Consider the following 57,671-nt stretch of genomic DNA (forward strand, 5'->3'; position numbering starts at 1 on the left):
CCGAAGCCGAAGCCGAAGCCGAAGCCGAAGCCGAAGAGGGCCCTGCGACGGCAGGGGCCGATGAGGCGCCTGCCGCGCCGCTGCTCCCATCCGCTCCGGCCGAAAAGGTCATCGTGAAACGCGGCGGCTTTATTCCCGCGCTGATCGGTGGCGTCGTTGCCGCATTCCTCGGGTTTGCCGCCGCCAAGACCGACGTGCTGGAGCCCTATCTGCCCGCCGCGCTGAAATCCGGCAGCTCCACCGCCGCGCTCGAGGCGCAGCTTGCCGATCAGGCCCAGGCGCTTGCGGCGCTGAGGGCTGATCTCGCCGCAGCCAAACCCGATCTGGCCCCGATCATGGCGCAGGTCAAATCCGCCACAGAGACCGCAACCAGTACCCAGACCGCCGTGGCGGAACTGAGGCAGGCGGTGGCGCCGCTGTCCGATCAGGTCGCTGCAGTCGATGCCCGGCTGACAGAGCTGGAAAAACGTCCGCTCTCTGCAGGTGCCGCGCCCGAGGCGGTTGCCGCCTATGAACGCGAATTGACTGCGATGAAAGAGTCGTTGTCGGCGCAACGGGCCGAGGTCGAGAAGATGGTTGCCGATGCCCGTGCCACCGAGGCGCGCGCGGCAGAGGCGGCGCAGCTTGCTGCCAATCGCACCGCCCTGGCCGAATTGCGCGCAGCGCTCGACAGTGGCAGCCCATTCAGCGGCCTGCTTTCCGAACTGGCTGCTGGCGGGGTCACCGTGCCCGATGCGCTGACCGTTGCCGCGCAGGATGGGGTGATTACCCTCGCGGCCCTGCGTGACGGTTTCGCCCCCGCCGCCCGTGACGCGCTGGCCGCCGCCCGGGCTGGAGCCAAGGGCACCGATCGCAGCCTGACCGCCTTCCTGCAGCGTCAGCTTGGTGCCCGCTCGGTTGCGCCGCGCGAAGGCACTGACCCCGACGCGATCCTGTCGCGGGCCGAGGCGGCGCTGACCGCCGGTAACCTCTCCGCCGCGCTGAGCGAGGTCGACAGTCTGCCCGAGGCCGCCCGTGCTGCCATGGCTGACTGGTCCACCCTGGCCCATCTGCGCGCCAATGCCATTGCTGCCGCGGATACGCTGGCGCAAAGCCTGAACACGAACTGAGGGGCCTGAGACATGCTGTGGTCGCTGCTGAAAATCCTGGTCTTCGTCGCCATCATCGCCCTGCTGGCCTTCGGGGCCGGCCTTTTGCTGGAGATGAGCGGTGGCGTGCAGATCACCGTCGCCGGCACCGAATATACGCTGGGTCCGCTGCAATCGGTGATCGCCCTGGTGGCGCTGGTGGCGCTGGTCTGGCTGTTCCTCAAGCTGTTGTCGCTGCTGGTGGCGACGTGGAAATTCCTCAACGGCGACGAGACCGCGCTGTCGCGCTTCTTCGACAAGGGGCGGGAACGGCGCGGCTACAAGGCGCTGGCCGAGGGCATGATGGCGCTGGCCTCGGGCGAAGGCCGGCTGGCGCTGGCCAAGGCCGACCGCGCCGCGCGCTATCTGGAAAAGCCGGATCTGACCGATCTTCTGACCGCCCAGGCGGCTGAGATGGCGGGGGATACCAAACGCGCGGCTGATGCGTACAAGCGGCTGGTCGGCAACGACAAGACCCGTTTTGTCGGCGTTCGTGGCATCATGAAGCAGAAGCTGGCCGAGGGCGACACCGACACCGCCCTCAAGTTGGCCGAAAAGGCGTTGGCGCTGCGGCCGCGGCATGAGGAAACTCAGAATGTCCTGCTGGATCTGCAGGCCAAGGCCGAAGATTGGGCCGGCGCCCGCAAGACGCTGACCGCCAAGCTGAAGTCTGGAAACCTGCCGCGCGACGTCTACAAGCGCCGCGATGCGGTGCTGGCCCTGTCCGAGGCGCGTGATGTGGCGCGCGAGGATATCAGCCTCGAGGCGCGCGAACGCGCGATCGAGGCGAACAAGCTGTCGCCCGATCTGGTGCCGGCTGCAGCACTTGCCGCGTGGGCCTATATCGCCGAGGGCAAGCCAAAGAACGCGATCCGCGTGCTGAAAAAGGCCTGGGAGGCGCAGCCGCACCCCGATCTGGCCGCCGCCTTTGCCACCATTGCTCCGGACGAAACCCCGCAGGAGCGGGTGAAACGGTTCAAGACGCTGACGCGTATCCATCCCGAAAACCCCGAAACCCGTCTGCTGGCGACCGAGCTGAATATCGTCGCCGAGGATTTTGCCGAAGCCCGCCGGGTGCTGGGTGATCTGGCGGAAAAGGCGCCGGATTCACGGGCGCTGACCTTGATGGCTGCGATCGAAAGAGGCGAGGGCGCGCCCGAGGCGGTGGTGCGCGGCTGGTTGACCAAGGCTCTGGCGGCGCCACGCGGGCCGCAATGGGTCTGTGACAATTGTGGTCAGATTCATGCGGAATGGGCGCCCTTCTGCAGCAATTGCCATGCCTTCGACACGCTGAGCTGGAAAACTCCGGCCACGCCCGAGATCACCAGCGCCATCGGTGGTGCCATGCTGCCGCTGATCACCGGTCAGATCGAAGATCATGGTGCGATGGTGGAGGATACGGCAGCCGAGGATATCCCCGAGGCCGAACCGGTCGAGCCGGAGGAGACCACGCCTGCCGCCGATCCTGCGCCCGAGGCGGGGGTGATCGAAAGCACTGCGGAAGAAACCGAAACCCCTGGGGTGGGAGAGCGAAAATAACCCCTTTCCTGCCCCGCGCGGCAATGCTAAAGCGCTGCGCACCAGGGCCGCTGTAGCTCAGCTGGTAGAGCACGTCATTCGTAATGATGGGGTCGGGGGTTCGAGTCCCTTCAGCGGCACCACTTTTCCCCAAGGTTCGGATCATTGGCATCGCAGGCCGCGCGCCCTGTCGATGCCGGGGACCTCACGGTGTTCGCTGGCGGTGGGCGTGGCCGGAGAGAGCCATTCCTTCATCGGCCAGCTTAGGCGATCTGTTCGATCCGACAGTGCACACAGAGCGGATCACCAGCGCATTGTGACGGCCCTCATCTCGCCCATGGAAACAGAGGGCTGTAGGGCGCGTCTCCAGATGCGCCACCCTGATCGGCGCCGTCTGTGGCAAATCCCGAGGAAACAGAGGCGCAGGCAGGTTCTTGCTCCTCGTGGTTCGGGATTGAGGGGGGCTGATCGCGGAGAATTGCCAGAGCGGGATTGCCTGCGTGCCGACTGCCACCGGGCGCGATCCGAAGGGGCGGTCTGACGAATGTCCGGGGACGACGACGGTGCCTTCAGGCCAGATGGTTTCTCAGCCGGCGCAATACGTTGGCTATTGGCGAACCGGCACGCCAGCCGGTTCTCGGGGTGATATCCGATTGTGAGGCGCGCTGTGTGATGATCTGCGGCGTCGCGGCAAAGGTCCGGAACGCGGGATGGGCGCGGCGCATCCAGTTATAGGCGCCGTCGACATGCATCGGCCCCCCTTGAGGAGAGCCTTGCGGACGCTCCAGCATGGCTTCGAGAAAGGGGATCGCTCTTGCGATGACCGGTTGGCGAAACCCCACCGCATGAGCGGTCAGCAACGAAAGATCGGGGGGGACCCGGGTTACTGGTCCGGTCGGCACCAATTCGGCAAGAGCTCGGTGACCGGCATAGAAAATGTCCCATTCCGTGGTCGCGAGCGCGTCGAGCACGACCCGGTGAAACCGCTGAAACGACCGGCCGAAATGCGCGTCGTCCTCAAGTAAAAGCAACGTCTTGACCGAGCTGTCGCGGGCGGCCTTGAGCAGGTTCAGATGGCTGAGAAAGCACCCCCGCGCACCGATCGAGGGGAAGGCGCCGGCGGTTTCTGGACGCATGGCGGGAAACAGGGAGATCCTTTCGCCGTCGATGGCCGCACCTTGTTGCCGTAATTCTGCTTCGATCTCTTGCCGTCGGTCGTAACGATCCGGCAGGTTGATGATCATGGTTCGCGAAAAACGATCCAGGAACGCGTTGGGCATGCGGTTTTAGCCTGATTAGAGCCTGCTCTGAGCCTGAGCACCCTTGTGAACGGAGCCGGCTGACGATTTCGTCCAGGCTCTGGCTAATTGGCTCCGGTCGCCGAGACAAGTCGGTTCTGGCGACCGGAGCGGATCGGGATGGGGCTGTGGTTCAGAACCCGCTCACGGCCGGCAGCCAGGTCGACAATGCCGGCACGAAGGTCAGCAGCATCAGAACCACAAAGCTCAGCAGGAAGAAAGGGGGCATTTCCCGGATCAGCGCGCCGGGTTTCAGGCCCACGGTCGAGGAGACGACGAAGATCAGGCTGCCGACAGGGGGCGTCGCGAGCCCCATGGTCAGGTTGACAATCACCACGATGGCGAAATGTTCCGGCGCGATCCCCAGCGCGTGGCTGATCGGCGCCAGGATCGGCACCAAGATCATCACGCCCGGCAGTGGGTCCATGAACAGGCCGAAGACCAGCAGCAGCACGTTGACCGCCAGCAGGAAAAGGATCGGCGACAGATCCCACGAAATGATGGTTTCCGCCAGGAACTGCGGGATGCCCTCGATCACCAGAACCCAGGCAAAGGCGCGGGCCGCGCCCAGGATCAGCAGTACCGCGGTGCTGACCAGTGCGGCGCGCAGAATGATCCCCGGCAGCGTCCGCAGGCTGAGCGAGCGATAGACGAAGAAGCCGCAGAGCAGCGCGTAGAACACCGCGATCACCGACGCCTCGGTGGGGGTGAAGATACCGCTGCGGATACCGCCGATGATCAGCACGATCAGGAAGATCGCCGGCATCGCGAAGACGCTGGTACGGATCATCTCGGGCAGGGCAGGGCGGGCCTCGTCGCTGCGGTAGCCGCGCTTGCGGCTGACATACCAGTTGCCCGCCAGGGTGCCGATGGACAAGAGCAGCCCGGGAATGATCCCGGCCATGAACAGCGCACCGACCGAGGTGTTCTCATCCTGCATCGCGTAGATGATCATGGTGATCGACGGCGGAATGATCGGCCCGACGATGGCGCTGGAGATGGTCAGCGCCCCGGCATATGATTTGTCGTAGCCGCCTTTTTCCATCATCCGGATCATCATCGCGCCCGGCCCCGCGGCATCGGCCAGGGCAGAGCCGGAAATCCCGGCAAAGAGGGTTGATGAGATCACATTGGCATAACCCAGACCGCCACGCAGATGGCCGACGAATTGCGACACGAAGCGCAGCAGCGTCTGGGTGATGCCGCCGCCGGTCATCAGCTCGGCCGCGAGCACGAAGAAGGGGACCGCCAGCAGCGGAAAGCTGTCGAGGCCGGCGAACATCTCCTTCACCACCACGAGATGGGGGTAATGGCTGGCGAAGCTCAGCGCCACGAAGACCGAGATCATCATCGCGAACGCGACGGGAACCCCCAAGGCCAGCAGCACGAACAGGGCGGGAAAGAGGATCTCAGCCATTTGCGCCCCCGGGCAAAGCATCGGTTTCCTCGCCATGAGATTTATAGTGGCCGGCGGAAACGAAGGGATGGGCGATCAGCAGCAAGTGCACGATCAGCAGGCTGAAGCCGATCGGCATCGCCGCGTAGATATATTTGAACGACAGTCGCAGCGCCGGTGTCTTCTGGAACTGCATCCGCTGCATGTATTGCCAGCCGACCCAGACCATGAAGGCGAAGAACCCCAGCAACAGTACCAGGATCAGCGCCCGGACCGCGACGCGCGCGGAATTCGGCAGCGAATCCTGCAGGTTGGTGATTGCCACATGCATCCCCGACCGCAGCGCCAGCCCGGCGCCCAGGAAGGCCATCCAGATCATCATGTAGCGTGCCGCCTCGTCCGCCCAGGGCAGCGAATTGTTGGTGAGGTATCGCAGCCCCACATTGGTGCCGACGACACCGGCCATGCCCGCAAGCAGCAGGATGACGGCGGCGGCGTTCACGATAACGAAAAGGCGTTCGATCTGTCGCATGGGCAGGGCTGTCTTTCGAATGGGAAAGGCGGCGCGAGGCCCGCGCCGCCCTTTGTCGTCAAGAAATCGCGATTACTCGGTCGCGATGATGTTGTCGATCAGCGCCTTGTCGTAGGTCTTGTAATATTCCTCGTAAGCCGGGGCGACGGCCTTGAGGAATTCCGCCTTTTCTTCCGGCGTCAGGGCGTTGATCTCCATGCCGCGCTCGCGCAGGGTTTCGACCCCGCTGGCCTCGACATCGTCGACATAGCCGCGCATGGCGATCACTGCCTCGGTCGCGCCTTTCTCGAACGCGGCCTTGTCTTCGTCGGACAGACCTTCCCAGAAGGGTTTCGACACCAGCAGCATCGCCGGGGAATAGACATGGCCCGACAGCGTCAGGTACTTCTGCACTTCATCCAGCTTGACCGAGACGATCACCGACAACGGGTTTTCCTGCCCGTCGATCACGCCCTGTTGCAGCGAGCTGACGACCTCGGGCCAGGCCATCGGCGTCGGTGCCGCGCCGAGTACGGTGAAGGCCTCGAGGTGAACCGGGTTTTCCATCGTCCGCAGTTTCATCCCGGCCATGTCGGCGGGGGTGTGGATCGGGTTGCGGTTGTTGGTGATGTGGCGGAAACCCTGTTCGCCCCAGGCCAGCGCATGCAGGCCGACATCGTCGAACTTGGCCAGGATTTCGTCACCGATCGGGCCGTCCAGCACGCGGCGGGCATGGCCCAGGTCGCGGAACATGAAGGGGATGTCGAAGACGCCGGCTTCTGCCACGAAGTTGCTGAGCGTGCCGGAGGAAACCACAGTCGCCTCGACGGTGCCGATCTGCAGGCCTTCGATTACTTCGCGCTCACCGCCCAGACCGGACGAAGGGAAGTGTTTGAAGGCGAATTTACCGTCGGTTTCGGCCTCGACGACTTCCTGCCATTTCTTGGCGGCGACGCCGTAATGCGAGGTCGGCGACAGGGCATAGCCGATCTTGACCTCGGTTTGTGCGCTGGCGGCGGTGCCGGCGATTTGCAGGGCCGCGGTGATCGCCAGCATGGCGCTGCCACGAATGAACATAGTCATGACACTCTCCTCCAGAATTCAGATTGCAGGTTGGTAACCTTTGCATTCCACGGGAGCAAGGCGCCCTGAAACGACATTTCACAAAATCCCGGGGGATTTTATGGCAACATTATTGCCCTAATTGGGTGGCGAGGACGATTATCAGGATTTTCCATTCAGTGTTTCTGGGTGTTCCGGCCGCGAAAGCGGTTGGAAGCGCCCGGGCTTCGGACTTTGATGGGACCGAACTGTCATTGCACCGGACCAAGACCCATGACCGACCATCGCTATTACGCGCCCAGCGGAGGCCTGCCGCCGCAGACGCAACTTTTGACTGACCGGGCAGTGTTTACCAATGCCTATGCGGTGATCCCGAAGGGGTGTTTCAGCGATATCGTGACCAGTGCCTTGCCGTTTTGGGACGACGCGCGGTTCTGGGTGATTGCCCGACCGATGTCGGGCTTCGCCGAAACGTTTTCGCATTACATCGCCGAGGTTCAGCCCGGTGGCGGCAGCGACCGGCCCGACAGCGATCCGCGCGCCGAAGCGGTGATTTTCGTGGTCGAAGGAGAGCTGCAGCTGACCATCGGCGGCCAGTCGCATGATCTGGACGCGGGTGGCTATGCCTATCTGCCGGCGGGCAGCATTTGGCAGCTTCGCGCCACGGGGCAGGGGGCCGTGCGGTTCCACTGGCTGCGCAAGGCCTATGTCGCGGTCGAGGGGCTGGCGGCGCCAGAGGCCTTCGTCAGCCATGAGGACGACCACGCTCCCATTGCCATGCCGGGAACCGAGGGCAAATGGGCCACCACCCGTTTCGTCGACCCGGCAGACCTGCGCCACGACATGCATGTGAATATCGTCACCCTGCAGCCGGGCGCGGTGATCCCCTTTGCCGAAACCCATGTGATGGAACACGGGCTTTATGTGCTGGAGGGGAAGGGGGTCTATCGGCTGAACCAGGATTGGGTCGAGGTCGAAGCCGGAGATTACATGTGGCTGCGCGCCTTCTGCCCGCAGGCCTGCTATGCCGGTGGTCCGGGGCCGTTCCGCTATCTGCTCTACAAGGATGTAAACCGGCATATGCCGTTGTGAGGGCCGGGCGGCCTAACTCTCCGGAATCCTGGTTTTTCCCGGTTTAGACACTGGTAATACGAAACCTATCCAAGAAAACAATGCCCGCCATCTCCCCGGATGGCGGGCGTTGCCGTTTCTGACTGCGGCTCAGTCAATCACTCGCCTGTCAGCGACCCCGTGCCATGGCCGGCCAGACCGCCCGAGACCTCATCGGTCGCCTCATCGGGCAAATCCTCGGGCAGGATCAGGTTCAGCACGATCGCGATCAGCGCCGCGGGCAGGATGCCCGACGCGCCCAGGATGCGCAGCGTATCCGGCAGGTGCTGCAGCGCGTTGGGTGCGCCGGCGGGCAGGTTCATCACCTCAAGCTGCAGACCCAGCCCGAAGGACAGCGCCACGGCAAAGATCACCATGTTGCGCCGGTTCCAGACCACATCCGACAGCATCGAGATGCCCGAGGCCACCACCATGCCGAACATCACGATGACACCGCCGCCCAGAACCTCGATCGGCACGGTACGGATGACGCCGCCGACCTTTGGGATCAGCCCGCAAATGATCAGGAAGATCGCCCCGAAGGTCACCACATGGCGGCTCATCAACCCGGTCATGGCGATCAGGCCGACGTTTTGGGAAAACGAGGTATTGGGCAGCGCCCCGAAGACACCGGCCACGGCAGTGCCCAGACCATCGGCATAGGTGGCCCCCGCGATTTCCTTGTCGGTGGCTTCGCGGCCGGCACCGCCCTTGGTTATGCCCGAGACATCGCCGACCGTCTCAACCGCCGAGACGAAGGCCATCAGGCAGAAGCCGATGACGGCAGCGGCGGAGAATTCGAAACCGTATTTGAACGGCTGCGGCAACGCGAAGACGGCGGCATTGTTCCAGCTTGCCGCGATCTTGGTGGGGGGCAGCATGCCCACCATCATGCAGTAGACATAGCCCACCACGATGCCGATCAGCACTGCCGAGATCGACAGCATGCCGCGGGTGAAGAATTTCACCGCGAGCGTCACGAAGATCACCACCAGCGCCGCGGACCAACTGAGAAGCCCGCCATAGCTGGCGCTGCCGCTGGCCTTTGCCGGCACGCCACCGGCAGCATATTCGATGCCGACCTTGACCAGTGCCAGACCGATCATGGTGACGACTAGCCCGGTCACCAGCGGTGGCAGGGCAAAGCGTATCTTGCCGATCACCATCCCCAGGCAGGCATGGAACAGACCGCCGATCAGAACCCCGCCGAACAGCGCGGCCAGCCCATCCACCCCCTTGCCGGCGACCAGCGGGATCATGATGGGGATGAAGGCGAAGGAAGTGCCCTGAACCACCGGCAACCGGGCGCCGACCGGCCCCATGCCGATGGTCTGAAACAGGGTGGCGATGCCGGCGAACAGCATTGCCATCTGGATCATATAGAGCAGTTCCGGGAAATCCGGGCTGTTCGATCCAAAGCCGAAGCCGGCGGCTCCGGCCACGATGATTGCCGGTGTCACATTCGACACGAACATCGCCAGTACATGCTGGATCCCCAGCGGAATCGCCACGGCGAGCGGCGGGGTGAAGTTCGGATCGCGCATTTGCTCGGCGCTGCCGATATTGGCCATTTCGTCCCTCCTTGTCGGGTGCCGGGCTTTGCCCGGTCGTTTTATCGCGCGTTGGTATTGGTCGTCTGTCTTGGTCTTAGGGGCTGGCCTCGATGCTGTAGGGCGTGTCGAACCAGTATTCCTGCAGGTTGTCCCCGGCGCCGATGCGATCGACCACGGCGAAAACACCGGGCGGGGACAGGGGGGTCAGCACCCCGTGCCAGATATTCCTGAAAAGGTTGATCCCCTGTCCCGGCGCGGTCAAGAAGGCGTGCGGTTTGCCGGGGCGATCCCCCGCATCTGCCGCGACAATGACCAGAAAAGAGGTCGGCGACAGTGGCAGGAAGGCCTGGGAACCCAGCGGATGCCGCTCCATCATCTCAAGCCGATAGGGCAGGGCGCGCGGTTCGGCATCGAACAGGCTGATGCCCACACGCCCCTCGGCATCGGCTTCGACCCGGGCCAGATCGTGGTGGCGGCCGCAAAGCCCTTGGTTGATGATCTTGTCGGGCGTGCCCTTCAGTTCGATCACATCGCCGAAGGGAGCAAAGGCGGCGGCGGTCAGCGGTTCGGTCAGGATCACGGTCATCGCCGGGCGTCCCCGGCGCGATGTTTCACGGGAAACGCGCGCCGGATCATGGCAGCAGATCCTTCAGCCGCAGTCCGGCAATCCGTTCGACTTGACGGCAGGCTTCGGCGAATTCCTGATCGCGGTCGTTCTCCAGCCGCCGCTCAAAGGCGGCAAGGATGCCCGGTTTGTCGTGATCGCGCACCGCGATGATGAAGGGAAAGCCGAATTTTACCACATAGGCCGCGTTCAACCGGCTGAAGGTCTCGCGTTCCGCGTCGGTCAGCGCGTCGAGCCCGGCGCTGGCCTGTTCGGCGGTGCTTTCCGCCGTCAGCCGCCTGGCCGCCGCCAGCTTGCCGGCCAGATCGGGGTGGGACAGCAGCACGCCCAGCCGGTCCTTGTCGCTGGCAGAGCGGAAGATGCGGGCCAGCGCATTGCCCAGACCGATCGCGCTGTCATGTGCCGGGCCCAGCTCAAGATCGAAGGCCCGATCGGCGATCCAGGAGGAATGTTCATAGATGCCGCCGAACCTGGCAACGAAGGCCTCGCGCGTCATCTTGCTGGGCCGCTGCCAGCGCTTGTGCGGGTGATGTTGGGCCCAGTGGCGCGCCACGTCGATCCGCCGCGGCGTCCAGACGTCTTCGAATTCGGCGATATAGTCGATGAAGCGTTTCAGCCCGGCCAGTTTCCCCGGCCGCCCGATCAGCCGGCAATGCAGACCGATGGTCATCATCTTCGGTGCCCCCGCCTGACCTTCGGAATAAAGGACATCGAAGGCGTCGCGCAGATAGGTGAAGAACTGTTCCCCGGTGATATAGCCGGGCGCGGTGGCAAACCGCATGTCATTGGCTTCGAGCGTATAGGGGATGATCAGCTGATCGCGATCCTCAAGCTCCAGCCAATAGGGCAGATCGTCGTCATAGGTGTCGGAGATATAGTCGAACTGCCCGGTCTCGGCGGTGAGCCGCACGGTATTGGCCGAACAGCGCCCGGTGTACCAGCCGCGCGGCGGCTCCCCCACCACTTCGGTATGCAGGCGGATCGCCTCGGCGATCGCGGCGCGCTCCTCCGCCTCGGGCATGTCCTTGTGTTCGACCCATTTCAGCCCGTGGCTGGCGATCTCCCATCCCGCTTCCTTCATCGCCTCGACCTGTTCGGCGCTGCGCGCCAACGCGGTGGCGACGCCATAGATCGTGACCGGGATGCCGGCGCCGGTGAACAGCCGGTGCAGCCGCCAGAACCCGGCGCGGGCGCCGTATTCATAGATCGATTCCATGTTCCAGTGCCGCTGTCCCGGCCACATCGCCGCACCGGCGATATCGGACAGGAATGCCTCTGACGCGGCATCGCCATGCAGGATGCAATTCTCGCCGCCTTCTTCATAGTTCAGCACGAATTGCACCGCCACCTTGGCGCCGCCGGGCCACTCAGCAACCGGAGGTTTGGACCCATAGCCGCGCATGTCACGGGGGTAGCGTGTCATCGTAATGTCTCCTGCTGTGCACAAAGAAGATGTAGCTCAGAATAACCCGTTTGAGTTTTCTGGAATTCTTGAAGGAGTTGTAGCCAATTCGGGGGTGCGGCACGGGGTCCATTTGCGTAAAAACAAGGCAGAGACGGGGACCGAACAGGGAGACTGGGATGGCCGGCTATCTGACGACGCATGTTCTGGACACGGCACGGGGCCTTCCCGCGGCGGGGCTGAAGATCGAGCTGTTCCGCATCGAGGGCGCGGCGCGGCACCTGCTGAAATCCGTTACCACCAATGACGATGGTCGCACCGATGCGCAGATCCTGCCGGCGGCAGAGTTCGAACCGGGCACCTACGAACTGGTCTTTCACGCCGGGGCCTATCTGGATGAGACCGGGCCGGCGCAGGAACCGCCGCGCTTTCTCGACCTGATCCCGATCCGTTTTGGCATGAGCGAGCCCACGCATTACCACGTTCCGCTTCTGCTGTCGCCCTTCGGTTATTCCACCTATCGCGGTAGCTGACCGCGCGTCAGGGCGCGGCATCGGTCATTTCATCGCCGCTTGGATATGTTCGGCCATGAAGTCGATCAACAGCCGCGTTTTCGGATCCTGCCGCCGACGGTGCATGTAGAGGCAGCCAAGCTGGATCGGCACCGGTGGGGTGTCCTCCGCGACAGGCACCAGCGCGCCGGACTTCAAGTGTTCGGCGACTTCGAAGATCGGTTTCAGGATGATGCCGTGGCCGTCGAGCGCCCAGCCGGTCAGCACGTCGCCGTCATCGCTTTCGAACGGTCCCTGAACCGAAAAGCGCTGCACACCCTCCTCTGTCTGTAACGGCCACTGGAATTCCCGGGCGCCGGGATAGCGCAAGTTCAGGCAATCGTGTTTGTCCTGCAGCAGATCCTCGCCAGTGTCGGGCATGCCGCGCCGCGTGATATAGGCGGGCGCCGCGCACAGAAGTCGTGGCACATCGGCTATCTTGCGCATCCTGAGCGCGGAATCTTCGGGGATACCCAGGAAGAACGCCAGATCGAGCCCTTCTGCCGCCAGATCCAATTTGCGATCCGACAGTCGCAGCCGGATGTCGATCAGCGGATATTTCTCTTTGAAAGCAGGCAGTTTCGGCGCGATGAGTCGGCGGCCCAGCCCCAGCGGGGCCGCGACGAAGAGCGATCCGCGCGGTGTCATGGTCAGGTTCGATATATCGGCCTCGGCCGTTTCCACCGCTTCGAGGATCTTGCAGGCGCCGCGATAGAACAGATGGCCCTGTTCCGTTGGGTTCAGCGTGCGGGTGGTGCGCTGGAACAGCCGCACGTTCAGATGGTCTTCAAGCTGGGAAATCCGTGCCGAGGCGACGGCGGCCGAAATCCTCTGATCCCGGGCGGCGGCGGACATATTGCCCAATTCATAGACTCTGACGAAGGTCTGGATGTTGTCCAGGTAGGCCATTGGGCTTCATTGTTCGTTTTTATTTGAAGCATATTGGCGCTTTCGGCGGATACTTGACAATACGCAACCGGGATAAGCTGCGGAAAAACAGCGCTGTCGGAGGAATATGATGCAGGACATGGTGATTATCTGGGATTGGCTGGGCTTTGCCGTCCGCTGGTTGCATGTGGTGACCGCGATCGCCTGGATCGGGTCGTCCTTCTATTTCATCGCGCTGGACCTGGGGCTGCGGCAGGCGCCGCATCTGCCAAAGGGCGCCTATGGCGAGGAATGGCAGGTCCATGGCGGCGGTTTCTATCATATCCAGAAATACCTGGTCGCGCCGGAGCACATGCCCGAGCATCTGACCTGGTTCAAATGGGAAAGCTATTCCACTTGGCTCTCCGGCGCGGCGCTGCTGATGGTGATCTACTGGGCAGGGGCAGAGCTTTATCTGATCGACGCCCAGAAGGTCGAACTGACGCAATGGCAGGCCATCCTGATCTCGGCCGCCTCGCTGACCATCGGCTGGCTGGTCTATGATACCCTGTGCAAATCGGGCTTGGGTGAAAAGCCGACGGCGCTGATGATCCTGCTGTTCTTGCTGCTGGTGGCGATGGGCTGGGGCTATAATCAGATCTTCACCGGTAGGGCGGTGATGCTGCATCTGGGCGCCTTCACCGCGACGATCATGACCGCCAATGTGGCGATGATCATCATTCCTAACCAGAAGATCGTTGTTGCTGATCTCAAGGCCGGGCGGGTGCCGGATGCGAAATACGGGCGGATCGCCAAACTGCGGTCGACCCATAACAACTATCTCACCCTGCCGGTGATCTTCCTGATGCTGTCGAACCACTATCCGCTTGCCTTCGCCACCCAGTACAACTGGGTGATCGCGGCGCTGGTGTTCCTGATGGGGGTGACGATCCGGCACTATTTCAACACCCGCCACGCCCGCAAAGGCAATCCGGTCTGGACCTGGGCGGTCACCGCCTTGCTGTTTGTCGCGATCATGGCGCTCTCGCTCGCACCCTTGCAGCAGGACAGCTATGACGACAGCGAGGCGCGGGCGATGAACCGGGTCGAGACCGCCTTTGCCGAGGCCGAGGGGTTCGAGGATGTCGCCGATATCGTGATGAGCCGCTGTTCCATGTGCCATGCGCGCGAACCGGTCTGGGATGGCATCCACCACGCGCCGAAGAACGTTCTGCTTGAGACCCCGGCCGATGTCGCGCAGCACGCGCGGCTGATCTTTCTGCAGGCCGGTGCCAGCCAGGCGATGCCGCCCGCCAACTTGACCTGGATGGAGCCGGAGGAGCGCGCCCGGATCGTTTCCTGGTATACCGCCGGGGCACGCAATCTGCCGGTGGTGCTGGCAGCGAACTGATCCCGAGACCCCACCCGGCGCGGTCTTTTCAGGGTGGGTTTGGCCTGCGTGATAGAGTCAATTCACGCAAGGAAAGACTGGATCCGTGATCCGTGCCCGGGCAGTCTGTCGTCAAGGGGAGGAACCTTGCATGACAGATTTGCCCAAGCCCGGCACACGGCCGTGGCATGCCCATTATAATGCGGGCGTTGCGCCCGATTTCATCCCACCGAAGACCACGCTGACCCGCATGCTGGATCGCGGCTTTGCCGAACATGCCGACCGGGTGCTGATCGAATATGGTGGGGAGGAAATCACCTATGCCGGGATGCGGGCGATGGCCGCCCGTGCCGCTGCGGCGCTGATCGCGCGGGGATTGCAGCCTGGCGACCGGCTGGCGCTGCACCTGCCGAACAGCCCCTGGCATCCGGTGTTTTTCTTCGGCGCCATGGCGGCGGGGCTGACCGTGACCCACCTGAGCCCGCTCGACGCCGCCGGAGAGATCGCCCACAAGCTGGCCGACAGCGGCGCAAAGCTGGTGATTTCCCTGACCGCGCCCGATTTTTCCACGCCGCTGATGGGCGCCGCCGCCTATGGCAGCCTGCCGCCGGTGGTGCAGTGCCCCGATGCGGTGCTGAAGGGCGACGGAGTGTCTTACGGCGCGATCAGCCTGGCGGCTTTTTGGGCCGGGCACGAGGGGGCCGCCTGGGACCCGATGCCAGTCGCGCCGGGGGATATCGCGCTGCTGCAATATACCGGCGGAACCACCGGGCGGCCCAAGGCGGCGGTGCTGACCCATGCCAATATCGCGGCCTCGGTCAACATCTATCGCGAATTCCTCAAGGGGGAAGCGGTGCGGGAGCCGGGAAAGCGCACGCTGTTGTTCTCGCCGGTCTTCCATATCCTGGGGCTGTCGACGCAGTTGCTGCGCGGGTTTTGCGATGGGCTGACGATCCATCTGCGGCCGCGGTTCGATGCGGCGCAGGCGCTGGATGATATCGAGGCCTATGGCATCAACATCATGACCGGCGTGCCGACCATGTGGATCGCGATCCTGCGTCAGCCCGGGGTCGAAGGGCGTGATCTGTCCTCGCTGGACTTCATCGGATCGGGCGGCGCGCCTCTGCCGGTCGAGGTGTTTCAGCGCATCCGCCAGTTGACGGGGCTCAAGCTGCGGGGCGGATGGGGGATGACCGAAACCGCGCCGGCGGGGTCGAACATGCCGCCCGATGTGCCTGACAGCAAGCTGGGCACCATCGGTATCCCGCTGCCGGGGCTTGAGATCAGGATCGTCGATCCGGCCGATCCCGCCCGGGTGCTGGGTTTCGGCGATGAGGGCGAAATGGCGATCCGGGGCCCCAATGTCACCAGCGGCTATTGGAACAAGCCGGAGGAGACTGCGGCCTCCTTTATCGATGATTGGTTTCTGACCGGCGATATCGCCCGGATGGATGAAGACGGCTTCCTCTATCTGGTCGATCGCAAGAAGGACATGATCATTTCGGGCGGCTTCAATGTCTATCCGGTGGTGATCGAGGATGCGGTGCATCGCCATCCGGCGGTGTCCGAGGCGATGGCTGTCGGCATCCCAGATCCCTATCGCGGCGAAAGCGCCAAGGTCTTTGTGGTGCTGAACCCCGGCGCCAAGCCCTTCACGTTGGAGGAGTTGCAGGCCTTTCTGGCCGACAAGCTGGGCCGGCACGAAATCCCCCGCGATCTGGAGTTTCGCGCGGGTCTGCCGAAAACCCCGGTGGGCAAGCTGGACCGCAAGGCGCTGCGCGCCGAAATCCGGGCCGAGCTGGAGCCGGCCTGAACCGGATCGCCCGGGCGCGCAATGGGTCCGGGCGACAAACGAAAGCACCCGCCGGGATGGGCGGGCGCTGTAACAGGTCTGGCGGTGGTCCTTACGTCCGGGTCCAGCCCAGCGTCTTGGCCAGACGGTCCTGCGCGGCGAGGTATTCGCGTTCCAGCCGCTCCACTACCTGGGCCGCCGGCAGCACCTCGCGCACCGCGCCGATGCCCTGGCCCGAGCCCCAGATTTCTTTCCAGCTCTTGGGCTTTTCGCGGTTTTCGCCGAAATCCATCTTCGACGGGTCGGAGCGTTCCAGCGCATCCGGATCCATCCCGGCGGCGGCGATCGAGGGCTTAAGGTAGTTTCCCCAGACTCCGGTGAAGAGATCGGAATAGACAATGTCGTCGGCTCCGTATTCGACGATCATCCGCTTGTAGCCCTCGACGGCATTGGCCTCTTCGGTGGCGATGAAGACAGATCCGGCATAGCCGCCGTCTGCCCCCATGGCCTGCGCCCCCAGGATGCTGTCGCCGCGTGCGATGGAGCCCGACAGGAACAGCGGGCCATCCCACCAGTCGCGGATTTCCTGCACCAGGGCGAAGGGCGACAGCGCACCGGCGTGACCGCCCGCGCCGGCGGCGACGGCGATCAGCCCGTCGGCCCCCTTTTCTACCGCTTTCTTGGCGAACTTGTTGTTGATCACATCGTGGAAGGTGATGCCGCCCACCGAATGGGCTGCGTCATTCACCCAGGTTTGCGCACCAAGCGAGGTGATCCAGACCGGCACCTTGTACTTGACGCAAAGCTCCACATCCCGCTCCAGCCGGCCGTTCGACCGGTGGACGATCTGGTTGACCGCGAAGGGGGCGGCGGGGCGATCCGGGTTTTCCTGATTGTGACGGTCAAGCTCTTCGGTGATCCGCTTCAGCCAGCGTTCCAGCTCGATCGGTTCACCGTCCTTCTCGCGCGCATTGAGCGCCGGGAAGGAGCCGACGATGCCGGCCTTGCACTGGGCAATCACCAGATCCGGGTTCGAGATGATGAAAAGCGGGCTGCCGATCAACGGCAGGCGCAGATGCGCAAGGGCTGCGGGCATCGTCACTGGTGGTTCCTTTCGTTCCTCTTCTGCGGCTCGCAAAACTCAGTTCCGCAAGCCGCCTCCCTAGAGGATTTCTCGGTCGCCGCCGGAAGTCGGGCAAGTGCGACGTCACGTGAAAACCGCCCCGGGCCGTCCGAGGCGAGGGCATGAAAACCGGTTGTCCGGCGCAATCAGCCTTTAGGATCGGTGGTCTGCGTCGTCGTCGTCGGGCTGTCGGGGCGGCTTTCCTCCCGCAGGTAAACCTGAGTGGCAGGCAGCGCGAGGTCTGAGCCATGAGCGTCGATGATCGCGCGGATGTCGATCAATAGCTCTTCCTGCACAGCGAGGAAGGCACTCATGTCGAAGGCGCTGATATTGGCGTAAACATCTATATTAATGGAGAAATCGCCGTATTCCACCAGCCTGACCCGCAGCGGTTGCGACAAGACGGCGGGATGCGCCTCCAGCCGGTCGCGGATCGCGGCGAGCAGAGCGGGGATCGTTTCGCCCTTGGTTTCGTAGGTTAAGCCGATCTTGTGGCGAAACAGGAAAACATCGCGCTGGCTGAAGTTGGTTATCTTTCTTTTGGCCAGATCGGCGTTGGCGATGGTGATCAGGGTCCGATCCAGCGCGCGGATGCGGGTGGAGCGGATGCCGATTTCCTCGACCGTGCCGGCGAGGTCGTCGAACTGGCAGAAATCGCCGATCCGGACGATTCGGTCGGCATAGAGGATGATGCCGCCGATCAGGTTTTCGATGGTTGGCTGCGCGGCGAGCGCGATGGCCAGACCGCCGACACCAAGACCGGCGACGACGCCATAGATCGGAATGCCGATGCGGGTGGCGCCATAGCCGACGATCAGGATCGAGATGGCGAAGGAAATCACCCTGTATCCGGTCCGCAGCAGGCTGGAATCAAGCCCGCCACTGGTCAGAGTGGTCCGCTGCAGGACCCGGTCGTAGATAAGCTGGAGCGCCTGATAAGTCAGCCAGGCTGAGGCAGCCCAGACGCAGGCGCTGCTTGCCGTGGCGATGGTCTGCATCAGCGGACCGGTGATGTTGACGTCGGTTTCACACAGGTTACGAAACAGATTTGCCGCGACGATGACGACGGTCGGGGCAATGACGCCTGCCCAGCCCCGGGCGCTATGGGTGTCTTCGGTTTGGCGTCGCTTGCTGCGCCAGCGGGCGAAAAGCCCAAGGGCCACCAGATAGAGCAGGATCAGCAGAATGAGGGCCAGCCATTGCCATAGGGCCTGCCCTGCGAATGTCTGTTTCGGCCAGGCGGGGCCTTCAAGGATATATTCGTACCAGCGCGGTGCCACCAGGTCACCTGGCGTGTAGATGTAATAGCTGAACAGATCTTCGCTCCGGTCGGCCTGCAACGGCAGCGCCTTGATGGTCTCGTAATCGTCGGGAATGCGGTCGACCGTGCTGGCGGTGAACAGATATTGGCCGTTTTGTTCGCCACCGTCCTGCCTGGCGATGATCAGGCTGGTGCCGGGAAGGAGCCACTGGGTGGGAAGGTCGGCGCCGGGCGAGGTACCGGTGAAATCCCCGGCCGGGTCGCCGGGCACTTCGGCAAGATTGGGCAGATAAATCCGATCGAGGATTTCCTGCGCCTGCAGAACGATTTCAATTCCGACCCGGTCCCGCGCGGTGGCGGGAATTTCAGACAGATCAAAGATCTTGCTGGCTTTTTCCAGGAGGGCTTTGACATGAACGAGACGGAGCTTTTGCTCTTTCGTCATGAGCAGGCTGTCACCCGAGAAAAAGGAATCGCGGACGTCGATCCAATCGGTGCTGGCTGCACGCATGATCAGCAGGAAGCTTTCCAGCGTTGCGCGCGGACTGGTGGTATCGGGCGGGGAGATCGGATTTTCGATCATGCGGAGCTGGCGTTCCGACAGTTCGGTCGCATTGGGCTGGACGCCGTCCTGCGCCAGGACGCTGAGTGGCAGGGTCGACGCGATGGCGATGACAAGGAGAATCCGGATGAAGTTGATTGTCTTCAAGGCCGACTTTTTCATCGTTGCCCCTTTTGTCGCTTTGATTTTAGCCTTTCATAAAAGGCTTTCCCTGTTGGTTTGGTGGTAACCGAGCGAGATTTTACGGTCAAATCCTTTACCGCTTATTGTGAATGCAGTGTGTTCGTGGCGGAAAAATGTGCGGCGGGCCGGAGAAATCTAGGCTGCGCGCAAGAGGCGCGCGCGTGCCGGCTGTGTCCTCGGGCGCCCCTGGGGCGGTGAGAGTTGGGGCGGAAGGATGGTGTTGTCCGATGAAAACAAAAAACCCCTGGAAACCGAAGTTTCCAAGGGTTTTTTCGTGTACGACTTTGGTGCCCAGGAGAGGACTCGAACCTCCACGTCCATACGGACACTAGCACCTGAAGCTAGCGCGTCTACCAATTCCGCCACCTGGGCAGGTGTCGTGAGGCGGGTCTTTAAGGGTGGTAGCGGGGGGTGTCAAACGGAAAAAGCATTCAGGTCCATTTTTTTCCGTTTTTCTTTTCTCCGGAGTGCGCCGGTTGTGGCATCGGTCCTGGCCGGGTCGCCGGGGCGACGTTTTTCCGCCTTGTTCCTATGGGCTTGGAACGCTAAATCGGGGTGGAACCGATGAGCAGGAGCATTGCCATGTCGAAACTGGTCACCATCTACGGCGGATCGGGCTTTGTCGGACGTTATATCACGCAACGGATGGCAAAGGCCGGCTGGCGCGTGCGCGTCGCTGTGCGCCGTCCGAACGAGGCGCTTTTCGTGAAACCCTATGGCGCTGTCGGCCAGGTCGAGCCGGTGGCTTGCAATGTCCGTGACGACGCCTCTGTCGCTGCGGCGATGCAGGGGGCGGATGCGGTGATCAATTGCGTCGGCATCCTGGCGAAAGCCGGCAAGAACACTTTTGACTCCATCCATGTCGCAGGCGCCGAACGGATCGCGCGCCTTGCCGCGCAGCAAGGTATCGCGCGCATGGTCCATATTTCGGCCATTGGTGCCGACACTGGCGCCAGCAGCGAATATCTGCGGACCAAGGGCGCGGGCGAAGAGGCGGTGTTGCGTCATCTGCCCGATGCCACGATCCTGCGCCCGTCGGTGATCTTTGGGCCCGAGGACAATTTCTTCAACCGCTTCGGTGCGATGACTCGCAAAGGGCCGTTCCTGCCGCTGGTCGGGGCCGAAACCAAGTTCCAGCCCGTCTATGTGGACGATGTCGCCCATGCTGCCGAACTGGCAGCGACCGGCGCCGCCGCGTCGGGCGTGTATGAGCTGGGCGGTGCCAAGGTCGCCAGCTTGCGCGAGCTGATGGGGCTGCTGCTGGACGAAGTCTATCGCCGCCGGATCGTGATCGGTCTGCCGTTCTGGGTGGGCGGTTTGATCGCGTTGGCCGGTGATATCGTGCAGGGCGTCACGCTGGGGCTGCTCAGCAACAAGGTTCTGACCCGTGATCAGTTGCGCAGCCTTAAGACCGACAGCGTGGTGTCCGAGGGCGCCAAGGGGTTCGCCGATCTGGGCATCGAGCCTGCCAATCTGGAGACGGTGCTGCCGGAATACGTATGGCGGTTCCGCCCGACCGGCCAGTACGACGATATCACGCGTTCGGCACGCCAACTGCGCCCCTGATCGGTTTCGATACAGTGTAAGAAAACCCGCGGTCCAGCCGGATCGCGGGTTTTTCGATTCTGCGGGGGGATGCTGTTACCTGTAGGCGATGATCAGAAGCACGACGCCCAGGATGACCCGATAGATCACGTAGGGGGTGAAGCTGACGCTGCGCAGCAGTCGCATCATCAGGCTGAGCGCCAGCAGTGCCGAGACAAAGGCAAATGCGGCGGTGATCGCACCATCGCGGGCGGCGGCCAGATCGGCATGGGCTGCGACCTCTCCGCCCAGAAGGATACCAGAGGCGGCGATGGTCGGGATCGACATCAGCATCGACAGCCGCGCGGCCTCGGACCTTGTATAGCCGAGCTGTCGTCCGGCGGTGATGGTGATCCCCGAGCGTGAGGTGCCTGGGATCAGCGCCACCGCCTGCCACAGTCCCATGATCAGCGCGTCTTTCAGCCCCCAGTCGGCGCCGGTTTTGACGCTGGTGCCGGTCTGGTCGGCCCAGTAAAGCGCGATGCCGAAGATCAGCATGGTCCAGCCGATTACCGCGATCGAGCGCATCGCGTCGCTCAGTCCGGTGACATTCAGGATCAGTCCGACGATCACAACTGGAATGGTGGCGACGATAAGGCTGAGCGACAGTCTGGCGCCGGGGGTATCCGCCTTGCCGCGCATCAGCCGGGGCAGCCCGGCGAAACCTTCGGCAACATCCCGCCAGAAATACAGCGTGACGGCCACCAGCGTGCCGACATGGACGGCAACGTCAATCACCTGCCCTTGATCGGCAAGCCTGGTGAGCTGGGGCAGGAGAATCAGGTGGCCCGAGGAAGAGATCGGCAAAAACTCGGTAATCCCCTGAATCACGGCGATTAGGAGGAGTTGCAATATCGGCATGACAGGAATGGCCCTAATGAGGGTAGCTCTAGTGCCTCATATAATAAGTATCTGCATTGAAAAGGAAAGTTTGTATTTAGGTCCGGATTGATACCTATATTTCGATCAAATTGATTGGCGCTACCAGGGTGGGCAGCAAAAAAAGTGAAAATAGGTCAGTGCGACTGACTTTTAATCGTCTCGCGCTTCTCATATACGGTCGCTGCTAAGCTATCATGGAGTCCGAGCCGTGGCCAAACAACCGATGCTGAAATTCGTCGACATCCAGCGGGACATGCCGTCGAAGCGCGCCGCGGATGAGCGCAAGAAGGACTTTCACGAAATTTACGCGGAGTTCGCCGGGGCAAAGGCAACCGAGCAGGCGAGCCGCTGTTCGCAATGCGGGGTGCCCTATTGCCAGGCCCATTGTCCGCTGTCGAACAATATCCCCGATTGGCTGCGTCTGACGGCGACGGGCCGTCTGGCCGAGGCCTATGAGCTGAGCCAGGCCACCAACACCTTTCCGGAAATCTGCGGTCGTATCTGTCCGCAGGACCGCCTGTGCGAAGGCAATTGCGTCATCGAGCAATCGGGCCATGGCACGGTCACCATTGGTGCGGTCGAGAAATACATCACCGATACTGCTTGGGAAAACGGTTGGGTCAAACCCGCCGCCCCGGTCACGGAACGCGCTGAAAGCGTTGGCATCATCGGGGCCGGCCCGGGTGGTCTGGCCGCGGCCGACATGCTGCGCCGCGCCGGCATTCAGGTCACGATCTATGATCGGTATGATCGTGCCGGCGGGTTGCTGACCTATGGCATTCCTGGCTTCAAGCTGGAAAAAGACGTGGTCATGCGCCGCAATGAGCTGCTGGCCGAGGGTGGTGTGACCTTCGTGATGAACTGCAACGTCGGCGTGGACATCTCTTTCGAGGAGATCCGCGAAAAGCACGATGCGGTGATCATTGCCACCGGCGTCTACAAGTCGCGCGATCTGGAAATTCCCAACAGCCGGTCGGGCGGCATCGTTCGCGCGCTCGATTTCCTGACCGCCTCGAACCGCAAGAGCTTTGGCGACGCGGTGGAGGAATACGACAACGGAACGCTCAGCGCCGAAGGCAAGCGCGTGGTGGTGATCGGCGGCGGCGATACCGCGATGGACTGCCTTCGGACCTCGATCCGCGAGGGCGCGGTCAGTGTCAAATGTCTCTATCGCCGCGACAAGGCCAACATGCCGGGCTCGCAACGCGAGGTGAAGAACGCCGAGGAAGAAGGCGTGATCTTCGAATGGCTGAGCGCGCCCAAGGGCTTTACCGAGGACGGCGGCAAGGTTTCCGGTGTGATGGTGCAGAAGATGCGGCTCGGGGCGCCCGACGCCAGCGGTCGCCAGGCGCCCGAGGTGATCGAAGGTGCGGATTATGTCGAAGAGGCCGATCTGGTGATCCAGGCACTTGGCTTCGAACCCGAGGATCTGCCCAAGCTCTGGGGCGTCGACGGGCTGGATGTGACCCGCTGGGGCACCGTCAAGGCGGAATTCACCACCGGTGCCACCGCGCTCGACGGGGTGTATGCGGTGGGCGATATCGTCCGCGGTGCCTCCCTGGTGGTCTGGGCGATCCGCGACGGGCGTGATTGTGCCCAGGCGATTATCGAACGTTTCGCCGCCCCTGCCGCTGTCGCGGCTGAATGATCACGAAAGGCCCCGGGGGAGCCCTCCCCCGGCAAAGACCGGAACCGGTCGCTTTGCAGCAAAATACCGCTTTGCGGCGATCCGGTCGGGTGTACTGACCTAAGCTTGGGAAACCGGGAATGACGGATCGAAAGGGACAATGCATGTGCGGCGCGGTGACGCTTGCCGTGCGCGACGTGCCGCGCGATTTCGGCGCTTGTCATTGCAGCATGTGCCGCCGCTGGGCGGGATCGGCGTTGCTGGCGGTGACAGTGCCCGAAACGTCGGTGAGCTGGACGGGAACCGAGGCCATTCGCACCATCCAGTCGTCGGATTGGGCAGAACGTGCCTGGTGTGACCGCTGCGGAACCGGACTTTGGTATCGGGTAACCGCCGAAGGGCCGCACAAGGGAAATTACGAACTGCCCATCGGGCTGTTCGACGACTCCAACGGAATGATCATGAACAGCGAGATCTACATCGACCTCAAGACCGACGCTTTCGCCTATGCTGGCGAACGCAAGCGGTACACCGAGGCCGAGACGATGGCGCTGTTCGGTCTCGAGGGGGGCGCAGAATGACTGTGGAACAGCTGATTGCAGACCGGGGGCGGGCGATGGAGCCCGATGAGCGCGCGGGCCGGGAGGCGGCGCTTTTGGCTGAAATGGATCGCGGCGCGAACTGGTTTCCCGAAGCAGACACTTGGACCGAAGAATATCAGAGCCTGCACCTGCCGCTGGAGGCCGGGATCGTTTCGCCCGAGCTGGCCAGCGAAAGCTTTCGCTGTGACGTGGTGCGGCGCCTGGTCGAAACGGCGGCCGCCATTGCGCGGAACAAGCCTTCGGGGGCCGGCCATGCGCGGGTTGCCGCGATCATCGACTGGCCGCTTCTGGTCGGGTCCGAGATCTGCGTGTTCTTCGACCGGGCCTATGAGCGCGGCTTCGCCCCCGAGGGGGAACGCGAACACGGCCGCAGCTATTGGCCGGGCGGTTGGGTCAGTTCCCGAGACCCTGAGGGCAACCTCTTCGACCAGCTAGATATTCCGATGCCCGACGGCTTCGCCGCGCGCGGCATCGCCCTGACTGAATACAGCAAAGATACCGATCACACCTACCGCTATGAACGCTGGGTGGCGATGGAAACCCTGGAAAGGATCGCCTGATGACCAAATTTGATGAAAACTGGGTCCGCGCCGAGGAAGCCAAGCGTAAGTGGATGGCGGAAAACGGCATGTATTCCGAAGAGGACGAGCATTCCTCTTGCGGGGTCGGGCTGGTTGTCTCCATCGACGGTGAGAAAAGCCGCCGGGTGGTCGAATCCGGTATTCAGGCGCTGAAGGCGGTCTGGCACCGGGGCGCCGTCGACGCCGATGGGAAAACCGGCGATGGCGCCGGCATCCACGTGCAGATCCCGGTTCCCTTCTTCTATGATCAGATCCGCCGCACTGGCCACGAGCCGAACCACGGGGAACTGATGGCGGTCGGTCAGGTGTTCCTGCCGCGCACCGACTTCGGCGCCCAGGAAACCTGCCGGACCATCGTGGAAACCGAAGTTCTGCGCATGGGCTACTATATCTACGGTTGGCGCCACGTGCCGGTAAACATCGGCGTGCTGGGCGAAAAGGCCAACGCGACCCGGCCGGAAATCGAACAGATCCTGTTGTCGAACTCCAAGGGCGTCGATGAGGAAACCTTCGAGCGCGAGCTTTACGTGATCCGTCGCCGGATCGAAAAGGCCGTGGCGGCTGCGGGTATCCACGGGCTTTACATCGCGTCGCTGTCCTGCCGGTCGATCATCTACAAGGGGATGATGCTGGCCCAGGACGTGGCCGAGTTCTATCCCGACCTCAAGGACGAAAGGTTCGAAAGCGCCTTCGCGATCTATCACCAGCGCTATTCCACCAACACCTTCCCGCAGTGGTGGCTGGCCCAGCCGTTCCGCATGTTGGCCCATAACGGCGAGATCAACACGCTGAAAGGCAACCTCAACTGGATGAGGAGCCACGAGATCCGGATGGCCTCGGCGACCTTTGGCGAGATGGCCGAGGATATCAAACCGATCGTTCCGGGCGGCTCATCCGACTCGGCCGCGCTCGACTCGGTGTTCGAGGTGCTGGTTCGTGCCGGACGCAAGGCGCCGATGGCAAAGACCATGATGGTGCCGGAAAGCTGGTCGCAACAGGCGGTGGAATTGCCCAAGGCCTGGCGCGACATGTATTCCTACTGCAACTCGGTGATGGAGCCCTGGGACGGCCCCGCCGCCCTGGCGATGACCGATGGCCGCTGGGTCTGTGGCGGGCTTGACCGCAACGGCCTGCGCCCGATGCGCTATGTCGTCACCGGCGACGGGCTGCTGATCGCCGGCTCCGAGGCCGGGATGGTCGCGGTCGACGAAAAGGGCGTGCGTGAAAAAGGCGCGTTGGGCCCGGGCCAGATGATCGCGGTGGATATGGAAGAGGGCAAGCTGTTCCACGATACCGAGCTCAAGGACAAGCTGGCTGCCAGCCAGCCCTTCGGTGACTGGGTCAGCAAGATCAACGATCTGGACGAGGAACTGGCGCGGGTCACCGAAAAGCCGCTGTTCTCCGGCACTGAGCTGCGTCAGCGGCAGATTGCGGCCGGCTATTCGATGGAAGAGCTGGAGCAGATCCTGGCGCCGATGGCCGAGGACGGCAAAGAGGCGCTGGCCTCGATGGGCGACGATACGCCCTCGGCGGTTCTGTCGAAGCAGTACCGTCCGCTCAGCCACTTCTTCCGGCAGAACTTCAGCCAGGTGACCAACCCGCCGATCGACAGCCTGCGTGAGTATCGGGTGATGTCGCTGAAGACGCGGTTCGGCAACCTCAAGAACGTGCTGGATGAAGACAGCTCCCAGACCGAGATCATCGTTCTGGAAAGCCCCTTTGTCGGCAATGCCCAATGGGCCGAGATGGCACGCCATTTCAACGCGCCGCTGGTCGAGATCGACTGTACCTTCACCCCAGGCGAACCCGGAGCCCTGCGTCAGGAGCTGATCCGCATCCGGGCCGAGGCCGAGGACGCGGTGCGTTCGGGGGCCGGCCACCTGGTGCTGACCGATCAGCATTCCGGCGTCGACAAGGCACCGATGCCGATGATCCTGGCCACAAGTGCGGTGCACAGCCACCTGATCCGCAAGGGTCTGCGGACTTTCTGTTCGCTGAACGTGCGCGCTGCCGAATGTATCGACCCGCATTATTTCGCGGTGCTGATCGGCTGCGGCGCCACCGTGGTGAACCCCTATCTGGCCGAGGATTCGATCGCCGACCGGATCGACCGGGGCCTGCTCGATGGCACTCTGACCGAGAATATCGCGCGTTATCGTAACGCCATCGACCAGGGTATGCTGAAGATCATGGCGAAGATGGGGATTTCGGTGATCTCCTCCTATCGCGGTGGCCTGAACTTCGAGGCGGTGGGCCTGTCCCGCGCCATGTGTGCGGAATATTTCCCCGGCATGCTCAGCCGGATTTCCGGCATCGGCGTCAGCGGCATCCAGCACAAGATCGAAGAGGTGCACGCCAAGGGCTGGGCCTCGAATTCCCAGGTGCTGCCGATCGGCGGCTTCTACAAGGCGCGCAAATCGGGTGAAACTCACGCCTGGGACGCGCAGGGCATGCACATGCTGCAGATGGCCTGCAACCGCGCCTCTTACGAGATGTGGAAGCAATATTCGGCCAAGATGCAGTCGAACCCGCCAATCCATCTGCGTGACCTGCTGGACATCAAGCCGCTGGGCAAGGCGATCCCTCTGGAAGAGGTGGAAAGCATCACCGCGATCCGCAAGCGGTTCGTCACCCCGGGCATGTCGCTGGGCGCGCTCAGCCCCGAGGCGCACAAGACGCTGAACGTGGCGATGAACCGCATCGGCGCCAAGTCGGATTCGGGCGAGGGCGGTGAAGATCCGGCGCATTTCGTGCCGGAGCCGAATGGCGATAACCCGTCTGCCAAGATCAAGCAGGTGGCCTCGGGCCGCTTCGGTGTAACTGCCGAGTATCTGAACCACTGCGAAGAGCTTGAGATCAAGGTTGCCCAAGGGGCGAAACCGGGCGAGGGCGGCCAGCTTCCGGGCATGAAGGTGACCGAGCTGATCGCACGCCTGCGCCATTCGACCAAGGGTGTGACGCTGATCTCGCCGCCGCCGCACCACGATATCTATTCGATCGAGGATCTGGCGCAGCTGATCTATGACCTCAAGCAGATCAACCCGCGTGCCAAGGTGACGGTGAAACTGGTGGCCTCCTCCGGCGTCGGGACGATTGCCGCAGGTGTGGCCAAGGCGAAGGCGGATATCATCCTGGTCTCCGGTCATAACGGCGGCACCGGTGCGTCGCCGGCGACCTCGATCAAATATGCGGGTCTGCCGTGGGAAATGGGCCTGACCGAGGCGCATCAGGTGCTGGCGATGAACCACCTGCGCGACCGGGTCACGCTCAGGACAGACGGCGGGCTGCGGACCGGTCGTGACATCGTCATGGCGGCGATGATGGGTGCCGAGGAATTCGGCATCGGCACCGCTGCGCTGATCGCGATGGGCTGCATCATGGTGCGTCAGTGCCAGTCGAACACCTGCCCGGTGGGCGTCTGCACCCAGGATCCGAAGCTGCGCGAAAAGTTCACCGGCAACGCCGACAAGGTGGTCAACCTGATCACCTTCTATGCCCAGGAAGTGCGGGAAATCCTGGCTTCGATCGGGGCGCGGTCGCTGTCGGATGTCATCGGTCGTGCCGATCTTCTGACCCAGGTCAGCCGTGGATCGGCGCATCTGGACGATCTCGACCTCAACCCGCTGCTGATCACTGTCGATGGCGCGCATGAGATCGTCTATAACCGTGACAAGCCGCGCAATGTGGTGCCCGACACGCTGGATGCTGAAATCGTCCGCGATGCGGCGCGCTTCCTGAAGGAAGGCGAAAAGATGCAGCTGTCCTATGCGGTGCAGAACACCCATCGGACCGTCGGCACCCGCACGTCGAGCCTGATCGTGCAGAATTTCGGCATGCGCAACGCCTTCCAGCCAGATCATCTGCATGTGAAGCTGCAAGGCTCGGCGGGCCAGTCGCTGGGCGCCTTCGCCGCCCCGGGGCTGAAGCTCGAGGTCTCGGGCGACGCCAACGACTATGTCGGCAAGGGTCTGTCGGGGGGCACCATTGTGGTACGCCCGCCGATGATGTCGCCGCTGGTCGCCGAAGAGAATACGATCATCGGCAACACCGTGCTTTATGGGGCGACCGACGGGTATCTCTTTGCTGCCGGCAAGGCGGGTGAGCGTTTTGCGGTGCGCAACTCCGGCGCCAAGGTGGTGATCGAGGGCTGCGGATCGAACGGCTGCGAATACATGACTGGCGGCGTCGCCGTGATCCTGGGGGACATCGGTGCCAACTTCGGCGCAGGGATGACCGGGGGCATGGCCTATCTCTACGATCCGGAAGGCAAGGCCGAGACGCTGATGAACCTGGAAACCCTGGTGGTTGGCCCGGTGGTCATGGATCACTGGGAAAACGAGTTGAAGGGGCTGATCGAACGCCATGCGGTCGAGACCAACAGCCGCAAGGCCGCCGCGATCCTGCAGCATTGGGAGCTGGAAAAAACCAACTTCCTGCAGGTTTGCCCGATCGAGATGCTCAAGCACATCCCCGTGCCGTTGAGCCGCGAGACCGAGGCAATGCCTGCAGAGTGATCTGAGCGCTGAGCTGAAATCGGAAAACCCCGCCCATCTGGCGGGGTTTTCTGTTTGGCGGATGGACCCGGGGCGCCCTCGGGGACGATCAGCGCGGCGCGCAACCCGTGCCGGTTTGCCAACCCGCTTGACCGGCCCGCGCCGGGCGGGCAAGCAGGGCGCATGGCGAAAAAGACAACATCGAAAAAGTCTGGCAAGACCGCTCCGGCCAGGACCCCCGCGTCCGGCGGCCGCCTCTTGCGCTGGTTTCGACGTTGGGCGCTTCGGATCGTGCTGGTGCCGGTGACGCTGGTCATCGTGCTGGTGCTGCTTTTTTCGCTGGTGAATCCGCCGATCACCCTCACCATGTGGCAGGAACACGGGAAATACGGCCGGTTGGAGCGAAGCTGGATGCCTCTGGACGACATCGCTCCGGTGATGGCGCGGTCGGTCGTCGCGGCGGAGGATGCCAATTTCTGCCTGCACTGGGGATTTGACGTCACCGCGATCCGTGCGGCGCTGGAGGACGGCGGTGCCCGTGGCGGCTCGACCATCAGCCAGCAGGTGGTGAAGAACGTATTCCTCTGGCAGGGGCGAAGCTGGACGCGCAAGGCGCTGGAAACCCTGATCACGCCACTGGTCGAGATCTTCTGGTCCAAACGCCGCATTCTCGAAGTCTATCTCAACGTCGCGGAAACCGGCGAGGGCGTCTTCGGTGTCGAGGCGGCGGCACAGAGGGCCTTCGGTGTGCCGGCGGCAAAGCTCTCGGCTCGCCAGGCGGCGCTGATCGCCGCGATCCTGCCAGCGCCCCGCTCACGCTCGGCGGCGAAACCTTCGGATCGGGTCAGCCGCCGCGCCCGCGCGATCGCGGACGGCGCGGCCACCATTCGCGCAGATGGGCGAGCGGCCTGTTTCGAGGATTGAAAATCCGTGCCCATAGGGGCTATTGGTTGTCCACTGCTTCCAACCGATATTGATGTCACTATGACCACAGCCCGCCTGTTCCACATGCCGCTCTCTCCCTTCTGTCGCAAGGTTCGCCTGGTCCTTGCCGAAAAGCGGATCGAGGTGGAGCTGGTCGAGGAACGTTATTGGGAAGCAAGCCCCGATTTCCTGCGCCGTAACCCGGCTGGCAAGGTGCCGGTGCTGCGCCTGGATGGTCGTACCATGGCGGAAAGCGCCGCGATCTGCGAATATCTCGATGAAACCCGTCCCGATCCGCAGTTGATGCCGCGCGATCCCGCCGAACGGCTCGAGGTGCGCCGCCTGATCGGCTGGTTCGACGACAAGTTCCATAGTGAGGTGACCTCGAAACTGCTCTATGAGCGGGTTAACAAGAAGGTCAGCGGCAAGGGCTATCCCGACAGCGGTAACGTCAAGGCCGGGTCGAAGGCGATCAAATATCACCTGGATTACATGCACTGGCTGTTGGATCATCGCCGCTGGCTGGCTGGTGACAACATGACGCTCGCCGATTTCGCCGCCGCCGCACATCTGAGCTCGCTCGATTATATATCGGACGTGGACTGGAACCGCTCAGCCGTTGTCAAGGACTGGTACGCCAAGATCAAGTCGCGCCCGGCCTTCCGGTCTATCCTGGCCGATCAGGTCCCGGGCTTTCGGCCGCCGCCGCATTACACCGATCTGGATTTCTGATCGGGGCGCGCGCGGGGCAAGTGTCGACAAGGGGGCCGTCTGCCCCCTCGCGGCCCTATGGGCCGCTCACCCCCGAGGATATTTTGAGCCAGAAAAAGACAGATAGCCTGAAACAGAGACTGCTGGAACAAGCCCGTGCCGAAGGCTTCGTGACGGCGCGCATCTGTCGGCCCTGGGATATCCCTGAGGTGCCGGCGCGGCTTGAGGCCTTTCTGCAGGCGGGGTATCATGGCCAGATGGGCTGGATGGAGGAACGCAGCCATTGGCGCGGCAATCCGCATCAGCTGTGGCCCGAGGCGCGCTCGGTCATCATGCTGGCAGAAAGCTATACGCCCGACCACGATCCGCGCGCCATCCTGGCGCAGCCGGACCGGGGGGCGATTTCCGTTTACGCGCAGAACAAGGATTACCACGATCTGGTCAAGAAGCGGCTTAAGCGGCTGGCGCGCTGGCTGATCGCGGAAGGTGGTGGCGAGGTGAAAGTCTTCGTCGATACCGCCCCGGTGCCGGAAAAGCCATTGGCGCAGGCGGCGGGTCTCGGCTGGCAGGGCAAGCACACCAATCTGGTCAGCCGGGATTTCGGTAACTGGGCCTTTTTAGGCTCTATTTTCACCACACTCGATCTGCCCGCCGATGCGCCGGAGCGGGACCATTGCGGTTCCTGCACCGCTTGCCAGACCGCCTGTCCGACCGATGCCTTCCCGGCGCCCTATCAGCTCGATGCGCGGCGCTGCATTTCCTACCTGACCATCGAATACAAGGGTCCGGTGGCGGAAGAGCTGCGCGCAAAGCTCGGCAATCGCATCTATGGCTGTGACGATTGCCTTGCTGCCTGTCCCTGGAACAAATTCGCTGTGGCGGCCAGCGACATTCGCTATGCTGCGCGGGATGATCTTAAGGCACCCCAGCTTGCCGATCTCGCGGCGCTCGACGATGCCGGCTTCCGCACCCGCTTCTCCGGTTCACCCATCAAGCGGATCGGGCGGGATCGTTTCATCCGCAACGTGCTCTACGCCATCGGAAATTCCGGGGATCAGAGCCTGATTTCGACCGCTCGGGCCTTGACCGACGATCCTGATCCGACCGTCGCCGATGCCGCTCGCTGGGCATTGGCGCGGCTTGGCCTTTTTTCTGGCTGAAAATATCCTCGGGGGGCGCGGGGGCAGACAGCCCCCCGTCGTCCTTGATCAGAGTCTATTCCGCCGCGCGTTTCGGCAGCACCCAGCCGGGGCGCGGAAAATGGCAGGTATAGCCGTTGGGGTGCTTCACCAGGTAATCCTGATGCTCTTCCTCAGCCTGCCAGAAATCGCCCACCGGCTCCACCTCGGTCACCACGCGGCCGGGCCAGAGGCCCGAGGCATCGACATCGGCAATGGCCTCCAGCGCCACCGCCTTCTGCTTCGCATCGACATAATAGATGGCCGAGCGATAGCTCAGTCCGATGTCATTTCCCTGACGATTAGGCGTGGTTGGATCGTGGATCTGGAAAAAGACCTCCAGTACCTGGCGATAGCTGATCTTCTCGGGGTCGAAGGTGATCTCGATCCCCTCGGCATGGGTGCCGTGGTTGCGATAGGTGGCATTGGGTACGTCGCCGCCGGTATATCCCACCCGGGTCGACACAACCCCAGGCAGCCGCCGGATCAGATCCTGCATCCCCCAGAAACATCCCCCCGCCAGCACGGCGCGTTCGGTCTTGGCCATTCTCTTATCCCTCCACCTGGTCCAGATAGGCGCCATAGCCCTCGGCCTCCATCTCCGCGCGCGGGATGAACCGCAGCGAGGCCGAGTTTATGCAATAGCGCAGGCCGCCGCGATCGCGCGGCCCGTCGGGAAAGACATGCCCCAGATGGCTGTCGCCATATTGTGATCGCACCTCGGTGCGGACCATCCCGTGGGAATGGTCCTCGATCTCGACGACATGGGCCGCTTCGATCGGCTTGGTGAAGCTGGGCCAGCCGCAATGCGACTCGAATTTGTCGGCCGAGGCAAACAACGGTTCGCCCGAGACGATATCGACGTAGATCCCCGGCGCGGTGTTATAAAGCAGCTTGCCAGTGCCCGGCCGTTCCGTCCCGCTTTGCTGGGTGACGAAATATTCCTCCGGCGACAGGGCGGCAATGGCGGCGGGGTCTTTGCTGTATGTGGTCATGCATGATCTCCTGCACCTCTTTGATGCATTAGATGGGTCGGTTTCGCCAGAAGCAAAGGGGGGCTCGCTCGTCTTTGATCGGCTCGGCGGACCAGTGGCCGACGGGCTGCGGGACCTCCACCATCTGCATGGCGATGAAATTCAGTCCAAGACAGAGCGTGTTCTGACACAGGTCGAAGAGCGGCAGGCCGGCAAGGGCGTGTCGTTGCGGTCAGGCTGTCTTCTTGCGCAGGACCAGAAAGGTCATCATGCCAAGCGGCGGCAGGGCCTTCCTCTCTTCGATCTCAAGCATGTCCTCGCCCAGAACGGTTTCGATGGCAAAGTCGGAATGCCAGCCCAGTACATTGGCGAAGGGAGCCGAAACGCGCTCAAGAACCGCCAGCGGGCCATCTTCGCGCTTGAAGTGGTTGGTAATCACCACCTGGCCGCCCGGTTTGCAGACCCGGCAGATTTCCGTCATCACCCGTTCCGGCTCGGGCACCACTGACAGCACGTGCATGGCGGCGACAGTGTCGAAATGATTGTCGGGAAAGTCGAGAGCGCGGGCATCCATCTGGCGCAGCGCCTCGACTTGGGTCAGCCCCAGGCGGGTGACTTTTTTCTTGGCCTGAGCCAGCATCTCTTCGCTGTAGTCGATGCCGGTGACCCGGAGGTCAGAGCGATAGAATTGCAGGGCCAGGCCGGTGCCGACGCCGACTTCGAGCACATTGCCTTCGCGAGCGTTGATGTAGTTGACGGCCCGCCGTCGTCCGTCGTTGGTGATCGCTCCGAAGGTCTTGTCATAGACAGGTGCCCAGCGGGCGTAGGAGTTCTGAACGGCTTTGATATCCAACGGACTAACCCCTGTGGCTGGTGGTGGACGGTTTGGTCAGCAGACCCCACAGCAATGTGCCGGCATAGAACAGGCATAGCATGACCAGGGTGATCCAGAAATAGATCAGCAGCGCCGCGGCAAAGAGCGCGAAAGCGACCAGAAAGAATTTCACATTCTCACGAGAGATCTTTGCGGTCTTGAACGACCAGGTGGGCATCCGGCTGATCATCAAAAGGCCGATCAAGGCGATATAGAGGCTGATCAGGCTGGAGGGCAGCCGCGGCATGCTGGGCAGGGCAAAGGCCAGGAACAGCGGCAGCATCATCAGAAGCGCCCCGGCGGGCGATGGAACGCCCTGGAAGTAGGCGCCGGAACTGCTGCCCTCTTCGGATTTGGACGAGACATTGAAGCGCGCCAGCCGCATCACGCAGCAGACTGCATAGATCAGCACCGCGATCCAGGCACCGTTGCGCATATCCTGCAGCGCCCAGTAATAGGTCACCAGCGGCGGGGCGACGCCGAAGTTCAGGAAATCGGCGAGTGAGTCGAGTTCGGCCCCCATCTTGCTGTCACTGCCGAGGATCCGGGCCAGCCGCCCGTCCAGCCCATCGAGCACGCAGGCGGCAAGGATCAGCTTGACCGCCAGGGCCACATCGCCGGCGATGCCGAAACGGATCGCGCTGAGCCCGGCGCAGATCGCGGCGATGGTCAGCATGTTGGGCAGGAGCTGGATCAGAGGAAACTTGTCGGAAGAGCTTTCTTGCATCGACGGCCCTCAGTCGGCCGGGGATGTGGCTGTCAGGTCGGCGATCACCGTTTCGCCGGCCACCATGGTCTGGCCGAGGCTGACCAGAGGTTCCACGCCATCGGGCAGATAGACATCGAGACGCGATCCGAAGCGGATCAGGCCAAAGCGTTCACCGGTCTGCATCCGGTCGCCGGGCTTGGCAAAGCAGACGATGCGCCTGGCCACGAGGCCGGCGATCTGGACCACGGCGATGGACCGCCCGTCGCCCATGCGAATCGCCAGGCTGTTGCGTTCGTTATCCGTGCTGGCCTTGTCGAGCGATGCGTTGAAGAATTTTCCAGGCCGATAGGCTATGGCGGTGATCTCGCCGGCGATGGGCGTCCGGTTCACGTGGCAGTTGAAAACGTTCATGAAAACGCTGACCCGGGTGAGCGGCGCATCGGGCAGGCCCAATTCGGCCGGCGGCACCGCCGGTTCGATCAGCGACACGATACCGTCCGCGGGGCTGACGATCAGCCCGGGGCGCTGTGGGGTGGCCCGTTCGGGATCGCGAAAGAAGTAATAGCACCAGACCGTCAGCCCGACGCCGATCCAGCCCAGCACGTCCCAGATCAGGAACAGCAGAACGGTGACAACGGCAAAGGCCGCGACGAATTTGATCCCCTCCCGATGCATCGGTTTGACGAAGGTATCCATCATTCGCATGTTGCGCGTCCCCCGGGGCAAGTGGTGGTCCACTCATAAGTCGCGTGGATGTAAAGGCAAGCGTATTTGCGGCCGAGGCGCGTGGACGTGAAGAAAGTTGCCGGTTCAGGCGGCTATTGTGGGCTGTCGGACCGGGCGACGGGGCCGTGTGTCGCGCGACGGAAAGCCTGAAAACAGGCTCTAATAAACAGGAATGCCGCTGCGCTTGGCCTTGTCCTCTGGTTCGACGTGAATCGTGATGATGCTGCCGGGCAATAGGGTTTCCAGCGCGGCCTCGACCCGGTCACAGACTTCATGCGCGGCCGTTACGGTCGAGTTTCCTGGCACCACCAGATGGAATTCGATGAAAATGGCGCTGCCGGCCTGACGGGTGCGAAGATCATGCGCCTGATAGGCACCGGTGGCTTCGGTGGCGATTGTCGTGCGGATCTCGTCCAGCATGTCTTCGGGCAGGGATTCGTCCATCAGCCCGCCGACCGATTGCCGCATCACCCCCCAGCCAGCCCAGAGGATATTCAGTGCCACCAGAACCGCCATCAGCGGATCGAGCCAGGGCAGATCGGTGATCACGGCGATGGCGACCCCGAAGGCTACCCCGATCGACGAGACCACATCGGTACGCAAATGCTTGCCATCGGCTTCCAGCGCCGGCGACCGCAGCCGGCGCCCTTCGGTGATCAGCAGCCAGCACCAGATCGCATTCAGCAGGCTTGCGGCGCCGTTGACCATAAGGCCGGCCAGGGGGGCTTCGATCACCCGGGGGGTGGCAAAGGCGCCCCAGGCGGCATGCAGGATGGCCAGGGCTGCGGCGACGATCATCACCCCTTCGAGCACCGCCGAGAACAGTTCGGCCTTGTGGTGGCCATAGGGGTGGTTCGCATCCGCCGGACGGTTGGCATAGATCACCGCCAGAAGCGCGGCGGCTGCAGTGGCGACGTTGACGATGCTTTCCAGCGCATCCGACAGCAAGGCGACCGATCCGGTCATCTTCCATGCGAGCGTCTTGATCCCGAGAACGGCAAGCCCCACGAACAAGCTGCCAAGCGCGAGGGTGGTGGTGCGGGTCATCGGTTGTCGCTCCTGCGCTGGGACAGGAATCCGGGCAGATTCCGTTGGGTGGGGCGCCGCACCTAAGGGATCGGGACGGCAGAGGCAAGGGCCGCATGCGCAAGGCCGCCCTGCAAATGAAAAGGGCCGCCAGATGGCGGCCCTGTAACCTTCAGTCCAAGCGGGCCGATCAGCCGTTGACGCTGTCTTTCAGGGCCTTGGCGATGGTCATCTTGACGACCTTGTCGGCCTCTTTCTTGAATTGCTCGCCGGTGGCGGGGTTGCGGACCATACGTTCGGGGCGTTCACGGCAATAGATTTTGCCAACGCCCGGCAGGGTCACGGCGCCGCCGGCCGAAACTTCGCGGGTGATCAGTGCGGCGATCGCGTCCAGGGCGGTGCCAGCAGCTTTTTTGTCTACGCCCATATCTTCGGCCAGGGCGGCGACAAGTTGGGTTTTGGTCATCGGTTTGGTTGCCATTTCTATGGTCTCCTTCGTCTGCCCGATCTTGGGCCTCGTCGCGTGAACTTAGCGTTATGTTGCGGCTTAACACAACGCATAGGGGGGAAAATCAAGCCCAATTCCGCCGATACTGCCGGTTTTCACCCTTATAAGAAAGGGGTTTCGTCGAATGAGCGCAATTTCCGGCTGTGCAGACGCTCCAACGGCATGGTGCGCAGGATCTCCATCGCGCGGATACCGATGTTCAGATGCCGCGACACCTGGGTCTTGTAGAAGTCCGAGGCCATTCCGGGCAGCTTCAGTTCGCCATGCAGCGGTTTGTCCGAAACGCATAGAAGCGTGCCATAGGGCACCCGGAACCGGTATCCGTTGGCGGCGATGGTGCCGCTTTCCATATCGAGCCCGATCGCCCGGCATTGGCTCAGCCGCTGAACCGGGCCGGTCTGATCGCGCAGTTCCCAGTTGCGGTTGTCGAGCGTGGCAACGGTGCCGGTGCGCATCACCCGCTTGAGGTCATAGCCCTGCAGTTGCGTGAGCTCGGCCACCGCCTGTTCCAGTGCCACCTGGATCTCGGCCAGCGCCGGGATCGGCACCCAGACCGGGAGATCGTCGTCCAGCACCTTGTCTTCGCGCAGATAGGCATGGGCCAGCACGAAATCGCCAAGCGCCTGGGTGTTTCTGAGGCCGGCGCAATGGCCGACCATGATCCAGGCATGCGGACGCAGCACGGCGATATGGTCGGTCGCGGTCTTGGCGTTCGACGGACCGACACCGATGTTGACCAATGTGATGCCGCTGCCGTCCGGTCGCTTGAGGTGAAAGGCCGGCATCTGCGGGACCTTCGTGGCCGGCGGCAGCACCTCGTCTGGCGTGGTGATCTCGGCATTACCGGTGCTGACAAAGCTGCTGTAACCGCTCTTGGGGTCGGCAAGCTGCGCCCGGGCGAAGGCTTCGAAGGCGCTGACGTAGAACTGGTAGTTGGTGAACAGCACGTGGTTCTGGAAATGCTCGGGATCCGTCGCAGTATAGTGGCTGAGCCGGGCCAGCGAATAATCCACCCTTTGGGCGGTGAAGGGGGCGAGCGGCCCGACACCGTCGGCCGACGCATAGGTGCCGTTGACGATATCGTCATTCGTCGTGGTCAGGTCGGGCACGTCGAAGACGTCGCGCAGCACGAATTGCGTGGCGCCTTCCTGCGGGACAGAGATGGCGGTGTCATTGGCCACCGCGAAATGCACCGGCATGGGTGTGGTCGAAGGCCCCACCGTCACCGGCACGCCATGGTTTTCCAGCAGCAGGCCGATCTGCTGGATCAGATAGTTGCGAAACAGATCCGGCCGCGTGATCGTTGCCGCATAGGTGCCGGGCGCCGGCACATGGCCAAAGCTCAGCCGGCTGTCGACATGGGCATGCGTCGTCGTGGTGATACGGATCTCCGGATAATAGGCTCTGACCCGGGCCTGGGGTGCGCCCCTGGTCATTGCCCGGGTGAAATGCTCGCAGAGGAAATTTACCGATTGGGTATAAAGCGCCTCGAGCCGGGCGACGGCGGCGGTGGGGTCTGTGAACTGCTCCGGCGCGGCGGCGTCGGGGGTCTTGATTGCGATCATGAAAGCGGCTCGAACAAGTCTATTTTCTGGAAGGTTCGCACGTCGATCAGCCCGAGATCGGAAATCCGCAGCTCGGGGATCACCACCAGTGCGAGGAGCGAATGCTGCATATATGCGTTGTTGAGCGTGCAGCCGCAGTCCTGCATCGCCTGCATCAGGACAGCGGCCTTTTCGGCGACTTCGGACGCCGGCGCATCCGACATCAACCCGGCGATCGGCAGTTCGACCAGCGCCTGTTCCTCTCCCTCGCGGAACAGGGTGATGCCGCCGCCGACCTCGGCCAGCCGGTTGGCCGCCAGTGCCATCTGGTCGCGGTCGGTGCCCACAACGATCATGTGGTGGCTGTCATGCGCCACGGTGGAGGCCATGGCCATCCGTCCCACGTATCCGAAGCCCGAGACAAAGGCGTTGGTCACCCCGCCAGTCGCCCGGTGCCGTTCGACCAGCGCGATCTGGCAGACCTCGCCCTCGGCCTCGACCAGCCCGTCGCGCACCGGAAGATCGGCCTTCAGCGCTTTGGTGGGCGCCTGGTTCTCGATCACGCCGATGACATTGGCGCGCACTGCATTGGCACCTTCGGGGGCGGCGATCTCGAAATCCCTGCCGCTCAGCTCATGACGCAGATGCACGGTGTTCCGTGCGGTATCGGGCCAGTCGTAATGCGGGCAATCGACCAGACAGACACCGTTTTCCGCCACCAGTTGGCCGCGGGCAAAGACCTGTTCGATCGGCAATGTGGTCAGATCAGAGGTCAGGATCACATCCGCCCGCCGCCCGGGGGTGAGTGATCCCAGTTCACGCTCCAGCCCGAAATGGGTGGCGGTGTTGATCGTCGCCATCTGCAACGCCACCAGCGGGTCGCAGCCGCAGGCGATCGCATGGCGCACCACCCGGTTCATATGGCCGTCGTGGACCAGCGTGCCGGAATGGCAATCGTCGGTGCAGAGAATGAAGTTGCGTGGGTCGAGCCCCTTTTCCGTCACCGCGGTGATCTGGGTTTCCACATCGTACCAGGCGGAGCCCAGCCGCATCATGCTGCGCATGCCCTGCCGGACCCGGGCGATGGCGTCGGCCTCGCAGGTGCCTTCGTGATCGTCGGCGGGGCCTCCGGCGACATAACCGGCGAAATCAGGCCCTAGATCAGGGGATGCGTAATGGCCGCCCACGGTCTTGCCGGCGCGCTGGGTCGCGGCGATTTCCGCCAGCATCTTGGGATCGGCTGCCGCCACGCCGGGGAAATTCATCATCTCTCCCAGCCCGATGATGCCGGGCCAGCCCATCGCCTCGGCCACATCCTCGGCTGAAATCTCGTATCCGGTGGTCTCCAGCCCCGGCGCGCTGGGCGCGCAACTGGGCATCTGGGTGAAGATGTTGATCGGCTGCAACAGCGCCTCGTCATGCATCATCCTGACGCCTGCCAACCCCAGCACATTGGCGATCTCATGCGGGTCGGTGAACATGGTGGTGGTGCCATGGGGGATCACCGCGCGGGCGAATTCCGCCGGTGTCAGCATGCCGCTTTCGATATGCATATGCCCGTCGCAGAGGCCGGGGATCATATAGCGCCCCCTGGCCTCGACAACCTCGGTCTCGGGTCCGATGCAATAAGAGGCATCGGGCACCACGCAGGCGATGCGGCCCGCGGCGATGGCGATGTCATGGCCGGGCAGAACCTCGCGGCTGTGAACATTGACCCAGGCGCCGCCCTTGATCACCAGATCGGCGGCCTCGCGGCCGGTGGCGACCGCAATCAGACGGGCGGCCACATCGGGCCAGGCGGGAAAGGCTTTGTGTTCCATGGCCCAGTTTGTCGCCAAGTCGTGGGCAGGCGCAAGCCCCGGTGTCACCTGTTGCGAAAGCTTCATCTGTGCTTGCGCGCCTGCGGCTGGCAGGCAGAGCTGCGGCATGGATTGCGAAACAGCATCCCCCGAGGCCTTTGGTCGATCCCCGCGTGGCATCGGGCTGAACCTGCTTGTCCGCGACGTGACGGCGGAAATGGCCCTTCTAGAGACTGTTTTCGGCCAGACCCGTCACCGCATCAGCGCCGATTTCGCCATCGTGACCTATGGCGATCAGGTCTTTCAGCTGCACGCGGATCACACCTATCATTCCAATCCGTTGTTGGGGCTGCTGCCAAAGACCCCGCCGCGCGGCGCCGGCATCGAGATCCGACTTTACGACAGCGATCCTGGACGATGGTGGCTTCAACCAAGTTGGTGCGCGCGTGGCCTCTGGCCGGCGGACATGATCTTTCATGCCTCCGGCGGGGATATTTGCCGCCAGAAAAAGGACAAAGACCTGTGCCTGGAAGACGGGGGCGGTATGAGCCGGCCCCCGTCGAAAGGCCGTTTCCGGTCCTTTTCCTGGCGCGGTCATCGGCGTCCCCGCCTGTACCGCAACCATGAGCCTGCGCCGGCATGGTTGAGAAAAGGTTATCAATTATACGCGTCCCTCGGGCCTCCTGGGCGCCGGCAGCCCTTGCGCTGTGCCCCTCGGACGGCGCAGAAAGGGGCATGGTTGGAACACTTCTTTGCATCGGAATGGGCTATTCGGCACAGGCGTTGGCGCAGCGGTTGCTGCCGGCGGGCTGGCGTGTGTTGGGAACGACGCGGGAGGCGGCCCGTGTGGCGGCGCTGGGAAGCGCCGGGATCGAAACACTAGCCTGGCCAGGCACGGGGCCCCTGCCGCAACTGGGGGAAGCGAGCCACTTGCTGATATCGGTGGCGCCAAGGTCGGGGGGCGACCCGGTGCTGGCGGCGCTTGGGGCCGAGATCGCGGCGCGGGCGGCGCAATTTGAATGGGTGGGGTATCTCTCGACCACCGGGGTCTATGGCGATCACGGTGGAGGCTGGGTGGATGAGCAGACTGCGCTGACCCCTTCCACAGTGCGAGGGCGGGAGCGGGTTGAGGCCGAGGCTGCCTGGGCCGCGATCCCGGGCCTGCCGCTGCATATCTTTCGCCTGGCCGGCATCTATGGGCCAGGCCGGGGGCCTTTCGCCAAGGTGCGCGCCGGCACTGCGCGGCGGATCATCAAGCCGGGTCAGGTGTTCAGCCGCATCCATGTCGCGGATATCGCCCAGGTTCTCGCCGCGTCTATGGCGCGGCCTAACCCGGGCGCGATCTATAACGTCTGTGATGACGATCCCGCGCCACCGGAAGAGGTAATCGCCCATGCGGCAGAGCTGTTGGGCCTGCCCTTGCCGCCTGCCGAGGATTTTGCAACGGCGGAGATGACGCCGATGGCGCGCAGCTTCTATGCGGAAAGCAAGCGGGTGCGAAACGACCGTATCAAGGCCGAGCTTGGAGTGAAGCTGATCTATCCGACCTACCGCGAGGGGTTGGCGGCGCTGCTGGCAGCGGAGTAGGTGACAGAAACGGTGCCGGTCGCCTGAACGATGGCGTTCAAGCTTCGGAGAAATAGTCCTCGTCGACGGAGCGGAGAACATAGGCTTTTCTGGCGCGAACTCCGACCTCATGCTCAATCAACAAATGCGCAAGGCGTTGGCCGTTAATCAGGACGATACGTTGCTGTACCCGGGACACATACTCGATGGCGTCCTTCGAAAAATCGGATGTGGTCACAAAAACACCCTTCGTCGCACTCTCACCAGTAAGAGAGCCGACGAATGCATTCAATGCAGGTCGCCCGACCTTGGCGTCTGGAGCATAGCGTTTTGCTTGCACATAAACCGCATCAAGTCCCAGAGCATCTTCGTTGATGATGCCGTCGATACCACCATCGTTGGAAAGGCTGGTTTGCAGGCCCCTTTCGAGTTCTCCTCCACCATACCCCATGGCGAGCAGAAGGTCGACGACCAGACGTTCGAATCTGGCGGGAGAAAGCGATAAGACCGCTTCGATAACATCACTGTTGAGGGCCAGATTGTGTGCGTGGATTGCACGTTCGATTTGTTCTTGTGGCGTGTCTGCCGTGTTTTGCTCTGCCGGCGTGGACGGGGAGTTTTTGCTTTCTGCGCCAGCGTCGGAACTTGAGCGGTTGCGGAAATCTTGGAACGATCGAAACTGAGAGAGATAGTCGATATCAATTTTTGCCAAGTTGGATCGAAGCGTGTCTTCTCCCCTCGGTGTAAGGCGATAATGACCCCTCTTTATTGGTTCGACCAATCCTGCCTGGGACATGTAGTTCCGGGCCCAATGGGCCCGGTTGGCAAGAACTGTTTGCTTTCCGCTGGGGAGGAGTTCGTCAATTTCCTCTTGTGTCAGGTCAAATTGTTCGGCGAGCGGGGCGATGCAGCTCGGAATTGTCTCATGATCATTTGCAATGAGTTTCAGGACGGGAAGCATCAGGTTTTGGAAATTTGGAATAGACACTACGCCCGCTTTCCCGCGATCGACGTCACGCCCAGAACCTCCAGCACCTTGGCTTCGATCTGATCGGCGCCCATGCCGGCCTGGCGGTACATGTCTTCGGGGCTGGCTTGGTCGATGAAGACATCGGGCAGCACCATGGAACGGAATTTCAGCCCGTGGTCGAAGATGCCCTCATCGGCCAGCAATTGCGCGACGTGAGAGCCGAAACCGCCCACCGCGCCCTCTTCGATGGTGATCAGCGCCTCATGCTCCGCCGCGAGCCGCAGGATCAGGTCACGGTCGAGCGGTTTGGCAAAGCGCGCATCGGCCACCGTCGGGCTGATGCCGCGTGCGGTCAGCGCCTCGGCGGCCGTCAGCACCTCCGCCAGATGGGTGCCGAAGGACAGGATCGCGACGCGGCCGCCTTCGCGGATCATCCGGCCCTTGCCGATCTCAAGCACCTCGCCACGCTCGGGCATTTCTACCCCCACGCCCTCGCCGCGTGGATAGCGGAAGGCGATCGGCCCCTCGTCATACGCCGCAGCGGTGGCGATCATATGTTTCAGCTCGGCCTCGTCGGCGGCGGCCATCACCACCATGCCGGGCAGATTGGCCATATAGGCGATGTCGAAGCTGCCCGCATGGGTGGCGCCATCGGCACCGACCAGCCCGGCGCGGTCGATGGCGAAGCGCACCGGCAGCCGCTGGATCGCCACGTCATGCACCACCTGATCGTAACCGCGCTGCAGGAAGGTCGAATACATCGCGCAGAAGGGTTTCATGCCTCCCGCCGCCAGTGCGGCGGAGAAGGTCACCCCATGTTGTTCGGCGATCCCCACGTCGAAACAGCGCGACGGAAAGCGTTCGGCGAACAGGTTCAACCCGGTTCCGTCGGGCATTGCCGCGGTTACCGCGACGATCTTGCTGTCGCGGGTCGCCTCTTCGACCAGCGCCTGACCGAAGACGGCGGTATAGCTGGGCGCGTTCGAGGGGGTCTTTTTCTGCTCCCCGGTCAGCACGTCGAATTTCGCCGTCGCATGGCCCTTGTCGCGGGCGCGTTCGGCAGGGGCGTAGCCCTTGCCCTTCTTGGTCAGCGCGTGGATCAGGATCGGGCCACGGGCGCGCGCCTTGACCATGCGCAGGATCGGCAGGATCTGGTTCAGATCATGGCCGTCGATCGGGCCGATATAGGAAAATCCCAGCGCCTCGAACAGGGTGCCGCCCATGGCCATGCCCTTCAGCATGTCCTTGGCGCGCTTGGCGCCTTCGCGGAAGGGTTCGGGCAAGAGCGACACCGCCCCCTTGGCGGCGGCCTTCAGTTCCTGAAACGGTTCCTCGGCATAGAGCCGTGACAGATAGGACGACAGCGCGCCGACCGGGGGGGCGATGCTCATCTCATTGTCGTTGAGGATGACGATCATCCGCTTTTTCAGATGACCGGCGTTGTTCATCGCCTCGAATGCCATGCCGGCGCTCATCGAGCCGTCGCCGATCACTGCGATGGCGTCGCCCAGGCCTTCGGGCACCTGGCCGCCCAGATCGCGGGCCACGGCAAAGCCGAGCGCGGCGCTGATCGAGGTGGAGCTATGCGCGGCACCAAAGGGATCATAGGGGCTTTCCGACCGTTTGGTGAAGCCCGACAGTCCGCCCTTTTGCCGTAGGGTGCGGATGCGGTCGCGTCGCCCGGTCAGGATCTTGTGGGGATAGCACTGGTGGCCGACATCCCAGATGATCTTGTCGCGCGGGGTATCGAAGACGGCATGCAGCGCCACGGTCAATTCCACCACCCCCAGGCCGGCACCAAGATGGCCGCCGGTCTCCGACACCGCCGAGATGGTCTCGGACCTGAGTTCTCCGGCCAGTTGGATCAACTGGCTGTCGCTCAGCCGTTTCATGTCGGCGGGGCTGTGGATCTGGTCCAGCAGTGGCGTGTTCGGTAGGTCTGACATCTTTGGCGCCTCCTTCCGGGGCGGGGCTTAGCTGTCGCGCGAGATAACGAAGCGAGCGGCCTGCCGCAAGCATTGCGCCCCCGCGCCATAGGGCGCAAGTGCCGCCTCGGCCTGATCGGCAAGCTCTGCGGCGCGGGCCTTGGCCCCGTCGAGACCCAGCAGCGACACGAACGTGGCCTTGCCGGCTTCGGCATCCTTGCGCAGGCGCTTGCCGGCCTTTTCGGCGTCGCCTTCTTCATCCAAGATGTCGTCGGCGATCTGAAAGGCAAGGCCCAGGGCGCGGGCATAGCGGCTCAGCGGGGCGATATCGGCCCCGGCCAACCGGGCGCCGGCACAGGCCGACCATTCGATCAGCGCGCCGGTCTTGCCGGCCTGAAGCCGGGTGATCTGATCAAGGGTCAGGGGCGTTTCCGACGTTTCTGCCGCGATATCCAGGGCCTGACCCAGCACCATGCCCCGGGCGCCAGAGGCGCGGGCGAGGCTGAGTGTCAGATCGGCACGCACCTGGGCGTCGCCGCAATCGGGGTGGCCGGCCAGTTCGAAAGCCAGCGCCTGCAGCGCGTCACCGGCCAGGACTGCGGTGCCCTCGTCCCAGGCCTTGTGCACCGTGGGGCGGCCGCGGCGCAGATCGTCGTCATCCATGCAGGGCAGATCGTCATGCACCAAGCTATAGGCGTGCAGCGCCTCGATCCCGGTGGCGGCCCAGATTGCACGGGCCGGATCAACCCCCAGCATCCGCGCGCTTTCCAACACCAGGAAGCCGCGCAGTCGCTTGCCGCCCTCGCAGGCATAGCGCATCGCCCGGGTCACCGGCAGATCGTCCAAACCGTCCATCACCAGATCGAACTGCGTCTCGATCCGGGCGGCATCTTCAGCCAGTTGTCTGCTGAACATTCAGAGCCCTTCGACCGGCTTGGTCCCCGTCGGCACGCCGTCGGCATCGAGCGTGATGGCGGCGACCTTTTCCTCGGCGCGTTTCAGCTCTTCTTCGCAGCGCTTCTTCAGGGCGGCGCCGCGCTCGTAAAGTGCGATGGACTGGTCCAGCGCCACATCCCCGCGTTCGAGCTGATCAACCACTTGCTCCAGCTCTTTCATCGCTTGCTCAAAGCTCATCTGTTCGACGGGAGTATCGGTCATCTCGCGGCCCTTGTCAGTTCTTCCACACGTGCTTTCGCCGAAGCGGCTGACGCGTTCAGATCATACCCGTTCCCCAAAGTCGAGACGAGCTGCCCGTCGTGAGCCATCTTCGTCGGGGGGCGGCGTCACTTCGGCGTCATCACGCGGATTTCGGCAGGCTTGTCGAAGGAGCTCAGACGATCAGTCCGGCGCCAGCATATAGCCCGCGCCGCGCACCGTCTGCAGATAGCGCGGCTGCTTGGGGTCGGGTTCGATCTTGCGCCTGAGCCGGGTGATCTGCACGTCTACCGCGCGTTCCTGCGCCTGGCCGCGATCCCGGCCCAGATCTTCGACCAATTTCACCCGGCTGATCGGTTCTCCGGGCTGCGCCGAGAAGATCCGCATGAGCTGGCTTTCGGTGGCTGTCAGCCTGACCAGATCCTCGCCCTGCCACATTTCGCCCCGGGATATGTCATAGCGGATCGGACCCAGATACAGAATCTTGGGCACCGTCTGTTCGCTGGGGGTTTCCGGCATCCGGCGCAGGATGGCGTTGATCCTGAGCAGCAGCTCTTTCGGCTCAAAGGGCTTGGCGAGATAATCGTCCGCCCCGGCCTCGAGCCCGGCGATACGGTCGCTGGTTTCGCCCCGGGCGGTCAGCAGCAGGATCGGCGTATCCATGCTGTCGCGCAGCGATCGGGTCAGGCTCAGCCCGTCTTCCCCCGGCATCATCACGTCCAGTACGATCAGATCGAATTCCAGTCCCTGAAGCAGGCGCCGCGCCTGGGCAGCGTCGCGTGCGCCGGTGACGAGAAAGCCATTTCGTTGCAGGAACTTCTTCAGCAGATCGCGGATCCGTTCGTCATCGTCGACGATCAGCAGGTGCGGGTCGAGGGCGTTCATCCGGCAGAATCTCTCAATCTGGAGTAACAGCGGTGCATATCCGGGTCCATCATTGCCTCCAGCACCTTGCGAAAGCCCGCCACCGCCTCCGGCCCGGCTTCGCGGTAGGCGGCGCGCATGCGGGCGCGCTGGGCATCCGAAAGCTGTGATTCCAGCGCATGGCCGCTGTCGGTCAGATAAAGGTGGCGTTCGCGCTTGTCGACGGTGCCGACGCGGCTTTCGACCAGACCATCGGCGATCAGGGCGCGCAGCACCCGGTTCAGCGATTGCTTGGTGACGCCCAGGATGGTCAGCAGGTTGTTCACCGTGGTCCCGGGCGCCCGATTGATGAAGTGGATCGCCCGGTGATGGGCCCGGCCATAGCTGAGGTCTGACAGAATCCGGTCCGGATCGGCAGTGAAACCGCGATAGGCGAAGAACATCGTCTCGATCCCCTGCCGGAGTTGCTCATCCGTCAGAAACAGCAGGCTCTCGCCGGTCTGGACCTGTGCAATGCGTCCGTCCGCCATCGTTCTTCGTACCTCTCGCGTGTCCTCTCACCCTCTCCGAATGCAGTTTACGTCAGTCTTGTTGACATTCCAAGGTCGGAGCCGTATCGAATTGCATCTTTTGCGCAATTTTATGTCTCTTTCGAGTTTTCGGTTGTAATAAAGAGAAAGATGTCCTTCAAGGCGATGTAAGTAGGATGGAGAGGATGAGATGTCGGCATATGATGATCGCGACGGCAAGATCTGGCTGGATGGCAAGCTGGTCGAGTGGCGGGATGCGCAGGTACATGTTCTGACACATGCCCTGCATTATGCGTCTTCGGTCTTCGAAGGGGAGCGGTGCTATAACGGCAAGATCTTCAAAGGGGCGGAGCATTCCGCGCGGCTGCGGAAATCGGCCAACTATCTGGACATGGAAATCCCCTATTCGGTCGAAGAGATCGAGGCGGCGAAATACGCCATGCTCAAGGCCAACGGCTGGACGGATGCTTATGTGCGGGCAGTGGCCTGGCGCGGTGCTGGCGAGGATATGGGGGTTTCCGCCGCGCGTAACCCGGTGCGGCTGGCGGTGGCCGGCTGGGAATGGGGTGCCTATTACGGCGATGCCAAGATGAAGGGTGCCAAGATCGGCATCTCGCGTTGGAAGCGTCCCAGCCCCGAGACCATCCCGGTGCATGCCAAGGCCGCCGGTCTCTACATGATCTGCACCATGTCCAAGCACGAGGCCGAGGCTCAGGGCTTTTCCGATGCGCTGTTCATGGATTATCGCGGCTATGTCGCCGAATGCACCGGCGCCAATATCTTTTTCGTCAAGGATGGCGAAGTGCATACGCCGTTGCCCGATTGCTTTCTGAACGGGATCACCCGGCAGACCGTGATCGGCATGCTCAAGGACAAGGGTATCCGCGTCATCGAACGTCATATCGAGCCTTACGAGTTGGAAGGTTTCGAACAGTGCTGGCTGACCGGCACCGCCGCCGAGGTGACCCCGGTGTCGCAGATCGCCGATTACAATTTCGAGGTCGGCGCGCTGACCAGGGATATCGCCACCAGCTATGAGACACTGGTGCGGAGCTGATTGCGCTGGACAGACATATGACCGAGGCCCGGCGGCAGCGCCGGGCCTTTTTCATGCGGCTGTCAGTCCTTCACGAACATCTGTCGCGGACGGTTGCAGAAGGTTTCGGCCGGGCCATTGTCGCGAATCAGGATGCTTTCAGTGATCTCCAGGCCCCAGTCCAGCATCCAGAGCCCTGGCATGAAGTGGAAGGTCATGCCAGGCTCCAACAGGGTTTCGTCCTCGCTCCGCAGGGAAATCGTGCGTTCGCCCCAGTCCGGCGGATAGCTCAGACCGATGGGATAGCCGCAGCGGGCGCCGCGTTCGATGCCGGCGCGCTCCAGCGGGGCCGCCAGCGCATTGGCGATGTCGCAGGCGCGGTTGCCAGGGCGGGCGGCCTCCAGCCCAGCCTGCAATCCCTCGACCAGCGCGGCTTCGGCGCGTTTGAGAACATCGGGCGGTTTGCCCAGAAACACGGTCCGGCAAAAGGGGGCGTGATATCGGCGATAACAGCCGGATACCTCGAAGAACGTGGCATGGCCGGTTTCGAACGGGCGGCCGTTCCATGTCAGGTGCGGGGCGGCGGCATCCGGCCCCGAGGGCAGCAAGGGCACGATCGCCGGGTAATCGCCCCAGATGTCATCCACTCCACGGATCGCATCGCGATAAATCTCTGCCACGACATCGTTTTTTGAAACCCCGGGGGTAACCCGCTCGATCAGCCCGTCGACGATCTTTTCCGAAATACGCGCGGCCTTGCGCATAAAGGCGATCTCTTCGGCGGATTTGATCGTGCGTTGCCAATTCACCAATGCGGTGGCGTCGATCCAGGTGGCACCGGCCAGAGTTGTGGCAAGCACGTCCATTGCCTTGGCCGAGAAATAGTAATTGTCCATTTCCACCCCGATCCGGGTATGTTCCAGCCCGAGGCCGGCCAGGCGCGCAGCAAGCTCCTGCATCGGGTGGCGTTCGGTCGACTGGACATAATTATCGGCATAACCCCAGATCCGATCAGCCCCCATCCAGACCGTCCGCATGGCGCCTGCCATGTCCTGGTTGCGGCCCCACCAGATCGGATCTCTGTCGGGCAGCAGGATCACCCCCTGATGAACATAAAAGGACCAGCCATCGTATCCAGTCAGCCAGGCCTGGTTCGATGGGTCGGTGACGAACAGCGCATCCAGGCCGCGTTTCGCCATCTCGGTCCGGGTCCGGGTCAGCCGGCGCTGATATTCGTCGGCGGTGAAGGGAAGATCTGTGGTTGTCATGGCCGGGCTCGCTGTTGTGGGACAGGGCGGTGAGGCCGATAAGGCCATATGGCGAGAGATCGGCAAAAGAAATTTGCCGCCCTGTCGTCTTTTGGGCGGTTTTGTCTCCTTTTTGATCGCAAAAGATTGCTGGATTAAATCATGTAACCACATCATATTGTGTCTCGTTCGATACTTGACACAATTGAGCTGCGTAAATCTTAGCCGACGTCGCTAATGAACATTCAATTACCGCAAACGGGTTGCGTCCTGGGTCTGGGCTTGTTTTAGTTTAGGGACAAAGCGGCATAGATCGCCGGACCAAAGAACGATAATTGACGGGGAGCCTCTTTTGGCTGTTACATCAAGCAACGATACGTTCGTTGAATTCGAACGTGTGCAAAAAAGCTATGATGGCGAAACTTTAGTCGTCAAAGACCTTAACCTTGAAATCCCGAAGGGCGAGTTTCTGACGATGCTCGGACCGTCAGGGTCGGGTAAGACAACTTGCCTCATGATGCTGGCGGGTTTCGAGACCGCCACTCATGGCGAGATCAAGCTGGACGGTCGGCCGATCAACAATATCCCACCGCACAAGCGCGGCATCGGGATGGTGTTCCAGAACTATGCGCTTTTCCCTCATATGACGGTGGCGGAGAACCTCGCCTTTCCGCTCGAGGTGCGCAAGATGAGCAAGTCCGAGCGCGAGGCCAAGGTCAAACGCGCGCTGGATATGGTGCAGATGGGCGATTTCGGCGGGCGTCGCCCGGCGCAGTTGTCGGGCGGCCAGCAGCAGCGGATCGCCCTGGCGCGGGCGCTTGTGTTCGAACCCGAGCTGGTGCTGATGGACGAACCGCTGGGCGCGCTGGACAAGCAGTTGCGCGAACACATGCAGTTCGAGATCACCCGCCTTGCGCATGAACTGGGCATCACGACTGTCTATGTCACCCATGACCAGACCGAGGCACTGACCATGTCGGATCGGGTGGCTGTCTTCAATGATGGCCGAATCCAGCAGATCGACCCGCCGGACACGCTGTATGAAAGCCCGAAGAACAGCTTTGTCGCCCAGTTCATCGGTGAGAACAACACGTTGGAAGGCGTGGTCAAGGAAATCTCGGGCGATCATGCGCTCGTGCAGCTCGATGGGGGCGAACTGATCGACTGCAAGCCGGTCAACGTCAATGAGGTCGGCCAGCGCACCAAGGTGTCGATCCGGCCCGAACGGGTCGAGGTCAACAAGGACCGGCTGCAGGACGGTGCACATCTGCTCAAGGCCGAGGTCCGGGAATTCATCTACATGGGCGATGTTTTCCGCACCCGGATCAGCGTCGCCGGCAATGACGATTTCATTATCAAGTCGCGCAACGCGCCGGATCAGATTCGCCTGAAACCGGGCGAGCAAATCGAAATCGGCTGGCTGCCGCAGGATTGCCGCGCGCTCGACGCCTGAGCGGCCACTCCTGGCCTTATGACAACCTCCGGCGTCCAGATCGGGGGAGGAAAAAGAAAACGGGCCCAAGACCCGCACAACCCACAAGGAGAGTGTAAGAATGAAACGGAAATCCCTTGCCGCACTGGTCGCGACGACGGCGCTGATCGCGCCGATGGCGATGGCCGAGGATATGGCGAACGATATGACCCTGGTGAGCTGGGGCGGCGCCTATCAGAAATCCCAAGTGCGTGCCTATGCCGAGCCCTATGCCGCCATGCATCCCGAGGTAAAGATCGTTTGGGACGAAAGCTCGAACGAAGCGGTGGCCAAGCTGCGGGCGATGAACGAAGCCGGCAATATCACCTGGGATCTGGTCGATGTGGTCGCCGCCGATGCCATCCGCCTGTGCGACGAAGGCTTGGCGATGGAATTTGATCCCGACACGCTGCTGGTGCCCGGCGATGACGGCACCCCGGCGTCGGAAGATTTCGGCGATCTGCTCGTGTCGGACTGCTTCATCCCGCAGATCGTCTATTCGACCACCTTCGGCTATCGGACCGACCTGGTGCCCGAGGGCGTCGAGCCGCCCAGCAGCGTTTGCGACGTTTTCGATCTTGAGAAATATCCGGGCAAGCGCGCGCTGGAGAAGCGCCCGATCAACAACATGGAATGGGCGCTTTACTGCGACGGCGTGGCCAAGGACGAAATCTATGACGTTCTGGCCACCGAAGAAGGTCAGGAAAAGGCTCTGGCCAAGCTCGACACCATCAAGGACAGCGTTGTCTGGTGGTCCGCCGGTGCCGATACGCCGCAGCTTCTGGCCGATGGCGAAGTCTTCATGGGCTCGACCTATAACGGTCGTCTGTTCTCGGTCATCGAAGAACAGCACCAGCCGGTTGCCATGATGTGGGACATGCAGGTGTTCGATCTGGATGGTTGGATCATCCCGACCGGCCTGGCCGCTGATCGTCTCGCACGGACCGAAGATTTCGTGAAATTCGCCACAGACACCAAGCGTCTGGCGGATCAGGCGAAATACATCTCCTACGGTCCGGCGCGGAAATCTTCGGCACCTCTGGTCGGCAAGCACGCCGATCTGGGTATTGAGATGGCAGCGCATATGCCGACTGATCCGGCCAACGCCAAGAACACTCTTCTGTATAACTATGAATTCTGGGCGGATTATCGCGACGACATCGACGCGAAATTCCAGGCCTGGCTGGCCAAGTAATCGGCAGTTTCCTTTGAAACGGAAGGGACCCGCCGGGTCCCTTCCCTGACGTCCAAGATTGTCCGGTAGGTCGTGTTCTGCCGGTGGCGTAGCTGCGCATGGTGCAGCGCGTGACTCCCACAGCATCCCGCGATGGAGGGAAAAGACAGCATGAGCGACACCGAAGCACAGGCAGGCCCGGTTCTGGCCGCCGATGGCACGCCCCTGAAACGCAGCCTTGCCCGGGCCCTCAGGATGCAGAAGCTGCGGGCGCTGGCTTTGATCGCGCCGCTTCTGATCTTCGTGCTGATCACCTTTATCGCACCGATCACCGACATGCTGCTGCGGTCGGTCAAGAACGAAATCGTCGTCGATGTCTTGCCCGAAACCGTGGCGCAGCTTCAAAGCTGGGATGTCGACAGCACGGCCCCCCCTTCGGAAGCGGTGTTTTCCGCCTTCTACATCGACATGGTTCTGGCTGAGGAGCAAAAGCTGCACACCAGGCTCGGCACCCGGTTGAACTATGAAAAGACGGGGCTGTCTTCGCTGTTCCGTAAGACCGGCCGCCGCGTCGGTCGGTTCGATACCGATGTCTATACCGACCAAATCGTGGCGCTGGATCCCGCCTGGAAAGAGCCCGCAACCTGGGCCGCCATGATGGCGGACAAGGCCGATCGTGGCGCGCTGCCGCTGACCGCGCGCACCTGGGACCGCTGGGCCGATTATCTGAACAGCGAAGGCAAGGACCCCGCCAAGACCAAGGTGGAAGATTTCCTGTTCACCGCGCTTTACCTTGATCTCGCCGCCGGCAATGCGAAATCTGTGGCCGATCCTCGCATCGCCGCGGCGGCTGCGGCCGCTCCGGGGTTCGAGACCGTGGATATCCGCAGCCAATTCGCCAAGGCCGACAAGGACTGGCTGGACCCGGCGGTCTGGCAGACCATCAAGATTTTCTCGTCACGTTTCACCAACGGGTATTTCCTGAATGCGGTCGATCTGCAGAAGGGCCCCGACGGGATCGAGCCCCGGCCGGAAAGCCAGCAGATCTATCTGATGCTGTTCAAGCGCACCCTGTTCATGAGCCTGGTGATCACTGGTTCCTGTATCCTGCTGGGTTATCCGGTGGCCTGGATTCTGGCCAATCTGCCGTCGCGCACCGCCAACCTGCTGATGATCCTTGTGCTGCTGCCGTTTTGGACCTCGCTTCTGGTGCGGACCTCGGCCTGGAAGGTGATGCTGCAGCAACAGGGGGTGATCAACGATGTGCTGGTCTGGCTGGGGATCGTCGACGATGCGCACCGGCTGGTGATGATCAACAATCAGTTCGGCACCATCGTGGCGATGACGCATATCCTGCTGCCCTTCATGATCCTGCCGCTCTATTCAGTGATGCAGACCATCCCGCCCAGCTATCTGCGCGCGGCAAAATCGCTCGGCGCCACCAACTGGACGGCGTTCTGGCGGGTCTATTTCCCGCAAAGCGTGCCCGGCATCGGCGCTGGCTCGATCCTCGTCTTCATCCTGGCGATCGGCTACTACATCACGCCCGAAATCGTCGGTGGCACCACCGGCACCTTCATCTCGAACCGGATCGCCTATCACATCTCCAGCTCGCTGAACTGGGGGCTTGGGGCGGCGTTGGGCTCAATCCTTCTGGGGGTCGTGCTGCTGCTCTACTGGATTTACGACAAGATCGTCGGCATCGACAATGTGAAGCTGGGGTAACTCTATGACGCAACATAAGAAAACCCGAAAACTTCAAGCTGACATGGGAGCTGACAGGTGACCGCACTGACTCCGATTTCACGTAAACCCGTCAGCTTCTATGTGCCGGTGGTGGCCGCCGCTGGGGCGTTGGCTGGTCTCTTCATCGGAACCGCGCAGGGCAGCGGCCTGCTGGGTATCCTCATCGGCGGGCTGGTGATCGCCGCGCTGGCCTGGGCGGCGACACAGCTCGTCCCCAGTGAAAAGGCCGCGCGCTGGGGCCTCGCGATCCTCTTCGCCGGCGGTGGTGCCCTGCTGGGAGGTCTGCCCGGCGGAATCGTCGGCGCCGCCTTCGGCTGGTTCTTCGGCTGGTTTTCCTTCTGGCTCTACGAAGGCCGTTATCGCGCTCGCATCGCCCCCTATCTGACCCCGGGGCAAGTGCTGTGGCATTACAGTTTCCGGGTGATCTGCGGCGCCATTCTCATCTTTCTGATCACGCCGATTCTGGTGGTCATGCCGCTCAGCTTCAATGCCGAGAATTTCTTCACCTTCACCCCGGAAATGCTGAGGCTGGATCCGGCGGGGTATTCGCTCAAGCACTACCGCGACTTCTTCACCAACAGCGACTGGCAGCACGCGCTGTGGAATTCGGTCAAGATCGCACCGGCGGCGACGATCCTGTCGGTCAGTTTCGGCACCCTGGCGGCGATTGGGCTCAGTTCGGAACATGTGCCGTTTCGCCGGAGCATCATGGCGATCCTGATCTCGCCGATGATCGTGCCGCTGATCATCTCGGCGGCGGGGATGTATTTCTTCTATTCCCGCATCGGTCTGCAGGGCACTTATATCGGCGTCGTGCTGGCCCATGCGGCGTTGGGTATCCCCTTCGTGATCATCACCGTGACCGCGACGCTGGTGGGGTTCGACCGCTCTTTGACCCGGGCGGCGGCCAATATGGGGGCCGATCCGGTCACCACCTTCTTCCGGGTGCAGATGCCGCTGATCATGCCGGGTGTGATCTCGGGCGGGCTCTTTGCCTTCATCACCTCGTTTGACGAGGTGGTCGTGGTGCTCTTCGTCGGCTCCGCTGGGCAAAAGACGCTGCCCTGGCAGATGTTCACCGGTCTGCGCGAACAGATCAGCCCGACGATCCTGGCGGTGGCAACCATCCTGGTGGGGATCTCCATTGCGTTGCTGGCGACGGTCGAATTGCTGCGCCGGCGGTCAGAGCGGTTGCGGGGCATGTCGCCAAGCTGATCGTGTTTCGGGCCGGCTCAAGGCTGTGGAAACCGGGACAGACGGTGATCGTTGATCGCCTCTGCCCGGTCTTTTTTCTGGCTGAAAATATCCTCGCCGAAGGCCCGCGCCCCGTTAGGGGCGCGTTTCGGGCTCAGCGCATGCGCCTGAGCAGCTCGAGCGAGGGGTAGCCGTCAGGCAACAGCCCGTTGGCGATCTGATAGGCGCGCACCGCCGAGATCGTCAGCGGACCGATCCGGCCATCGACCTTCTGGGTGTCGTAACCGGCATGTGTCAGTCGCTGCTGCAGCTCCATCCGTTCGTCGAAGCTCAGGTTACGGTCGCCGCGCGGCCAGGCGGTGCGGATCGGTCCGGCGCCCTTGAGGCGGTCGGACAGATGCCCGACGCCGATCACATAGGCATCGGCCGCGTTATAGCGTTCGATCACCGCGAAATTGTCGAAGATCATGAAGGCAGCACCGCGGCCACCTGCGGGCAGCAGGATCGCTGCCTTGCCGTAATCGCGCACCGGCGCCCCGTTCAGCCCGACCACGCCCAGACGGGCCCAGTCGGCGGGGGATTTGGTGATCTTGCGTTGTGCCAGCGCATAATCGAAACCGCGCGGCAGCCTGACCTCGACCCCCCAGGGCTGGCCCTTTGTCCAGCCGAAATGCGCCAGATAGGCGGCGGTCGAGGCCAACGCGTCGGTCGGGTCGTCTGACCAGATATCACGCCGCCCATCGCCGGTGAAATCCACCGCATGTTCCAGGAAGGACGAGGGCATGAATTGCGTGTGCCCCATGGCGCCGGCCCAGCTTCCGGTCATCTTGTCGGGGGTGATGTCGCCCGCCTGCAGGATCACCAGTGCGTCGATCAGCTGATCTTCGAAGAAATCGGCGCGCCGCCCCTCATAGGCCAGGGTGGCCAGAGACCGGATCACGTTGTTCTTGCCGCGGAAGGTGCCATAGGCGCTTTCCAGCCCCCAGACCGCCACCACGACCTCCTTGTCGACGCCGTATTTCCGTTCGATTCGGTTGAGTGCGGTGCGGTTCTGCTCCAGTGCGTCCTTGCCGTTGGCGATCCGCACGTCAGAGGCGGCACTGTCGAGATATTCCCAGATCGGTTTGCTGAATTCCGCCTGATTGCGATCGCGGCGGATCACATCCTCGTCCAGCGTCACGCCGCGAAAGGCGCGGTCGAAAGTGGCCGGGCGAATGCCGCGGGCGGCGGCGCGGGATCGGAAACCGGTCAGCCATTGCTGAAAACCGGCGGCCTCCTGCGCACTGGGCATCGGCGGCACTGGGGCACTTGCCAGCCGCTGGGGGCGGATCGTCGGCCGCAACGACGATTGCGGCGGCGTCACCCCGTCCGGGCCGTCATCTTCGGCCTTCACAAAGCTCGCTTGCTCAAACCTGAGCTGGGGCCGCTTTTCCGGAAAGAGAGAATGATCGACTGCCTCTGCCGTGACCGACGTTCCGCCAAACAAGGCGAGCGTCGCGGCTCCAAACCAAACACGCATCTTATTATCCCGCTTTCGAGTGGGTTCTTCTGCTCGAAGCTGAGTATACCGCGAAACAGGCGTTCAAGAAAGTGTCACGACTGGGACCGGCGCCCGGGCGCCGCAGGGGTGGCGCCGGGGCGGTCAGCGTCGCCGCAGCTTGCGTTTCAGCTTGTCGTCTTTCCGCTTGGATTTCACCATCTTGCGCTTTGGTGCCCCCCGGCGTGATGGCGCCGGTCCACGTGGCAGCGGCTTGTCGCCGAGTGACAGCAGTTCGAACTGCAGCCCGCCGGTGACGGCGGTGGCCTCGGTTAGCCGTACCGTGACCTCCTGGCCGAGCGCGATGGTCAGCCCGCTGTCCGATCCCATCAGCGTGCCGGCCTCGGCATCGAAATGAAAGAATTCGCGCCCCAGCGTGCGCACCGGGATCAGCCCGTCGGCGCCGGTCTCCTCCAGTTTCACGAATGCCCCGAAACGGGCGATACCGCTGATCCGGCCGGCGAATTCATTGCCGACCCGTTCCGACAGATAGGCCGCCAGATAGCGGTCCGTGGTGTCGCGTTCTGCCATCATCGAGCGCCGCTCGGTTTCCGAGATATGTTCGGCGGTCTTTTCCAACCGTTCGATCTCGTCAGCTGTCAGCCCATCGTTGCCCCAATGGTGGGCGGCAATCAGCGCTCGGTGGACGATCAGGTCCGCATAGCGCCGGATGGGTGAGGTGAAATGCGCATATTTCGCCAGCGCCAGGCCGAAATGGCCGAAGTTCTCAGGTGAATAATAGGCCTGCGCCATCGACCTGAGGGTCGAGATATTGATCAGCTCGGCCTCGTCGGTGCCGGCGGCCTGGTTCAACAATGCGTTCAGGTGGCGGGTTTGCAGCACCTGCCCCTTGGCCAGGTTGAACCCGGCGCTCTGGGCGGTTTCGCGCAGTGCCTCGAGCTTCTTGGGGTCGGGTTCCTCATGCACCCTGAACAGCAGGGGAGAGCGTTTCTCGGTCAGGGTCTCGGCGGCCGCGACATTGGCGAGGATCATGAATTCCTCGATCAGCCGATGCGCGTCGAGCCGGTCGCGGAAGGCGACCGATTGCACCTTGCCGTCATCACCGAGGATGATGCGGCGTTCGGGCAGGTCCAGATCCAGCGGCTGGCGCAGCTCTCGCGCCTGTTTCAGGGCATGATAGGCGGCGAACAGGGGTTTCAGCACATCATCCAGCAGCGGCCCG

General features: G+C 62.7%; 49 protein-coding genes, 2 tRNA genes and 1 pseudogene (1 of these 52 cut by a window edge). 22 read left to right on the forward strand and 30 right to left on the reverse strand.

Annotated elements, in window-relative coordinates; genetic code table 11:
- The 3 genes from G455_RS23395 to G455_RS0105585 form a co-directional block, all read left to right on the forward strand.
- Positions 1-1,109 (forward strand): hypothetical protein (locus tag G455_RS23395; RefSeq protein ID WP_205620458.1); only part of this gene is annotated, 1,109 nt, incomplete at its 5' end.
- A gap of 12 nt (positions 1,110-1,121) precedes the next feature.
- Positions 1,122-2,666: a heme biosynthesis protein HemY gene (locus G455_RS0105580; protein WP_028092791.1), complete on the forward strand. Its 1,545-nt coding sequence runs from the start codon at positions 1,122-1,124 to the stop codon at positions 2,664-2,666.
- A 46-nt stretch (positions 2,667-2,712) separates the two neighbouring features.
- Positions 2,713-2,788: transfer RNA gene (locus tag G455_RS0105585), tRNA-Thr, on the forward strand.
- Between the two features lie 426 nt (positions 2,789-3,214).
- Here G455_RS0105585 and G455_RS23400 read toward each other — a convergent pair.
- The 4 genes from G455_RS23400 to G455_RS0105605 all read right to left on the reverse strand — a co-directional run bounded on the left by G455_RS23400 (position 3,215) and on the right by G455_RS0105605 (position 6,933).
- Complete coding sequence (locus G455_RS23400; protein ID WP_161629386.1) at positions 3,215-3,889, reverse strand: glycosyltransferase family 25 protein; 675 nt, start codon at positions 3,887-3,889, stop codon at positions 3,215-3,217.
- 187 nt (positions 3,890-4,076) lie between these two features.
- The gene (locus tag G455_RS0105595) at positions 4,077-5,360 is read right to left on the reverse strand and encodes a TRAP transporter large permease (protein ID WP_028092792.1); all 1,284 of its coding nucleotides are present in this window, start codon (positions 5,358-5,360) and stop codon (positions 4,077-4,079) included.
- The gene (locus G455_RS0105600) at positions 5,353-5,871 is read right to left on the reverse strand and encodes a TRAP transporter small permease (RefSeq protein ID WP_028092793.1); all 519 of its coding nucleotides are present in this window, start codon (positions 5,869-5,871) and stop codon (positions 5,353-5,355) included. The genes G455_RS0105595 and G455_RS0105600 overlap by 8 nt, the downstream gene beginning before the upstream one ends.
- A 72-nt stretch (positions 5,872-5,943) precedes the next feature.
- The gene (locus G455_RS0105605) at positions 5,944-6,933 is read right to left on the reverse strand and encodes a TRAP transporter substrate-binding protein (protein ID WP_028092794.1); all 990 of its coding nucleotides are present in this window, start codon (positions 6,931-6,933) and stop codon (positions 5,944-5,946) included.
- A gap of 252 nt (positions 6,934-7,185) precedes the next feature.
- On the opposite strand from G455_RS0105605, the gene G455_RS0105610 reads away from it, so the two are divergent.
- Positions 7,186-8,004 (forward strand): bifunctional allantoicase/(S)-ureidoglycine aminohydrolase, encoded by an 819-nt coding sequence (locus G455_RS0105610; protein ID WP_028092795.1) that lies wholly within the window; start codon positions 7,186-7,188, stop codon positions 8,002-8,004.
- Between the two features lie 137 nt (positions 8,005-8,141).
- Here G455_RS0105610 and G455_RS0105615 read toward each other — a convergent pair whose 3' ends face one another.
- From G455_RS0105615 to puuE, 3 genes are all read right to left on the reverse strand, one after another.
- Positions 8,142-9,593: a uracil-xanthine permease family protein gene (locus G455_RS0105615; RefSeq protein WP_028092796.1), complete on the reverse strand. Its 1,452-nt coding sequence runs from the start codon at positions 9,591-9,593 to the stop codon at positions 8,142-8,144.
- A gap of 76 nt (positions 9,594-9,669) precedes the next feature.
- Entirely contained in the window at positions 9,670-10,161 is a 492-nt protein-coding gene (locus tag G455_RS0105620) for an ureidoglycolate lyase (protein WP_028092797.1), read from the reverse strand.
- Positions 10,162-10,207: 46 nt separating this feature from the next.
- Positions 10,208-11,623, reverse strand: a complete 1,416-nt coding sequence (gene puuE / locus G455_RS0105625) for an allantoinase PuuE (RefSeq protein ID WP_028092798.1) — start codon at positions 11,621-11,623, stop codon at positions 10,208-10,210.
- Between the two features lie 158 nt (positions 11,624-11,781).
- Here puuE and uraH point away from each other — a divergent pair, with 158 nt between their 5' ends.
- Complete coding sequence (gene uraH / locus G455_RS0105630; RefSeq protein ID WP_028092799.1) at positions 11,782-12,135, forward strand: hydroxyisourate hydrolase; 354 nt, start codon at positions 11,782-11,784, stop codon at positions 12,133-12,135.
- 24 nt (positions 12,136-12,159) lie between these two features.
- On the opposite strand, the gene G455_RS0105635 is transcribed toward uraH, so the two are convergent.
- A complete protein-coding gene (locus G455_RS0105635; protein WP_028092800.1) occupies positions 12,160-13,062 on the reverse strand; it encodes a LysR family transcriptional regulator in 903 nt (300 codons plus the stop codon).
- A 109-nt stretch (positions 13,063-13,171) separates the two neighbouring features.
- Between G455_RS0105635 and G455_RS0105640 the strand changes: the two genes are divergently transcribed.
- Positions 13,172-14,431 (forward strand): urate hydroxylase PuuD, encoded by a 1,260-nt coding sequence (locus tag G455_RS0105640; RefSeq protein WP_028092801.1) that lies wholly within the window; start codon positions 13,172-13,174, stop codon positions 14,429-14,431.
- Positions 14,432-14,561: 130 nt separating this feature from the next.
- Positions 14,562-16,223, forward strand: a complete 1,662-nt coding sequence (locus G455_RS0105645) for an AMP-binding protein (RefSeq protein ID WP_028092802.1) — start codon at positions 14,562-14,564, stop codon at positions 16,221-16,223.
- 91 nt (positions 16,224-16,314) lie between these two features.
- Here the strand turns inward: G455_RS0105645 and G455_RS0105650 are convergent, their stop codons facing one another.
- From G455_RS0105650 to G455_RS0105660, 3 genes are all read right to left on the reverse strand, one after another.
- A complete protein-coding gene (locus tag G455_RS0105650; protein ID WP_407636238.1) occupies positions 16,315-17,298 on the reverse strand; it encodes an NAD(P)H-dependent flavin oxidoreductase in 984 nt (327 codons plus the stop codon).
- Between the two features lie 173 nt (positions 17,299-17,471).
- Positions 17,472-19,310 carry a mechanosensitive ion channel family protein gene (locus tag G455_RS23405; protein ID WP_051312213.1) on the reverse strand — a complete coding sequence of 613 codons (1,839 nt, stop codon included), beginning with the start codon at positions 19,308-19,310 and terminating at the stop codon, positions 17,472-17,474.
- Between the two features lie 306 nt (positions 19,311-19,616).
- A tRNA-Leu gene (locus G455_RS0105660) sits at positions 19,617-19,703 on the reverse strand.
- Between the two features lie 210 nt (positions 19,704-19,913).
- Here G455_RS0105660 and G455_RS0105665 point away from each other — a divergent pair.
- Positions 19,914-20,897, forward strand: a complete 984-nt coding sequence (locus G455_RS0105665; RefSeq protein ID WP_028092804.1) for a complex I NDUFA9 subunit family protein — start codon at positions 19,914-19,916, stop codon at positions 20,895-20,897.
- 75 nt (positions 20,898-20,972) lie between these two features.
- On the opposite strand, the gene G455_RS0105670 is transcribed toward G455_RS0105665, so the two are convergent.
- Positions 20,973-21,776 (reverse strand): undecaprenyl-diphosphate phosphatase, encoded by an 804-nt coding sequence (locus tag G455_RS0105670; RefSeq protein WP_028092805.1) that lies wholly within the window; start codon positions 21,774-21,776, stop codon positions 20,973-20,975.
- 229 nt (positions 21,777-22,005) lie between these two features.
- Between G455_RS0105670 and G455_RS0105675 the strand changes: the two genes are divergently transcribed.
- The 7 genes from G455_RS0105675 to queG all read left to right on the forward strand — a co-directional run bounded on the left by G455_RS0105675 (position 22,006) and on the right by queG (position 31,895).
- Positions 22,006-23,445: an NAD(P)-dependent oxidoreductase gene (locus tag G455_RS0105675; protein WP_028092806.1), complete on the forward strand. Its 1,440-nt coding sequence runs from the start codon at positions 22,006-22,008 to the stop codon at positions 23,443-23,445.
- Positions 23,446-23,564: 119 nt separating this feature from the next.
- Positions 23,565-24,005 (forward strand): GFA family protein, encoded by a 441-nt coding sequence (locus G455_RS0105680; protein WP_028092807.1) that lies wholly within the window; start codon positions 23,565-23,567, stop codon positions 24,003-24,005.
- Positions 24,002-24,586 (forward strand): DUF3916 domain-containing protein, encoded by a 585-nt coding sequence (locus G455_RS0105685; RefSeq protein WP_028092808.1) that lies wholly within the window; start codon positions 24,002-24,004, stop codon positions 24,584-24,586. Before G455_RS0105680 ends, G455_RS0105685 begins: the two co-directional genes overlap by 4 nt.
- Entirely contained in the window at positions 24,586-29,121 is a 4,536-nt protein-coding gene (gene gltB, locus G455_RS0105690) for a glutamate synthase large subunit (protein ID WP_028092809.1), read from the forward strand. The genes G455_RS0105685 and gltB overlap by 1 nt, the downstream gene beginning before the upstream one ends.
- A gap of 162 nt (positions 29,122-29,283) precedes the next feature.
- Entirely contained in the window at positions 29,284-30,024 is a 741-nt protein-coding gene (gene mtgA, locus G455_RS0105695; protein ID WP_028092810.1) for a monofunctional biosynthetic peptidoglycan transglycosylase, read from the forward strand.
- A gap of 60 nt (positions 30,025-30,084) precedes the next feature.
- Positions 30,085-30,756, forward strand: a complete 672-nt coding sequence (fzlA, locus tag G455_RS0105700; RefSeq protein WP_028092811.1) for an FtsZ-binding protein FzlA — start codon at positions 30,085-30,087, stop codon at positions 30,754-30,756.
- Between the two features lie 83 nt (positions 30,757-30,839).
- Positions 30,840-31,895, forward strand: a complete 1,056-nt coding sequence (gene queG / locus G455_RS0105705; RefSeq protein WP_035366218.1) for a tRNA epoxyqueuosine(34) reductase QueG — start codon at positions 30,840-30,842, stop codon at positions 31,893-31,895.
- A gap of 55 nt (positions 31,896-31,950) precedes the next feature.
- On the opposite strand, the gene msrA is transcribed toward queG, so the two are convergent.
- The 9 genes from msrA to ade form a co-directional block, all read right to left on the reverse strand.
- Complete coding sequence (gene msrA / locus G455_RS0105710; RefSeq protein ID WP_028092813.1) at positions 31,951-32,460, reverse strand: peptide-methionine (S)-S-oxide reductase MsrA; 510 nt, start codon at positions 32,458-32,460, stop codon at positions 31,951-31,953.
- 4 nt (positions 32,461-32,464) lie between these two features.
- Complete coding sequence (gene msrB / locus G455_RS0105715; RefSeq protein ID WP_028092814.1) at positions 32,465-32,908, reverse strand: peptide-methionine (R)-S-oxide reductase MsrB; 444 nt, start codon at positions 32,906-32,908, stop codon at positions 32,465-32,467.
- 211 nt (positions 32,909-33,119) lie between these two features.
- Complete coding sequence (locus G455_RS0105720) at positions 33,120-33,740, reverse strand: class I SAM-dependent methyltransferase (protein WP_028092815.1); 621 nt, start codon at positions 33,738-33,740, stop codon at positions 33,120-33,122.
- A gap of 4 nt (positions 33,741-33,744) precedes the next feature.
- Entirely contained in the window at positions 33,745-34,488 is a 744-nt protein-coding gene (gene pssA, locus G455_RS0105725) for a CDP-diacylglycerol--serine O-phosphatidyltransferase (RefSeq protein WP_028092816.1), read from the reverse strand.
- Between the two features lie 9 nt (positions 34,489-34,497).
- Positions 34,498-35,175, reverse strand: coding sequence for a phosphatidylserine decarboxylase (locus tag G455_RS0105730; protein ID WP_028092817.1), 678 nt, complete (start codon positions 35,173-35,175; stop codon positions 34,498-34,500).
- Between the two features lie 180 nt (positions 35,176-35,355).
- The gene (locus tag G455_RS0105735) at positions 35,356-36,243 is read right to left on the reverse strand and encodes a cation diffusion facilitator family transporter (RefSeq protein ID WP_028092818.1); all 888 of its coding nucleotides are present in this window, start codon (positions 36,241-36,243) and stop codon (positions 35,356-35,358) included.
- A 169-nt stretch (positions 36,244-36,412) separates the two neighbouring features.
- Entirely contained in the window at positions 36,413-36,703 is a 291-nt protein-coding gene (locus tag G455_RS0105740) for an HU family DNA-binding protein (protein ID WP_028092819.1), read from the reverse strand.
- Positions 36,704-36,831: 128 nt separating this feature from the next.
- Positions 36,832-38,295: an AMP nucleosidase gene (locus tag G455_RS0105745; protein WP_028092820.1), complete on the reverse strand. Its 1,464-nt coding sequence runs from the start codon at positions 38,293-38,295 to the stop codon at positions 36,832-36,834.
- Positions 38,292-40,094 (reverse strand): adenine deaminase, encoded by a 1,803-nt coding sequence (gene ade / locus G455_RS0105750; RefSeq protein ID WP_028092821.1) that lies wholly within the window; start codon positions 40,092-40,094, stop codon positions 38,292-38,294. The genes G455_RS0105745 and ade overlap by 4 nt, the downstream gene beginning before the upstream one ends.
- 106 nt (positions 40,095-40,200) lie before the next feature.
- On the opposite strand from ade, the pseudogene G455_RS26875 reads away from it, so the two are divergent.
- Both G455_RS26875 and G455_RS0105760 read left to right on the forward strand, forming a co-directional pair.
- Positions 40,201-40,485: pseudogene (locus G455_RS26875) on the forward strand (glyoxalase); the annotation flags it as partial.
- Positions 40,486-40,808: 323 nt separating this feature from the next.
- Positions 40,809-41,660, forward strand: a complete 852-nt coding sequence (locus G455_RS0105760; protein ID WP_028092822.1) for an SDR family oxidoreductase — start codon at positions 40,809-40,811, stop codon at positions 41,658-41,660.
- Positions 41,661-41,697: 37 nt separating this feature from the next.
- On the opposite strand, the gene G455_RS0105765 is transcribed toward G455_RS0105760, so the two are convergent.
- The 6 genes from G455_RS0105765 to G455_RS0105790 form a co-directional block, all read right to left on the reverse strand.
- Positions 41,698-42,627, reverse strand: coding sequence for a restriction endonuclease (locus tag G455_RS0105765; protein ID WP_028092823.1), 930 nt, complete (start codon positions 42,625-42,627; stop codon positions 41,698-41,700).
- Positions 42,627-44,555 carry a 1-deoxy-D-xylulose-5-phosphate synthase gene (gene dxs, locus G455_RS0105770; protein ID WP_028092824.1) on the reverse strand — a complete coding sequence of 643 codons (1,929 nt, stop codon included), beginning with the start codon at positions 44,553-44,555 and terminating at the stop codon, positions 42,627-42,629. Before dxs ends, G455_RS0105765 begins: the two co-directional genes overlap by 1 nt.
- Before the next feature lie 27 nt (positions 44,556-44,582).
- Complete coding sequence (locus tag G455_RS0105775; protein ID WP_028092825.1) at positions 44,583-45,449, reverse strand: polyprenyl synthetase family protein; 867 nt, start codon at positions 45,447-45,449, stop codon at positions 44,583-44,585.
- Complete coding sequence (locus tag G455_RS0105780; protein ID WP_028092826.1) at positions 45,450-45,692, reverse strand: exodeoxyribonuclease VII small subunit; 243 nt, start codon at positions 45,690-45,692, stop codon at positions 45,450-45,452.
- Positions 45,693-45,872: 180 nt separating this feature from the next.
- Positions 45,873-46,574, reverse strand: coding sequence for a response regulator (locus G455_RS0105785; RefSeq protein ID WP_028092827.1), 702 nt, complete (start codon positions 46,572-46,574; stop codon positions 45,873-45,875).
- The gene (locus G455_RS0105790; protein WP_028092828.1) at positions 46,571-47,083 is read right to left on the reverse strand and encodes a MarR family winged helix-turn-helix transcriptional regulator; all 513 of its coding nucleotides are present in this window, start codon (positions 47,081-47,083) and stop codon (positions 46,571-46,573) included. The genes G455_RS0105785 and G455_RS0105790 overlap by 4 nt, the downstream gene beginning before the upstream one ends.
- Before the next feature lie 190 nt (positions 47,084-47,273).
- Here G455_RS0105790 and G455_RS0105795 point away from each other — a divergent pair, with 190 nt between their 5' ends.
- Positions 47,274-48,140 carry a branched-chain amino acid aminotransferase gene (locus tag G455_RS0105795; protein ID WP_028092829.1) on the forward strand — a complete coding sequence of 289 codons (867 nt, stop codon included), beginning with the start codon at positions 47,274-47,276 and terminating at the stop codon, positions 48,138-48,140.
- Between the two features lie 62 nt (positions 48,141-48,202).
- On the opposite strand, the gene G455_RS0105800 is transcribed toward G455_RS0105795, so the two are convergent.
- Positions 48,203-49,387: a M24 family metallopeptidase gene (locus tag G455_RS0105800; protein ID WP_028092830.1), complete on the reverse strand. Its 1,185-nt coding sequence runs from the start codon at positions 49,385-49,387 to the stop codon at positions 48,203-48,205.
- 331 nt (positions 49,388-49,718) lie between these two features.
- Between G455_RS0105800 and G455_RS0105805 the strand changes: the two genes are divergently transcribed.
- The 4 genes from G455_RS0105805 (at position 49,719) to G455_RS0105820 (ending at position 54,972) form a co-directional block, all read left to right on the forward strand.
- Positions 49,719-50,819 (forward strand): ABC transporter ATP-binding protein, encoded by a 1,101-nt coding sequence (locus tag G455_RS0105805; RefSeq protein WP_028092831.1) that lies wholly within the window; start codon positions 49,719-49,721, stop codon positions 50,817-50,819.
- A gap of 100 nt (positions 50,820-50,919) precedes the next feature.
- Entirely contained in the window at positions 50,920-52,032 is a 1,113-nt protein-coding gene (locus tag G455_RS0105810; RefSeq protein ID WP_028092832.1) for an extracellular solute-binding protein, read from the forward strand.
- Between the two features lie 150 nt (positions 52,033-52,182).
- On the forward strand, positions 52,183-53,736 hold the full coding sequence (locus G455_RS0105815; protein ID WP_028092833.1) for an ABC transporter permease: 1,554 nt from the start codon (positions 52,183-52,185) through the stop codon (positions 53,734-53,736).
- A 57-nt stretch (positions 53,737-53,793) separates the two neighbouring features.
- The gene (locus G455_RS0105820) at positions 53,794-54,972 is read left to right on the forward strand and encodes an ABC transporter permease (protein WP_028092834.1); all 1,179 of its coding nucleotides are present in this window, start codon (positions 53,794-53,796) and stop codon (positions 54,970-54,972) included.
- A 133-nt stretch (positions 54,973-55,105) separates the two neighbouring features.
- On the opposite strand, the gene G455_RS0105825 is transcribed toward G455_RS0105820, so the two are convergent.
- Together G455_RS0105825 and rnr are read right to left on the reverse strand one after the other, a co-directional pair.
- Positions 55,106-56,470, reverse strand: a complete 1,365-nt coding sequence (locus tag G455_RS0105825; protein WP_028092835.1) for a lytic murein transglycosylase — start codon at positions 56,468-56,470, stop codon at positions 55,106-55,108.
- A gap of 123 nt (positions 56,471-56,593) precedes the next feature.
- A protein-coding gene (gene rnr / locus G455_RS0105830; protein WP_028092836.1) for a ribonuclease R crosses the window boundary here: on the reverse strand, positions 56,594-57,671 show its final stretch. It continues 1,172 nt past the right edge of the window; only the last 1,078 of its 2,250 coding nucleotides appear in the window; the start codon falls outside the window, past its right edge — the gene reads right to left on this strand; it ends in the stop codon at positions 56,594-56,596.

This window comes from Pseudodonghicola xiamenensis DSM 18339, from assembly GCF_000429365.1.
GTDB lineage: Bacteria > Pseudomonadota > Alphaproteobacteria > Rhodobacterales > Rhodobacteraceae > Pseudodonghicola > Pseudodonghicola xiamenensis.

Excerpts from the sequence above, each read along its gene's own strand:
- G455_RS0105665 (WP_028092804.1), top strand. The coding sequence starts at position 19,914 with ATGTCGAAACTGGTCACCATCTACGGCGGATCGGGCTTTGTCGGACGT.
- G455_RS23400 (WP_161629386.1), bottom strand. The coding sequence starts at position 3,889 with ATGATCATCAACCTGCCGGATCGTTACGACCGACGGCAAGAGATCGAA.
- G455_RS0105595 (WP_028092792.1), bottom strand. The coding sequence starts at position 5,360 with ATGGCTGAGATCCTCTTTCCCGCCCTGTTCGTGCTGCTGGCCTTGGGG.
- G455_RS0105605 (WP_028092794.1), bottom strand. The coding sequence starts at position 6,933 with ATGACTATGTTCATTCGTGGCAGCGCCATGCTGGCGATCACCGCGGCC.
- G455_RS0105795 (WP_028092829.1), top strand. The coding sequence starts at position 47,274 with ATGTCGGCATATGATGATCGCGACGGCAAGATCTGGCTGGATGGCAAG.
- G455_RS0105645 (WP_028092802.1), top strand. The coding sequence starts at position 14,562 with ATGACAGATTTGCCCAAGCCCGGCACACGGCCGTGGCATGCCCATTAT.
- G455_RS0105790 (WP_028092828.1), bottom strand. The coding sequence starts at position 47,083 with ATGGCGGACGGACGCATTGCACAGGTCCAGACCGGCGAGAGCCTGCTG.
- G455_RS0105775 (WP_028092825.1), bottom strand. The coding sequence starts at position 45,449 with ATGTTCAGCAGACAACTGGCTGAAGATGCCGCCCGGATCGAGACGCAG.
- G455_RS0105810 (WP_028092832.1), top strand. The coding sequence starts at position 50,920 with ATGAAACGGAAATCCCTTGCCGCACTGGTCGCGACGACGGCGCTGATC.
- gltB (WP_028092809.1), top strand. The coding sequence starts at position 24,586 with ATGACCAAATTTGATGAAAACTGGGTCCGCGCCGAGGAAGCCAAGCGT.
- puuE (WP_028092798.1), bottom strand. The coding sequence starts at position 11,623 with ATGACACGCTACCCCCGTGACATGCGCGGCTATGGGTCCAAACCTCCG.
- G455_RS0105580 (WP_028092791.1), top strand. The coding sequence starts at position 1,122 with ATGCTGTGGTCGCTGCTGAAAATCCTGGTCTTCGTCGCCATCATCGCC.
- fzlA (WP_028092811.1), top strand. The coding sequence starts at position 30,085 with ATGACCACAGCCCGCCTGTTCCACATGCCGCTCTCTCCCTTCTGTCGC.
- G455_RS0105785 (WP_028092827.1), bottom strand. The coding sequence starts at position 46,574 with ATGAACGCCCTCGACCCGCACCTGCTGATCGTCGACGATGACGAACGG.
- G455_RS0105780 (WP_028092826.1), bottom strand. The coding sequence starts at position 45,692 with ATGACCGATACTCCCGTCGAACAGATGAGCTTTGAGCAAGCGATGAAA.
- ade (WP_028092821.1), bottom strand. The coding sequence starts at position 40,094 with ATGGAACACAAAGCCTTTCCCGCCTGGCCCGATGTGGCCGCCCGTCTG.
- G455_RS0105650 (WP_407636238.1), bottom strand. The coding sequence starts at position 17,298 with ATGCCCGCAGCCCTTGCGCATCTGCGCCTGCCGTTGATCGGCAGCCCG.
- G455_RS0105620 (WP_028092797.1), bottom strand. The coding sequence starts at position 10,161 with ATGACCGTGATCCTGACCGAACCGCTGACCGCCGCCGCCTTTGCTCCC.
- G455_RS0105680 (WP_028092807.1), top strand. The coding sequence starts at position 23,565 with ATGACGGATCGAAAGGGACAATGCATGTGCGGCGCGGTGACGCTTGCC.
- G455_RS0105610 (WP_028092795.1), top strand. The coding sequence starts at position 7,186 with ATGACCGACCATCGCTATTACGCGCCCAGCGGAGGCCTGCCGCCGCAG.
- uraH (WP_028092799.1), top strand. The coding sequence starts at position 11,782 with ATGGCCGGCTATCTGACGACGCATGTTCTGGACACGGCACGGGGCCTT.
- G455_RS0105685 (WP_028092808.1), top strand. The coding sequence starts at position 24,002 with ATGACTGTGGAACAGCTGATTGCAGACCGGGGGCGGGCGATGGAGCCC.
- G455_RS0105825 (WP_028092835.1), bottom strand. The coding sequence starts at position 56,470 with ATGCGTGTTTGGTTTGGAGCCGCGACGCTCGCCTTGTTTGGCGGAACG.
- G455_RS0105740 (WP_028092819.1), bottom strand. The coding sequence starts at position 36,703 with ATGGCAACCAAACCGATGACCAAAACCCAACTTGTCGCCGCCCTGGCC.
- mtgA (WP_028092810.1), top strand. The coding sequence starts at position 29,284 with ATGGCGAAAAAGACAACATCGAAAAAGTCTGGCAAGACCGCTCCGGCC.
- G455_RS0105600 (WP_028092793.1), bottom strand. The coding sequence starts at position 5,871 with ATGCGACAGATCGAACGCCTTTTCGTTATCGTGAACGCCGCCGCCGTC.
- G455_RS0105760 (WP_028092822.1), top strand. The coding sequence starts at position 40,809 with ATGGTTGGAACACTTCTTTGCATCGGAATGGGCTATTCGGCACAGGCG.
- G455_RS0105815 (WP_028092833.1), top strand. The coding sequence starts at position 52,183 with ATGAGCGACACCGAAGCACAGGCAGGCCCGGTTCTGGCCGCCGATGGC.
- pssA (WP_028092816.1), bottom strand. The coding sequence starts at position 34,488 with ATGCAAGAAAGCTCTTCCGACAAGTTTCCTCTGATCCAGCTCCTGCCC.
- G455_RS0105745 (WP_028092820.1), bottom strand. The coding sequence starts at position 38,295 with ATGATCGCAATCAAGACCCCCGACGCCGCCGCGCCGGAGCAGTTCACA.
- G455_RS0105635 (WP_028092800.1), bottom strand. The coding sequence starts at position 13,062 with ATGGCCTACCTGGACAACATCCAGACCTTCGTCAGAGTCTATGAATTG.
- G455_RS0105800 (WP_028092830.1), bottom strand. The coding sequence starts at position 49,387 with ATGACAACCACAGATCTTCCCTTCACCGCCGACGAATATCAGCGCCGG.
- G455_RS23405 (WP_051312213.1), bottom strand. The coding sequence starts at position 19,310 with ATGAAAAAGTCGGCCTTGAAGACAATCAACTTCATCCGGATTCTCCTT.
- G455_RS0105735 (WP_028092818.1), bottom strand. The coding sequence starts at position 36,243 with ATGACCCGCACCACCACCCTCGCGCTTGGCAGCTTGTTCGTGGGGCTT.
- G455_RS0105640 (WP_028092801.1), top strand. The coding sequence starts at position 13,172 with ATGCAGGACATGGTGATTATCTGGGATTGGCTGGGCTTTGCCGTCCGC.
- G455_RS0105615 (WP_028092796.1), bottom strand. The coding sequence starts at position 9,593 with ATGGCCAATATCGGCAGCGCCGAGCAAATGCGCGATCCGAACTTCACC.
- msrB (WP_028092814.1), bottom strand. The coding sequence starts at position 32,908 with ATGACCACATACAGCAAAGACCCCGCCGCCATTGCCGCCCTGTCGCCG.
- G455_RS0105670 (WP_028092805.1), bottom strand. The coding sequence starts at position 21,776 with ATGCCGATATTGCAACTCCTCCTAATCGCCGTGATTCAGGGGATTACC.
- msrA (WP_028092813.1), bottom strand. The coding sequence starts at position 32,460 with ATGGCCAAGACCGAACGCGCCGTGCTGGCGGGGGGATGTTTCTGGGGG.
- dxs (WP_028092824.1), bottom strand. The coding sequence starts at position 44,555 with ATGTCAGACCTACCGAACACGCCACTGCTGGACCAGATCCACAGCCCC.
- G455_RS0105730 (WP_028092817.1), bottom strand. The coding sequence starts at position 35,175 with ATGCGAATGATGGATACCTTCGTCAAACCGATGCATCGGGAGGGGATC.